The organism is Fluviirhizobium alvei (genome assembly GCF_030551875.1).
GTDB lineage: Bacteria > Pseudomonadota > Alphaproteobacteria > Rhizobiales > Rhizobiaceae > Rhizobium_E > Rhizobium_E alvei.
Genome location: NZ_JAUOZU010000017.1, coordinates 1 through 55,984, shown reverse-complemented (window position 1 = coordinate 55,984; position 55,984 = coordinate 1). Strand labels below are relative to the sequence as shown.

At 60.6% G+C, this 55,984-nt stretch carries 57 protein-coding genes and 1 tRNA gene (1 of these 58 cut by a window edge); 35 read left to right on the top strand and 23 right to left on the bottom strand.

The features are described from left to right. Positions 1-863 carry the 5' portion of an NAD-dependent epimerase/dehydratase family protein gene (locus tag Q4481_RS20640; RefSeq protein WP_304378290.1) on the bottom strand. It extends 61 nt beyond the left edge of the window, so the window shows 863 of its 924 coding nt (coding positions 1-863); it begins with the start codon at positions 861-863; its stop codon lies beyond the left edge, outside the window. Positions 864-1,079: 216 nt separating this feature from the next. On the opposite strand from Q4481_RS20640, the gene Q4481_RS20635 reads away from it, so the two are divergent. From Q4481_RS20635 to Q4481_RS20620, 4 genes are read left to right on the top strand one after another with little or no spacing between them, the layout of a single operon-like run. Next, complete coding sequence (locus Q4481_RS20635) at positions 1,080-1,754, top strand: nuclear transport factor 2 family protein (protein ID WP_304378289.1); 675 nt, start codon at positions 1,080-1,082, stop codon at positions 1,752-1,754. Between the two features lie 9 nt (positions 1,755-1,763). Further along, entirely contained in the window at positions 1,764-2,642 is an 879-nt protein-coding gene (locus Q4481_RS20630) for a DODA-type extradiol aromatic ring-opening family dioxygenase (protein WP_304378288.1), read from the top strand. Further along, positions 2,639-2,926: a hypothetical protein gene (locus Q4481_RS20625; RefSeq protein WP_304378287.1), complete on the top strand. Its 288-nt coding sequence runs from the start codon at positions 2,639-2,641 to the stop codon at positions 2,924-2,926. The genes Q4481_RS20630 and Q4481_RS20625 overlap by 4 nt, the downstream gene beginning before the upstream one ends. Positions 2,927-2,945: 19 nt before the next feature. Beyond that, positions 2,946-3,554: an NAD(P)-dependent oxidoreductase gene (locus tag Q4481_RS20620; RefSeq protein WP_304378285.1), complete on the top strand. Its 609-nt coding sequence runs from the start codon at positions 2,946-2,948 to the stop codon at positions 3,552-3,554. Between the two features lie 40 nt (positions 3,555-3,594). Here the strand turns inward: Q4481_RS20620 and Q4481_RS20615 are convergent, their stop codons facing one another. From Q4481_RS20615 to Q4481_RS20590, 6 genes are all read right to left on the bottom strand, one after another. Continuing rightward, positions 3,595-3,969, bottom strand: a complete 375-nt coding sequence (locus Q4481_RS20615) for a YciI family protein (protein WP_304378284.1) — start codon at positions 3,967-3,969, stop codon at positions 3,595-3,597. A gap of 75 nt (positions 3,970-4,044) precedes the next feature. Next, positions 4,045-5,004 carry an ABC transporter substrate-binding protein gene (locus tag Q4481_RS20610; RefSeq protein WP_304378283.1) on the bottom strand — a complete coding sequence of 320 codons (960 nt, stop codon included), beginning with the start codon at positions 5,002-5,004 and terminating at the stop codon, positions 4,045-4,047. Between the two features lie 31 nt (positions 5,005-5,035). After that, positions 5,036-5,836, bottom strand: a complete 801-nt coding sequence (locus tag Q4481_RS20605; RefSeq protein WP_304378282.1) for an ABC transporter ATP-binding protein — start codon at positions 5,834-5,836, stop codon at positions 5,036-5,038. Continuing rightward, positions 5,833-6,663 carry an ABC transporter permease gene (locus tag Q4481_RS20600; protein WP_304378281.1) on the bottom strand — a complete coding sequence of 277 codons (831 nt, stop codon included), beginning with the start codon at positions 6,661-6,663 and terminating at the stop codon, positions 5,833-5,835. The genes Q4481_RS20605 and Q4481_RS20600 overlap by 4 nt, the downstream gene beginning before the upstream one ends. Positions 6,664-6,674: 11 nt before the next feature. Then, positions 6,675-7,448: an ABC transporter permease gene (locus tag Q4481_RS20595; RefSeq protein WP_304378280.1), complete on the bottom strand. Its 774-nt coding sequence runs from the start codon at positions 7,446-7,448 to the stop codon at positions 6,675-6,677. A gap of 343 nt (positions 7,449-7,791) precedes the next feature. Then, positions 7,792-7,977 carry a helix-turn-helix domain-containing protein gene (locus Q4481_RS20590; protein WP_304378367.1) on the bottom strand — a complete coding sequence of 62 codons (186 nt, stop codon included), beginning with the start codon at positions 7,975-7,977 and terminating at the stop codon, positions 7,792-7,794. 511 nt (positions 7,978-8,488) lie between these two features. Between Q4481_RS20590 and Q4481_RS20585 the strand changes: the two genes are divergently transcribed. The 7 genes from Q4481_RS20585 to Q4481_RS20555 all read left to right on the top strand — a co-directional run bounded on the left by Q4481_RS20585 (position 8,489) and on the right by Q4481_RS20555 (position 16,874). Beyond that, positions 8,489-9,577: an HD domain-containing phosphohydrolase gene (locus tag Q4481_RS20585; protein ID WP_304378279.1), complete on the top strand. Its 1,089-nt coding sequence runs from the start codon at positions 8,489-8,491 to the stop codon at positions 9,575-9,577. 13 nt (positions 9,578-9,590) lie between these two features. After that, on the top strand, positions 9,591-10,091 hold the full coding sequence (locus tag Q4481_RS20580; protein WP_304378278.1) for a putative pterin-binding protein: 501 nt from the start codon (positions 9,591-9,593) through the stop codon (positions 10,089-10,091). A 2-nt stretch (positions 10,092-10,093) separates the two neighbouring features. Then, positions 10,094-12,304 carry an ATP-binding protein gene (locus Q4481_RS20575; protein ID WP_304378277.1) on the top strand — a complete coding sequence of 737 codons (2,211 nt, stop codon included), beginning with the start codon at positions 10,094-10,096 and terminating at the stop codon, positions 12,302-12,304. Between the two features lie 128 nt (positions 12,305-12,432). Continuing rightward, complete coding sequence (locus tag Q4481_RS20570; protein WP_304378276.1) at positions 12,433-12,744, top strand: ATPase inhibitor subunit zeta; 312 nt, start codon at positions 12,433-12,435, stop codon at positions 12,742-12,744. Between the two features lie 154 nt (positions 12,745-12,898). After that, positions 12,899-14,782 carry a molecular chaperone HtpG gene (htpG, locus tag Q4481_RS20565; protein ID WP_377354134.1) on the top strand — a complete coding sequence of 628 codons (1,884 nt, stop codon included), beginning with the start codon at positions 12,899-12,901 and terminating at the stop codon, positions 14,780-14,782. A 290-nt stretch (positions 14,783-15,072) separates the two neighbouring features. Continuing rightward, positions 15,073-15,534, top strand: a complete 462-nt coding sequence (locus Q4481_RS20560) for a DUF3237 domain-containing protein (protein WP_304378275.1) — start codon at positions 15,073-15,075, stop codon at positions 15,532-15,534. Positions 15,535-15,563: 29 nt separating this feature from the next. After that, a complete protein-coding gene (locus Q4481_RS20555; protein ID WP_304378274.1) occupies positions 15,564-16,874 on the top strand; it encodes a flavin-dependent oxidoreductase in 1,311 nt (436 codons plus the stop codon). Positions 16,875-16,883: 9 nt separating this feature from the next. Here the strand turns inward: Q4481_RS20555 and Q4481_RS20550 are convergent, their stop codons facing one another. The 10 genes from Q4481_RS20550 to Q4481_RS20505 form a co-directional block, all read right to left on the bottom strand. After that, complete coding sequence (locus Q4481_RS20550; protein ID WP_304378273.1) at positions 16,884-17,144, bottom strand: hypothetical protein; 261 nt, start codon at positions 17,142-17,144, stop codon at positions 16,884-16,886. A gap of 125 nt (positions 17,145-17,269) precedes the next feature. Beyond that, positions 17,270-18,808, bottom strand: coding sequence for a trimethylamine methyltransferase family protein (locus tag Q4481_RS20545; RefSeq protein ID WP_304378272.1), 1,539 nt, complete (start codon positions 18,806-18,808; stop codon positions 17,270-17,272). Positions 18,809-18,867: 59 nt separating this feature from the next. Further along, on the bottom strand, positions 18,868-20,376 hold the full coding sequence (locus Q4481_RS20540; RefSeq protein WP_304378271.1) for an ABC transporter substrate-binding protein: 1,509 nt from the start codon (positions 20,374-20,376) through the stop codon (positions 18,868-18,870). A gap of 91 nt (positions 20,377-20,467) precedes the next feature. Continuing rightward, positions 20,468-21,442 carry an oligopeptide/dipeptide ABC transporter ATP-binding protein gene (locus tag Q4481_RS20535; RefSeq protein WP_304378270.1) on the bottom strand — a complete coding sequence of 325 codons (975 nt, stop codon included), beginning with the start codon at positions 21,440-21,442 and terminating at the stop codon, positions 20,468-20,470. Next, positions 21,439-22,287 carry an ABC transporter ATP-binding protein gene (locus tag Q4481_RS20530; RefSeq protein WP_304378269.1) on the bottom strand — a complete coding sequence of 283 codons (849 nt, stop codon included), beginning with the start codon at positions 22,285-22,287 and terminating at the stop codon, positions 21,439-21,441. The genes Q4481_RS20535 and Q4481_RS20530 overlap by 4 nt, the downstream gene beginning before the upstream one ends. Next, complete coding sequence (locus Q4481_RS20525; protein WP_304378268.1) at positions 22,284-23,180, bottom strand: ABC transporter permease; 897 nt, start codon at positions 23,178-23,180, stop codon at positions 22,284-22,286. Before Q4481_RS20525 ends, Q4481_RS20530 begins: the two co-directional genes overlap by 4 nt. 1 nt (position 23,181) lies before the next feature. Then, positions 23,182-24,126: an ABC transporter permease gene (locus Q4481_RS20520; protein ID WP_304378267.1), complete on the bottom strand. Its 945-nt coding sequence runs from the start codon at positions 24,124-24,126 to the stop codon at positions 23,182-23,184. A 28-nt stretch (positions 24,127-24,154) separates the two neighbouring features. After that, on the bottom strand, positions 24,155-26,173 hold the full coding sequence (locus tag Q4481_RS20515; protein WP_304378266.1) for a CocE/NonD family hydrolase: 2,019 nt from the start codon (positions 26,171-26,173) through the stop codon (positions 24,155-24,157). Continuing rightward, positions 26,170-27,435 (bottom strand): MFS transporter, encoded by a 1,266-nt coding sequence (locus Q4481_RS20510; protein ID WP_304378265.1) that lies wholly within the window; start codon positions 27,433-27,435, stop codon positions 26,170-26,172. The genes Q4481_RS20515 and Q4481_RS20510 overlap by 4 nt, the downstream gene beginning before the upstream one ends. Next, the gene (locus Q4481_RS20505) at positions 27,435-29,549 is read right to left on the bottom strand and encodes an oxidoreductase (RefSeq protein WP_304378264.1); all 2,115 of its coding nucleotides are present in this window, start codon (positions 29,547-29,549) and stop codon (positions 27,435-27,437) included. Before Q4481_RS20505 ends, Q4481_RS20510 begins: the two co-directional genes overlap by 1 nt. A 174-nt stretch (positions 29,550-29,723) precedes the next feature. Here Q4481_RS20505 and Q4481_RS20500 point away from each other — a divergent pair, with 174 nt between their 5' ends. Together Q4481_RS20500 and Q4481_RS20495 are read left to right on the top strand one after the other, a co-directional pair. Further along, positions 29,724-30,365, top strand: coding sequence for a TetR/AcrR family transcriptional regulator (locus tag Q4481_RS20500; RefSeq protein ID WP_304378263.1), 642 nt, complete (start codon positions 29,724-29,726; stop codon positions 30,363-30,365). Positions 30,366-30,538: 173 nt separating this feature from the next. Beyond that, positions 30,539-31,426: a DMT family transporter gene (locus Q4481_RS20495; RefSeq protein WP_304378262.1), complete on the top strand. Its 888-nt coding sequence runs from the start codon at positions 30,539-30,541 to the stop codon at positions 31,424-31,426. Positions 31,427-31,490: 64 nt separating this feature from the next. Here Q4481_RS20495 and Q4481_RS20490 read toward each other — a convergent pair whose 3' ends face one another. Both Q4481_RS20490 and Q4481_RS20485 read right to left on the bottom strand, forming a co-directional pair. Beyond that, positions 31,491-32,279 (bottom strand): SDR family oxidoreductase, encoded by a 789-nt coding sequence (locus Q4481_RS20490; protein WP_304378261.1) that lies wholly within the window; start codon positions 32,277-32,279, stop codon positions 31,491-31,493. Then, complete coding sequence (locus Q4481_RS20485; protein ID WP_304378260.1) at positions 32,276-32,602, bottom strand: nuclear transport factor 2 family protein; 327 nt, start codon at positions 32,600-32,602, stop codon at positions 32,276-32,278. Before Q4481_RS20485 ends, Q4481_RS20490 begins: the two co-directional genes overlap by 4 nt. Positions 32,603-32,695: 93 nt before the next feature. On the opposite strand from Q4481_RS20485, the gene Q4481_RS20480 reads away from it, so the two are divergent. Then, positions 32,696-33,613 (top strand): LysR family transcriptional regulator, encoded by a 918-nt coding sequence (locus Q4481_RS20480; RefSeq protein WP_304378259.1) that lies wholly within the window; start codon positions 32,696-32,698, stop codon positions 33,611-33,613. Between the two features lie 316 nt (positions 33,614-33,929). Here the strand turns inward: Q4481_RS20480 and Q4481_RS20475 are convergent, their stop codons facing one another. Continuing rightward, positions 33,930-34,511, bottom strand: coding sequence for a cysteine hydrolase family protein (locus Q4481_RS20475; protein ID WP_304378258.1), 582 nt, complete (start codon positions 34,509-34,511; stop codon positions 33,930-33,932). A 451-nt stretch (positions 34,512-34,962) separates the two neighbouring features. Here Q4481_RS20475 and Q4481_RS20470 point away from each other — a divergent pair, with 451 nt between their 5' ends. After that, a complete protein-coding gene (locus tag Q4481_RS20470) occupies positions 34,963-36,153 on the top strand; it encodes a DUF2778 domain-containing protein (RefSeq protein WP_304378257.1) in 1,191 nt (396 codons plus the stop codon). 722 nt (positions 36,154-36,875) lie between these two features. After that, positions 36,876-37,016, top strand: coding sequence for a hypothetical protein (locus tag Q4481_RS20465; protein WP_304378256.1), 141 nt, complete (start codon positions 36,876-36,878; stop codon positions 37,014-37,016). A 116-nt stretch (positions 37,017-37,132) separates the two neighbouring features. Here Q4481_RS20465 and Q4481_RS20460 read toward each other — a convergent pair whose 3' ends face one another. Further along, the gene (locus tag Q4481_RS20460; RefSeq protein ID WP_304378365.1) at positions 37,133-37,360 is read right to left on the bottom strand and encodes a M10 family metallopeptidase C-terminal domain-containing protein; all 228 of its coding nucleotides are present in this window, start codon (positions 37,358-37,360) and stop codon (positions 37,133-37,135) included. On the opposite strand from Q4481_RS20460, the gene Q4481_RS20455 reads away from it, so the two are divergent. The 3 genes from Q4481_RS20455 (at position 37,352) to Q4481_RS20445 (ending at position 39,549) form a co-directional block, all read left to right on the top strand. After that, a complete protein-coding gene (locus tag Q4481_RS20455; protein WP_304378255.1) occupies positions 37,352-37,477 on the top strand; it encodes a hypothetical protein in 126 nt (41 codons plus the stop codon). The two genes, Q4481_RS20460 and Q4481_RS20455, sit on opposite strands and share 9 nt — an antisense overlap. Positions 37,478-37,620: 143 nt before the next feature. Then, positions 37,621-38,985, top strand: a complete 1,365-nt coding sequence (locus Q4481_RS20450; RefSeq protein WP_304378254.1) for an FAD/NAD(P)-binding protein — start codon at positions 37,621-37,623, stop codon at positions 38,983-38,985. A 96-nt stretch (positions 38,986-39,081) separates the two neighbouring features. Continuing rightward, positions 39,082-39,549 (top strand): RrF2 family transcriptional regulator, encoded by a 468-nt coding sequence (locus tag Q4481_RS20445; RefSeq protein ID WP_304378253.1) that lies wholly within the window; start codon positions 39,082-39,084, stop codon positions 39,547-39,549. A 94-nt stretch (positions 39,550-39,643) separates the two neighbouring features. Here Q4481_RS20445 and Q4481_RS20440 read toward each other — a convergent pair whose 3' ends face one another. Further along, on the bottom strand, positions 39,644-40,177 hold the full coding sequence (locus Q4481_RS20440; RefSeq protein ID WP_377354143.1) for a flavin reductase family protein: 534 nt from the start codon (positions 40,175-40,177) through the stop codon (positions 39,644-39,646). A gap of 110 nt (positions 40,178-40,287) precedes the next feature. Here Q4481_RS20440 and Q4481_RS20435 point away from each other — a divergent pair, with 110 nt between their 5' ends. The 16 genes from Q4481_RS20435 (at position 40,288) to Q4481_RS20360 (ending at position 55,657) form a co-directional block, all read left to right on the top strand. Next, on the top strand, positions 40,288-41,817 hold the full coding sequence (locus Q4481_RS20435) for an FAD/NAD(P)-binding protein (RefSeq protein WP_304378252.1): 1,530 nt from the start codon (positions 40,288-40,290) through the stop codon (positions 41,815-41,817). A gap of 96 nt (positions 41,818-41,913) precedes the next feature. Then, positions 41,914-42,519, top strand: a complete 606-nt coding sequence (msuE, locus tag Q4481_RS20430) for an FMN reductase (protein WP_304378251.1) — start codon at positions 41,914-41,916, stop codon at positions 42,517-42,519. Further along, the gene (locus tag Q4481_RS20425) at positions 42,516-42,731 is read left to right on the top strand and encodes a hypothetical protein (RefSeq protein ID WP_304378250.1); all 216 of its coding nucleotides are present in this window, start codon (positions 42,516-42,518) and stop codon (positions 42,729-42,731) included. Before msuE ends, Q4481_RS20425 begins: the two co-directional genes overlap by 4 nt. An 11-nt stretch (positions 42,732-42,742) precedes the next feature. After that, positions 42,743-43,855 (top strand): dimethylsulfone monooxygenase SfnG, encoded by a 1,113-nt coding sequence (gene sfnG / locus Q4481_RS20420; RefSeq protein WP_304378249.1) that lies wholly within the window; start codon positions 42,743-42,745, stop codon positions 43,853-43,855. 106 nt (positions 43,856-43,961) lie between these two features. Then, positions 43,962-44,882, top strand: a complete 921-nt coding sequence (locus Q4481_RS20415) for an ABC transporter ATP-binding protein (RefSeq protein ID WP_304378248.1) — start codon at positions 43,962-43,964, stop codon at positions 44,880-44,882. Further along, the gene (locus Q4481_RS20410; RefSeq protein WP_304378247.1) at positions 44,882-45,781 is read left to right on the top strand and encodes a branched-chain amino acid ABC transporter permease; all 900 of its coding nucleotides are present in this window, start codon (positions 44,882-44,884) and stop codon (positions 45,779-45,781) included. Before Q4481_RS20415 ends, Q4481_RS20410 begins: the two co-directional genes overlap by 1 nt. Positions 45,782-45,783: 2 nt before the next feature. Next, positions 45,784-46,833, top strand: a complete 1,050-nt coding sequence (locus Q4481_RS20405; RefSeq protein ID WP_304378246.1) for a branched-chain amino acid ABC transporter permease — start codon at positions 45,784-45,786, stop codon at positions 46,831-46,833. A gap of 87 nt (positions 46,834-46,920) precedes the next feature. Next, complete coding sequence (locus Q4481_RS20400; protein WP_304378245.1) at positions 46,921-48,258, top strand: ABC transporter substrate-binding protein; 1,338 nt, start codon at positions 46,921-46,923, stop codon at positions 48,256-48,258. A gap of 80 nt (positions 48,259-48,338) precedes the next feature. Continuing rightward, complete coding sequence (locus tag Q4481_RS20395; RefSeq protein ID WP_304378244.1) at positions 48,339-49,109, top strand: ABC transporter ATP-binding protein; 771 nt, start codon at positions 48,339-48,341, stop codon at positions 49,107-49,109. Between the two features lie 18 nt (positions 49,110-49,127). Then, positions 49,128-50,369: an SfnB family sulfur acquisition oxidoreductase gene (locus tag Q4481_RS20390; RefSeq protein WP_304378243.1), complete on the top strand. Its 1,242-nt coding sequence runs from the start codon at positions 49,128-49,130 to the stop codon at positions 50,367-50,369. Positions 50,370-50,572: 203 nt separating this feature from the next. Next, positions 50,573-51,541, top strand: a complete 969-nt coding sequence (locus Q4481_RS20385; RefSeq protein ID WP_304378242.1) for an aliphatic sulfonate ABC transporter substrate-binding protein — start codon at positions 50,573-50,575, stop codon at positions 51,539-51,541. A 31-nt stretch (positions 51,542-51,572) separates the two neighbouring features. After that, the gene (locus Q4481_RS20380) at positions 51,573-52,529 is read left to right on the top strand and encodes an aliphatic sulfonate ABC transporter substrate-binding protein (RefSeq protein WP_304378241.1); all 957 of its coding nucleotides are present in this window, start codon (positions 51,573-51,575) and stop codon (positions 52,527-52,529) included. 29 nt (positions 52,530-52,558) lie between these two features. Next, complete coding sequence (ssuD, locus tag Q4481_RS20375; protein ID WP_377354149.1) at positions 52,559-53,725, top strand: FMNH2-dependent alkanesulfonate monooxygenase; 1,167 nt, start codon at positions 52,559-52,561, stop codon at positions 53,723-53,725. A 58-nt stretch (positions 53,726-53,783) separates the two neighbouring features. After that, positions 53,784-54,626, top strand: a complete 843-nt coding sequence (ssuC, locus tag Q4481_RS20370) for an aliphatic sulfonate ABC transporter permease SsuC (protein WP_304378240.1) — start codon at positions 53,784-53,786, stop codon at positions 54,624-54,626. A gap of 11 nt (positions 54,627-54,637) precedes the next feature. Further along, positions 54,638-55,426 (top strand): ABC transporter ATP-binding protein, encoded by a 789-nt coding sequence (locus tag Q4481_RS20365; protein WP_304378239.1) that lies wholly within the window; start codon positions 54,638-54,640, stop codon positions 55,424-55,426. Between the two features lie 18 nt (positions 55,427-55,444). Continuing rightward, positions 55,445-55,657, top strand: a complete 213-nt coding sequence (locus Q4481_RS20360; protein WP_304378238.1) for a hypothetical protein — start codon at positions 55,445-55,447, stop codon at positions 55,655-55,657. 250 nt (positions 55,658-55,907) lie between these two features. Here the strand turns inward: Q4481_RS20360 and Q4481_RS20355 are convergent. Further along, positions 55,908-55,984: transfer RNA gene (locus tag Q4481_RS20355), tRNA-Met, on the bottom strand.

The following is a 55,984-nucleotide window of genomic DNA, read 5'->3' as shown; positions in this document are numbered from 1 at the left end:
TCGGCAATCGGTGTCTCGAGATCGGGATAGGAGCCGAACAGGGCAACGATCTCCTCGTCCGGCGCATAGGTGACGCGCGAACGGCTGTCAGGGAACTTCCTGAACAGGGCAGCGACAAGCTCCTCGAACGAGAGGACCAGGGCGGGCAGCGTGAAGGCGCGATCCTTGCCGAGCATCGCACTTTCGATCATCGCGCCATGGGCAAAATTGCGCGCAACGCAGTCGACCGAGGTCAGCCAGGTTCGGGAATGCGGATGCACCGGTAGCACGATATCCTCTCCCCGCATCACCGAATAGAAGACACGACTCATGAAGGCCGTCCGCAGGCGGGCATCGGCGCCATCCCGCGCCATGACGCCGGAGGGGCGCAGGGAAACACCGTCGAGCCAGCCGCGGGTGGCAAAATTCGACAGGGCGACTTCCATCATCAGCTTTTGCGCCCCGTAGATCATCGAAGGGCCGGTCGGCGTCGTATCGGTGACGAGCGACGGCATCGGCTTGGCGAACACGGCGATCGTCGATGCGAAGACAAGTCGTGTGGCGGGATTGGCATCGCGCAGAAATTCGAAAAGATCGAGCGTCGCATCGACATTGACCTTGCGGGCAAGCGAATAGTTGCTCTCCGCACCGCCGCCCAGGATGGCTGCCAGCAGGATGACCTTGTCGACACCAAGAAGCGCCTTGCGCATCAGATCCGGCTCGGAAAAATCGCCGACAAACCGTTCGACCCTTCTGGCGGCAAAATCCTCCACTTCGATCTGATCGACAAGGACTAGCCGTTCCAGGCCGACCGTTTCCTGAAGCATGATCCTGGCGAGACGCTGGCCGACAAATCCGCCCGCGCCGATGATTGCGATTTGCACGATTCCCCTCCGACATTCCTTATTTGGTCGTACGACCAGTTAAAAGACTTTAACGGTTTTTCGCGCCGATGCAATCACTCCACCTATCCGATTTCCTTATGCCAGCAATCGCCGACGCCCATTCGTTGCCAACTGGCAAAACCGCAAAATGTATTTTTTGTTCTTGACTGGTCGTCCAACCAATTACATCATGCAGGCGAGATCAAGGGAGGTCACATGCAACAGCTCGACGAAACGCGCGCTGGACTCTTGGCACGCGTCGGTGCCCAGTCCAACGTCAACGACATGTTCACCGGCATAACAGACGCCGCCAAGTTCATCGCAGACAGTCCGCTTTCGCCCGCCGCCCCGGCCTGGGCCTCGATCGAATGGACGAACACGACCGAAGCCGGCAATCGCCGGTTCGAGGAATATCGCTATATTCCGAAGGACGGCAGCCGCGCCTTTCTGCCGGTCGGCTTCATGTTCGAAAGCCGGCCGGATGGATCCTCCGAGGTCCGGGTCTATTCCGACCACCATCTGGTAGAGGACAGGGCGCCGATCCTGCCGGTCGTCGACGATATCCATCCCTGGCAATCGGAAAGCGATGTGCTCTATGCCTATTTCCAGGCACTCAATGGCAACAGGCTGGAAGAGGTGCTCGACCTCTTCGACCATGACGGTTACTTCCGCCATTCCAATGCAGAAACCTTTACCGGTCGCGATGAATTGCGCATCGATTTCACCAAGATGATGGGTTCGAGCGGCATTCGCGTGCAGTATTGCCAGTTTACCGACGATGGCACCACCTGCGCTGCGGAGGTCTATATGCCATCCGGTCGGCCGGCGGTGGCGCTCTATCAGCGCAGTGCCACGCCGGGCAGGCTGCATGCCGTTCGTATCTATCTGTGAGGGGCGGAAATGGCAAAACTCGTCAGTCTGATTGCCGTTCCGCATGATCCGACGCTACCGATTTCGGAACGTCTGGCCCACGAGGGCAAGGCCGATCCCGGAGCGCTGCCGGCACTTGCGCATCTTGCGACGCTACGCCAGCGCCTGGCCGATGCGCGGCCGGACACGATCGTCGTCATCGGCTCGGACCATCTCGGCCAATGGTTCATGAACAATATGGCGCCCTTCATGGTGGGCAAGGCAACCCGCATGAAAGGCCCGTTTCCGGCCGAGATCGCTTCCTGGGGCCTCAAGAGCTGCGACCTGCCGATCGATGGAAAACTGGCACGCCAGATTCTCAGGGGCGGCCTTGAACGCGGCGTTGATTTCGCCTTCTCCGACGAATTCGTCGCCGACCATTCCTTCACCATCCCGCTCAACTTCCTGCGCCCGGAAGATGATCTTCCGGTCGTGCCGGTCTTCATCAACCTGCTCGTGCCGCCGGTGCCGCCAGGATGGCGTTACCGCCAGGTGGGCGACGTGATCCGGTCGACAATCGAGGATGACGGCTCCGACCGTCGTGTGGCGGTGATCGCGACCGGTCACCTGTCCAATTCCGTCGGCGGTCCGAACATGATGCGCAGCCTCGTCGAGCCGGAAAGCGAATGGGACCGCAATATCTGGCGGCTGATCAATGAGAACAACATCGATGAAGTGGTGCGACTGAGCACATGGGACCAGCTTTTTGCCGTCGGCAATGGCACACCGGGCTTCCTGGGTTACGTGCTCGCCTTCGGACTGGCGCGTGGCGCACCACCGAGTTTCGCCGAAATGGTTGCCACGAAGGCACAGCCGGCCTGCGCCTTCCTGGGATGGGACGAAACTTCACTGACGGGAGGTCGGGCATGACACGCTATGCCGTCGACAAGATCCTCTGGACCTATGGCCGGGATGCCGACTATCGCGCCGCCTTCGACAGGGATGCGGCAGCAACGATTGCCGAGGCTGAACTTGAAACGGACGAGAGGGCGGCACTGGCCGCTGCGGATATCCGGGCCATATTCCAGCTCGGAGCCCATCCGTTCCTCGTCTATTCCTTCGCCATCCAGCGCAACCGCGGCTGGAGCTACCAGTTCATGCTGGACTATGTGGAGGCTCTGAAGGGACTGGAACTCGGCGATATCGAGACCTGATAACAAGGAAGGAGAGACTATGAAAGTTGCACTTATCGGTGCCTCCGGCAAGGCGGGCTCCCGCGTTCTCAAGGAGTTGCTCAGCCGTGGCCACCAGGTTACGGCAATCGCGCGCAATCCCGAGCGGATCGAGGCAAGTGATGGCGTGACCGTACGCGGCGTGGATGGCACCAAGGAAGATCTTGCAACGGCGCTCGCCGGCCATGATGCCATCATCAGCTCGGCCCGCTTTGTCGATCTGGTTCCCGAAATCCTCGTTCCGGCGGTGCTCGCGTCTGGCGTCAAGCGCCATCTCATCGTCGGTGGCGCCGGAAGCCTGCTGCATCCCGACGGCGTCGAGGAGATGAACCATCCCGGGTTCCCGGCCGTGGCACAGGCAAATTCGGCGCGTGGCAAGGATCTTCTCCTCGCCCTTCAGAAAACCGAAGGGCTGGACTGGACCTTCATTTCGCCGCCGCGCTTCTTCATCGCCGGCGAACGGACCGGCAGATATCGCTACGGCAAGGATCATATGCTGATGGCGGAGGATGAGCCGACAAAGCTTTCCTACGAGGACATGGCGCTCGAAATCGTCGACAGTCTCGAACAGGGCAAGCATCTGCGCGAACGGATCACCATCGGCTACTGATCGATCATGCGAACAGACCGGCGCGCAACCATGCGCGCCGTCACTCCAGCCGAAACCGGCTATCCGACAGATCGATACTGATCGTCATCCTTCCCTCGTGGATATCCCAGCAGAACAAATCGTAAGTGCGCAAGCCGAGCCGGTGGAACGGATCTCCGTCGGCATAGTGCCGGGCTTCCTCCTCATTACCGGCCCGAAGGAGGATCAATCCGGCCCCAACAATTGCATCTCCCGCTGAAGGCGTCAGCGGTCCCGCCGCGAAGAGATGGCCCTGCTTTTCCAGCGCGATCTGGTAACGGAGGTGATCGGAAAGATAGGGCACAATTGCGTCCATGGGCGCCACCGGACGCGTCATGACCACCCAAAGCCGCTTGCGATAGAAGTTCTTCCCAATCGCTTCGATTTCTTCATTCATAGTCTGATCCCCCACGAAAAAGGGGAGCCCTGTGAGGCTCCCCCAAGATCCCGCCGCATCTCTAATGTTCAAGCCTTACTTCGGCGCGCCTTCCCAGATGTAGTCGGCTTCGGCCGGTGCTTTCGGAATGAAACCGAACCGCTCCATATCGGCAACGGCCTTGCCCCAGACGTCGCGCGGGAAAGCGGCAACGAAAGGCGCGATATAGCGTGTCTTGATATAGTCCGGCGGCATCTTGGTCTGCGCCGCGTCGACTGCACGCACGGCGTCCTGGTGTTCGTTGCCGTAGGCATAGGCCTTTTCCATCGCCGCCACGAAGGCTTTCATCGCATCGGCATTCTCAGCCACGAAGGATTTCGACGAGGCGAAGATGACGGCCGGATTGCCCTTGATGAATTGATAGGCTTCATCGACCGACGTGAAACCCTTGCTCTGCGCAAGCGAATAAAAGAGCCCGATGGGGATGATGGCATCGACGGCTCCGCGTTCGGCGCTTTCGATCATCGCATCGAAGGGCAGGTTGACGATCTTGACGTCTTCACGCGCGATCCCGGCCGATTCCAGCGCGCGCAGCAGCAGCAGTCCCTGCGTGCTCTGGACGCCGCCCGGCAGGCCGACAGCCTTGCCCTTGAGATCAGCGATCGCCTTTACCGTGCCATTCGGCGGCACGAGCAGACCGGTGGTGGGAACATCACCCTGATTCTGGGTGTTGAGCACGGCCGTTACCGGAAGTCCCTGCGCCACAGCGGTGATGATATCGAAGGCACCCGACATGATCACATCGGTCTGGCCGGCCTGCAGCTGGGCGATATTCTGCGTCGGAGCACCGCCGATGGTGACCTCGACCTTGATGCCGGCTTCCTTGAAGTAGCCCTGCTCTTCGGCAATATAGAGACCCTGGAAGGTTCCGACCGGCGACCGCAGCACGCGGATCACCTTTTCCTGTGCCAAAGCAGCACCGGCGGGCAGCATGGCCAGAGCGGCAATTGCCGCCAGCAAACCGGTGGCAGTGCGCCTTTTCATTTTCGTCATCATGTCCCTACTCCTCCTGATTGGGATAATGGCTTCATTTCACCGGCCGGCGGATCTGGCTCAGAATCCGGCTGCGGTATTCGGCAAAGCGTGGATCGGCTTTGGTGGCGATCTGGTCGCGCTCGGCACCGAGATCGATTTCGACCGTATCGATGACGGTCGCGGGATGGCCCGACAGAACGACCACCCGATCGGCGAGATAGACAGCCTCGTCGATATCGTGCGTCACGACAACGATCGAGATTTCCAGCCGCTTGCGCAGCGAAAGCACGAGATCTTCGAGATCAAACCGTGTCTGCGCGTCGAGCGAACCGAACGGTTCGTCCATGAGCAGGATGTGGGCGTCATAGGCAAGCGCCCGCGCAATCGCCACACGCTGCTGCATGCCGCCGGAGAGTTGCCAGGGGTAGCGCTCCGCCACCTGTGGCAAGCCGACCGATTCGAGGCTGGAGCGCGCTCTTTCCATCCGTTCCGCCTTGGGAACGCCTTTGCCCTGCAAGGGGAAGGCAACGTTCTCCGCCGAACGCATCCAGGGAAGAAGCGAGCCGCGATAATCCTGAAAGACAATGCCGATTTCCGAAACCGGTGCGGAAATCGTCTCGGTGCCCACCCGCACGCCGCCGGCTGTCGGTGCCAGAAGGCCCGAAAGGCATCGCAGCAACGTTGTCTTTCCGGCGCCTGACGGCCCGACGATGCAGATGATCTCGCCCGGATCGACGCGCAGGTTAAGGTTCGACAGGACCTGAACGGCGCCGTAGCTCTTGCTCAAGCCCTCGACCACCAGCGGTTTGACGACCGGAACGGCGTTCTGTCGGTTCATGCTCATCGTATTCATGCTCCTCCTCCGGTTCTGAGCCGGGCGGCCCGCAAGCGGGCCCAGATCGATGTGCCGTCATCCTGGAAGTACCAGCGCAGGAGGCGCCGCTCGATCAGGAGAAAGGCAAAACTCAGGATGTAGCCCAGGATGCCGACCAAGAGCGTGCCAGCCCAGGTCTCCCGGATTGCAAAACGTGTCGACGCATCGGTGATGTAGAAGCCGATACCCTGATCGGCGCCAAAGAATTCGGAGATCACCATCAGCACCAGGCCCACGGCGAGCGCGACGCGGATACCCGCCATGATCTGCGGCAGGGCGGCGGGCAGAGCCACGCGAACGAGGGCGAGATGTGGCGGGATCCGATAGGCGCGCACGGTTTCCAGAAGCGAAGGCGACGTTCCCCGCACACCATCGATCGTATTGAGCAGGATCGGCCAGAAGCAGCCCAGTGCAATGATGAAGATCTTCGGTGCCGATCCGACGCCGAGGGCAATAATGACGATCGGAACGATGGCCGCCGGCGGAACGGCTCTCAAAAAGTTGAGGATCGGCGACAGGACCTTGCGCCCCTGCTGCGATCGCCCGATCACCAATCCGAATACGACCCCGCAAACGCAGGCGATCAGCAGTCCATAGGCGAGATTGCTCAGGCTGGCAGCCAGATGCGTTCCAAGCGGACCATGAACTAGCTCGTTCCAGAGCACCGACAGAATATCGGCAAGAGGCGGAAAATAGAATGAGGTCGAACCGGCGGAAAGCCAGAGCCAGATTGCGACAAGCAAGCCGGCGACCCAGAGCGACTTGACGATATCAAGGAAGAGATCAACGACGAGATAGCGGTTCATGGCAGGCCCCTTCATTCAGCCGAGCTGCGATGGTGCCAGCCCAGCAAATGCGCTTCGAGCTGATCCCAGAGGAATGTCAGGACAACGCCAAGGAAACCGGCATAGAAAATGTAGGCGAATGTTGTGCCGGTCTCGTTGTAACTGCGCGACAGCGCAATCTCGCGTCCCATCCCCGGTGTCACGCTGACAATCTCCACACCAACCGCAACGAGGATCGAAATGGTGGTCGCAATCCTGAGTCCGGTCGCGATATAGGGCCCGGCGGCCGGCAACAGCACCTTGAAGAAACGCAGATGGGCCGGAATGCGATAGCTCCGGATCGTATCGACAATGGTCGGCTCGAGCCGCCGCGCTCCATAAATCGTCTGAATGAGAATGGGGAAAAAGCAGGCAATCGCGATGGCAACCACCTTCATCAGGGCGGTTGCGCCCAACAGCAGGACCAGAATGGGCAGAAGCGCGATCACGGGGAAGGAGCGGCCGAAATCGATGATCATCCGGGTCGCCTTGTCGACGGATGGAAACATGCCGACCAGGATGCCCAGAGGTATGGCCAGGAATGCCGCAATGAGCAGGCCTCGGACGGCATCGAAAACGGTGCTGCCGATCGCGGAATAGAATTCCGGACGTTCGAGAACGAGAACAATTTGCGTGGCCACCTGCTCGACCGGCGGCAGGATGGCCGTGTCAATCAGCCCGAGCCTCGTCGATACCCACCAGAGCACCAGCAAGGCCAGCACGGCCAAAGCCTGATAGGCCAACAGTTTCGTCCGCGACGATTCCACGCCATGTCCTCCCGTTCAACATCCAGCCAATTCACCCGATGCCTTCATGGGCAATACCGCTGACGCAAACGCATCCTGCGGCCTGGCTCCCATGCTTCCCCCGGCACCAATCTCTTTGGTTGGTCGTTCAACTAATACATGGGAGATGACAAGTGTCAAGCGAGACTGGGGCCTCGCGAACAATATCTGGCGTCAGGAAATATCGTCGTTGACTGCGGCTCGCTGCAGTCGCGCTGGCGAGCTCCGAAGAGAGCAGAATGACCGAAGCGGATCTGTCGAGCCCAACCGCAAAACGCCGCCCGGCACCAAAAGCCGGGCGGCGATGCAATAGATCCAACTTATGCTAAAACTGACCGAGCCGATCTGGCGTGATCTTCAACGCGTTGGCAACTCGGGCCAATCGGGCCGGATTGTCATCCAGGCCATTTTCTATGTCTTCTATTTCGCTTGTCGTGAGGCCGCATGTCACGGCCAGGTTCTCGATACTGTATCCGGCATCAAGCCGGAGTTTCTTCACATGCAACCCGATCCTGTTCGGGTGTTCTGTTTCAAGGGAAGGCGAGAGATTGATTGCGTGGTTCTCAAACAACGGATACCTCCAATGTTTTGTGAATGTCTTGCCACTCCGTGACTATGTTTCCTCGAGCAAGCCAGTTTCTAAAGATGCAGCGCCCTGCAGACAACAACCCGAAGGTAGCAAACCGATTGCCGTGCCGAATTGGGATTCCGTGCAGACAGCAGGCTCCAATTTGATCCGGACCCGGCGCGTCCGGCGATTCCTGTCTCAAATTGACATGCATATTGGCCCCAAAGACCCAATTCGGCACAGCAATCCCAAAACACGCGGCATGTAAACGCTGCGGACCAGAAAATGTTCCCGCCTCTATTTCCGTTAAATTTCAGCCGCTTAATGCTCAGAAATGATATCGCTAAAAATATATATAAGCAGTTCATAACGTTTTAGACTCTGTCCGGTACAACATCTCACGATCGGTTGGTCAGAAAACCGCAATGATTATGAGAACCGTACAGAGGACAACATGCGTATCCTCATCGTTGATGACAACCGGACCAGTCTAATGGTCCTTCACAAGCTCGCTTCCAAGCTCGAGGATTGCGAACCTTTGCCGTTCGGCAGCCCGCAGGAAGCACTTGCGGCCATGCCGGCAATCGATTTCGACATTGCCATCGTCGATTTCCAGATGCCCGTCTATAACGGCGTCGAATTCGTTACCGAGGTGATGCGTTTCGACAAGTACAAGGACAAGATGGTCGTCATCGTGACTGCCGACACGGATGTCGAAACACGAATGGCTGCACTCAATGCCGGAGCGATCGATTTTCTCACCAAACCCGTCAATCCGCTCGAGTTCCGGGCGCGCTTGCGCAATCTCATGGCCCTTGCCGATGCCCGCGCCAAACTTGCGGACAAGGCCGCCTGGCTTCGTGCGGAAGTCGACCGATCACTGGCCGAAATCCGCGAACGGGAAGAAGAAATCATTCATCGTCTCGCAGTCGCTGCATCCTACAAGGATAGCGATACGGCCAATCATACGTTCCGGGTCGGCGCCTATTCTGAGGTGATCGCGAAAGCCTACGGCCTGCCGTTGGAACTATGCTTCGATATCCGGCTGGCCGCTCCGATGCATGATATCGGCAAGGTCGCGATACCTGATGCCGTGCTCTTGAAGAATGGCAAGCTCACGGAAGGCGAATTCGCCGAAATGCAACGCCATACCGTGGCCGGCTGCGATATCCTGAAGGAATCGAAATCCAGCCTGCTGCAACTGGCCGCCGAAATCGCCGGCAGCCACCATGAACGCTGGGATGGCAACGGCTATCCGTTGCGCCGCGCCGGTACTAGTATCCCGCTATCGGGACGGATCGTGGCGATTGCCGACAACTTCGACGCGCTGACGACGGCGCGACCCTACAAGGAAGCCTGGCCGGTCGAGCGGGCCGTCGAGCATATTCGCAGCCGCGCGGGTATCCAGTTTGATCCCGAATGTGTTGCAGCCTTCGACAAGGCCTTGCCCGAAATCATGAGAATCATGCTCGCGGGGATCAACAACGAAATGAAATCCAGCACCGATCCCGAACAACCGAATATTGCCGAAGTCGCCGCCTGAACGAGGAAAGATCATGAACATTCGAAATGGCATCCTGGCAGCCGCGTTGCTCATTCTGAACGCCACCACAGCTGTTGCACTTGAGAAGCCGACCGGTGATGTGGTCCTGACCGTGACCGGCAAGATCAGCCAGCCGAACGCGGGCGACAAGGCAGAGTTTGACATCGACATGCTCGAAAAGCTCGTGTCGCGCACAGGAACGATGGAAACGCCATGGACCACCGGCAAAGTCACATTCTCCGGCCCGATGCTGAATGCTATTCTGGAGGCAGCCGGGGCAGATGGCGAGACCCTGACGATCAAGGCTCTCAACGACTATGCCGCCGACGTTCCGATGTCGGACGCGAAGGACTTCGACACCATTCTGGCAACCCGCATGGATGGAAAGCTGATGTCCGTGCGTGACAAGGGGCCGCTCTTCCTCATCTATCCGTTCGACGAGAAACCGGAACTCTATAACGAGAAATACTTCTCGCGTTCCGTCTGGCAGATCAAGGCCATCGAGGTCCATTGACAATGTCGACGCCTGAGGCCGACCGCATCGCCATCCGCAAGGCCGGACTGAGCACCTCGGTGTTGAAGTTCTTTGCAATCGGTCTTTCGGTCGTTCTCGGCTTCATCTATTACGACATTTCCGAACGCTATACCGCCATGCAGAGCGGCATCCGCGAAAACGCCATGTGGTCGGTCTATCAGCTCGATCGCGAAGCCCGCAATCTCAATGCACGGCTCGCGGTCATGCTTGCCACCAAGGATCTTTCTCTCACATCCCAGAAGCAGTTGGCGACCCGCTATGACATCCTCTATTCGCGGATGGATATGCTGGCGAAGGCGACTTTTGAGCAGACATTCACCGTCAATGACAAGCTAGCGGGGCTGCTCACGGATATTCGCCGCGACGTGTTCGAACAGGTCGGCATCTTCGACGCCATCAACGCCGGAGAAGCCGCCAGCACCGCCGAACTCCAGGCCGCAAGTGCAGATTTCCAGAAAGTTGTGGTCAACACCGAACAACTGGTGACCTTCACAAACAGTTCGCTCAGCGCCGATCGCGCCGATCAACGTGAAGCGGTCGCTGCGCTCGAAATGAAGTCGCTGATCCTGATCGGCTTCCTCGCGCTGATCATCGGCGTGATCATTCTCATGCTGCGGCGGCAGCTTGCCAGCGTGCGCGCCGCCGGCCTTTCCTTCGAACGGATGGCCGAGCGGCTTGAAGGCGCCTATCAGGCTGCCGAAGCGGGGGGTCGGGCGAAATCGCAGTTCATGGCGACAATGAGCCATGAGATCAGAACCCCGCTCAATGCCATCCTCGGAACGGTCGAGCTGATGGAGCTCACCCAGAATTCACCCGAATGCGCGAAAAACCTCAGAACCATCCGCACATCCGGCGAAGCCCTGCTCGACATCATCAACGAGATCCTCGATTTCTCCAAGATGGAACATGGCCGGATCGAGCTTGAGATGCGCTCGGTGGACATCCGTGCCATGGCCGAGAGCATCGTGGAGATGATCCGCGGTCGCGCGCTTGAAAGCGGCAACCGGATTTCGCTCGATGCGCCGGAATCCCTCTCGCTGCCCTATATCCGGACCGACGTCACGCGGCTGCGCCAGGTGCTGCTCAATCTGATGAGCAATGCGGCGAAGTTTACCCGCAACGGGTCCGTGACGCTGCGCATCTCGGAACGGAATGAGGATGGCACGCTTCGCATGCGTTTCGATGTGATCGATACCGGCATCGGCATCAATGAGGAAGGGCGCGCCAAACTGTTCAAGCCCTTCTCGCAGGTCGATGCCAGCATCGCGCGCAAATATGGCGGCACCGGACTTGGCCTCACGATCTGCAAGGAAATCGTCGAGCAGCTTGGCGGCGTGATCGATGTCGAAAGCGTGTTCGGGCATGGCAGCACGTTCTGGTTCGAAATCCCGGTCGAAGCCGGCCAGCCCCCGAAGCAACAGAACGACACAAATGCCATCGCGACGTTGGTGCCACGGCTGAACGTTCTCATTGTCGAAGACAACCCGATCAACCTGCATGTCGCTTTGAAGTTCCTCAACCATCTCGGCCAGGATGTCGTCTCCGCTGAAAACGGAGCCATCGCGATCGAAAAGGCGGAAGAGACCGCGTTCGATCTCATTCTCATGGACATGCAGATGCCCGTGATGGACGGGATCGAGGCCGCGCGCCGCATCCGCGCCGGAGAAGGGAAGTCACGCCGAAGCCCGATCTATGCCCTGACGGCCAACGCCTCCGACGATGATGCAAGACTTTGCCTCGAAGCGGGTATGGATGGGTTTCAATCCAAGCCGATCAACATGAACAAGTTGCGACAGATGATCATCGAGACAGCCGGCCGGCTTGGAAAGACACTTCCGGCCCCCGAATCCACAATCAAACACCCCGCTCAGGAAGAGCCGGATCTGACCTCCTTCCAGGAGCGGCGGGCAGAACTGGTGGAAGTGCTTGGCGAGGAGGATTTCGCCGAACTGCTCGACAGTTTCTTCACCGATATCACGTCCATCCTCTCCGATCTCAAAAAGGAACTTCACTCGGAAAATCCGCAGACACAGGATCGTCTGCTGCACACGATCAAGGGGGCCGCGGGCAATATCGGGCTAATACCGATCGCCGAACTTGCGGAAGGCATGCGCCGCAAGCCGTTCGGAGAAGGCGAATGGACGGAACTCCACAGGACGATCAGCGTCTGCCAGCAGGCGCTGGCTGCCTGATCCACAGAAAAAACGACGATCGATAAAATTGTATCTTTCGATGCAACCGAGTTTCAAATCCCCTCGCATAAAGTGTGTCCATCGACGGAGACAGTCGATGAACAACAAAAACCAGACGGGGACAAGTTATGAACGCATTGAAGAAGCGGGCTCAGGCCCTCGAAACCATCTATGCCCACGAAGCCGAAATGTCCTTCCGCGCGCAAGCGCGCCGTAATGCCATGGTCGGCAAATGGGCCGCCCCGATGATCGGCAAGACCGATCCGGAAGCCTACGCCCAGGAACTGGCGGGCCTTGCTGTCGAAGGCGACCGCAAGGTTTACGACAAGCTGCGTGCCGATTTCACCCATGCCGGGGTCCAGCTCACCGATGAGGCTCTCAACGATCGCATGGTCGAGCTCCTTCGCAATGCCGCCCGCGAACTCCACGACCATGCCTGAATAACCTTGGCCTCCTCCAGCCAAATGATGCGGTTGTCGCCGGCGAAAGCCGGCGCAACTGTTTTGGACGCAAATACAGGCTTGAAAATCCTTCCGGTCACTGCCATCTGAAGCGCGCTTTCACGTATCGCCATGGATGGGAGATGTCTGGATCATGACCATAGAAGCCAATCCGGAAAACCACGTCTTCGCCGCCGATGTCGCGCGGCTCCTGCACATGATGGTGCACTCGGTCTATTCCGACCGCGACGTGTTTCTCCGGGAACTGATTTCAAACGCCGCCGACGCCTGCGAAAAGCTTCGCTATGAAGCCATTGCCGAACCCGCTCTTATGGCCGGGGAGGCGGCAACGCGGATTACCCTGACCCTCGACAAGGACAACCGGCGCCTGATGATCGAGGATAACGGCATCGGCATGAGCCGCGACGAGATGATCGAAGCGCTCGGCACGATCGCCCATTCCGGCACCCGCGCTTTCATGGAACGGTTCGAAGCCGAAAAGGCGGGCGATGGCGCCCAGCTGATCGGCCAGTTCGGTGTCGGATTTTATTCCGCTTTCATGGTGGCCGGAACTGTCGAGGTCGCCTCGCGCCGCGCCGGCAGCGAACAGGCCTGGCTGTGGTCGTCTGACGGCAAGGGCGCCTTTACCATTGCCGCCACCGAGGATGCGCCCGCGCGCGGCACCCGAGTGACCCTCAATCTGCTGGACGACGCCGATAAATATACCGAGCGCCACACGGTGGAACGCATTGTTCGCCAGCAATCTGGCCATGTGCCGGTGCCGATCCTGCTGATCGAAAAGCCCGGCGAGGAATCGGAATCGATCGGCGACGGCACCGCGCTCTGGACCCGATCCAAGAACGAGATCAGCGAACAGGAATATAATGATTTCTATCGCGGCGTTTCCGGGCTCTACGACGATCCGGCGCTGACCGTGCATTTCCGCGCCGAAGGCCGCCACGAATATACGACGCTGGCCTATGTGCCCGGGTCGCGTCCCTTCGATCTTTTCGATCCGGATCGCGCCGGCCGCATGAAACTCTATGTGAAGCGCGTCTTCATTACCGATGAGGCTGAACTCCTGCCGCGCTACCTGCGTTTCGTGCGCGGCCTTGTTGATACGGCCGACCTGCCGCTCAACGTCTCGCGCGAAATGATCCAGGAGAGCCCGATCCTGGCGGCGATCCGCAAGGGTGTGACCAACCGCATCCTGACCAGCCTCGAAAAACTCGCCGAGAACGACAAGGACGCCTATGCAAAGGTCTGGGATGCCTTTGGCAGCGTGCTGAAGGAAGGCATCTACGAGGATTTCGAACGCAAGATGCAGATCCTCGCCCTGTCGCGCTTCAAGACGAGCACATCCGGCGATGCGACCCGTTCGCTCGCCGATTATGTCGGCGCCATGAAGGACGGCCAGAGCGCCATTTTTTACGCGACCGGCGACAGCGTGGCTCATATTGCCGCGTCACCGCACCTCGAAGGGTTCATGGCGCGCGGCATCGAGGTTCTCTATCTCACCGATCCGATCGACAGTTTCTGGGTGCAGGCGATTGCCGATTTCGAAGGCAAGCCGCTCAAGTCCATCACCCAGGGCGCGTCCGACCTTGCCGAGGTTGGCGACAAGGATGCCGACAGCAAGAACAAGGATGTCGATCCCGGCATCGCCGGCTTCATTGCCTTCGTCAAGGAAACGCTGGCCGATGCGGTGGTCGATGCGCGCACATCCGAGCGGCTGACCGAAAGCCCGGTCTGCCTCGTCGCCCCGGAATATGGCCCGGACCGCCAGCTTGAAAAACTGCTGCAGGGTGCCGGCCGCCTCAGTGACAGCGCCAAGCCGGTGCTTGAGATCAACGCGACCCACAAGCTGATCAGGAGCATGGCATCGGTTCCGGAATCGGAAGCGGAGTTCCGCAAGGATCTTGCCTGGCTGCTGCTGGATGAAGCCCGGATTCTCGATGGCGAGAAACCCGCAGATCCACGGGCTTTTGCCCGGCGGCTCGGCCTCCTGTTCGACCGAGCCCTTCCCGCCGCGGACTGACAAGCATCAACTTTTTCGCGGCGCAACAAAATTCCGCTTGCAATTGGTGCGCCGCAACATTATAAAGAAATCAAGAGAACAGTTTACCTCCTCCCAAACGGTTCTCTGGCGATCGGCAACACTCCTCCTCCCAGTTGTCCGATCATGATTGGAGCCCGGTGTACCTCCTCCCACACCGGGCTCTTTCCTTATCTGCGGTACATTTCGGCAAAAGGCACGGATTCTCCGGTGGACTGGCATGGCGCCCGGCGCTATGAACCGCCGCATGGCATGCCCGGAGGAGAAGACCCTTGCCGAAACAGATTGCTCTTTCGCCTTTCTGCACCTTTTTCGTGACCGTGGATAAGCCCATCCGACTCGGAACGGGCGGCTTCGGCGAGACGCGCATCATTCCGCTGACCGGCGGCACCGTTGAAGGCGAGGAACTGCGCGGCCGCATTCTTCCCGGCGGATCGGACGAACAGATGATCCGTGAGGATGGTCTGACGCGGCTTCACGCCCGTTATGTCATCGAAACCCATGACGGCGCCCTTGTCCGCGTCGATAGCCAGGGCTTGCGGTCCGGGCCGCCCGAGGTGATGGCGGCACTCATGCGGGGGGAGAAGATCGACCAGGACCAGATCTATTTCGTCACCACGATCCGGCTCGATACGGCCGATACACGCTACGACTTCCTCAACCAGCGCCTTTTCCTCTCGCAAGGAATCCGCGAGCCGGATTGCGTTAGGCTGACCCTGTTCCGGGTCCAGTGACCCCACGATTTGATTGAGCGGACCTTCCCATGACAAACGCGCAACTTCCTGTCCTCATCGCCGGCGGCGGTATCGGCGGTCTGGCGACAGCCCTGACCCTCAACCAGATCGGCGTCGATTGCATCGTGTTCGAACAGGTGCGCGAGTTGCGCCCGCTCGGCGTCGGCATCAACATCCAGCCGAATGCGGTGCGCGAACTGTTCGATCTCGGGATCAGCGCCGCCGATCTCGACGCGGTCGGCGTTCCGGCGAAGGAATGGGCTCTTGTCGGGCTGAACGGTAACGACATCTATTCCGAACCGCGCGGCGAGCTGGCTGGCTACAATTGGCCGCAATATGCGGTGCATCGCGGCGCCTTCCACATGATGCTGCATGACAAGCTGGTCGAGCGCATGGGGGCAGGCGCGGTGCGCACCGGCTCGAAGGTGGTCGGATATCGCAAGGAAGCCGATGGTTCCGTCACCGCCTTCATCGAGAATGCAGACGGCAGCCGTTACGAACAGGCAGGACGCCTGCTGATCGGCGCCGACGGTATCCATTCGGCAATCCGCGCCCAGATGCATCCGAACCAGGGCCCGATCCACTGGGGTGGGGCCGTGATGTGGCGTGGCACGACCAAGGCCAGGCCGATCCGCACCGGATCCTCCTTCGTCGGGCTCGGCACCCACCGCCATCGTATGGTGATCTATCCGATCTCGCCGGCCGATCCCGAGACCGGTCTTGCAATGATCAACTGGATTGCCGAGGTCACGCTCGACAATTCCGAAGGCTGGAAGAACAGCGGCTGGTTCCGGCAGGTCGAGATCGCCGATTTCATCGATCATTTCGCCTCCTGGACCTGGGACTGGCTGGATGTGCCGAGCCTGATCCGTGGCGCCGACATCGCCTTCGAGAACCCGATGATCGACCGCGATCCGGTACCGACATGGCAGGATGGGCCGGTTATCCTGCTCGGGGATGCCGCCCATGCCATGTACCCGACCGGCTCGAACGGAGCCAGCCAGGCGATCATGGATGCCCGCATTCTGGGTGCGAAGATGGTCGAGCACGGCGCGACGATGCAAGCGCTCGCAGCCTTCGATCAGGCGCTTTGCGGTCCTGTTTCGCAGCTGATCCTGCGCAATCGCGGCGCTGGCCCCTTCGGTCTTCTCAATCTGGTCGATGAACGCTGCGGCGGCCATTTCGACAAGATCGACGATGTCATTCCGGAAGCCGAACGCATCGAATTCATGGCCGGCTACAAAGCGGCGGCCGGCTTTGCGATCGAGAAGCTTAACCAGTCGCCGCCGACGATCGCCAAGGGCGCTCGCGTTGCCGAGGTTTCGAGCGTTTCGGCCTGAACCAGATCCCTATTCGGCAGCCTGCTCAGCCTTGTTGCGGGCTGCCTCGACTTCCGCCAGTTTGGCGCGGCAGGGTTCAGACAGTCTGTCGCGCTTGTCGTCGATACATTGCTTGAGGCGGCCACCGCCCGGCCGGACTCCGAAACACAGACGCATGACGTCTGACTGGCAGACATCGCGGATCGCCTGCATATCCTGTTTGTTCAACTGGGCGGCCTGGCTTGTGCTCGCGGCAAGAACCAGAAAAAGACATGGCAGTAACGATTTCATGGCGGGTTCCTCGTTTGATCGTGCGCGCCCGTCGGGCCAACGTCGCGCGCCATCACATTGAGGCTCCCCCTTTGCGTCTTTATGTCTGAACTGTTGCTTTTTGTAAGGCTGGCCGCTTTACCAACTCAGGCCGCATTCAGATGTCCGCGTCCGATCTCCTCCTTGCGGCGGGCGACATAGGCTTCGAGCGCCTCATCGACCGCCGGATCCAGCGGCGGCTGTTCATAGGTTCGGAGCAGGTCCTTCCAGATTGCGTTGGCGCGTTCGGTGCCGGTGCGGGCACCGGATTCAGACCAGGTCTCGAAGTTGCGCCAGTCCGACAGCATCGGTTCGTAGAAGGCATTCTCGAAACGGGCCAGCGTATGCGGCGTGCCGAAGAAATGTCCGCCGGGTCCCACTTCGCCGATCGCTTCGACGGCGCGACTTTCGGTATCGACCGCGAGCGGATCGAGGAAGCTCCGCATCATCTGCAGCATCTCTGCATCCAGGATCAGTTTCTCGAACGAGGCGGTCAGGCCGCCCTCGAGCCAGCCGGCCGCATGTTCGATCAGATGCACGCCGCCCATGATGGTCGACCAGAGCGACATGCCGCTCTCATAGGCCGCCTGGACATCGACCGCGTTCGAGGCTGTGACATTGGACGAGCGGAACGGTACGCCATATTTGCGCGCCAGTTGACCCGATGCGAGCTGGGCCTTGGCATATTCCGGCGTCCCGAAGGCGGGCGAACCGGTGCGCATGTCGACATTGGACGTGAAACCGCCATAGAGCACGGGCGCCCCCGGCGCGGCAATCTGCGACAGCGCTATCAAGGCCAGCGCCTCGGCATTCTGCTGGGTCAGCGCACCGGCAATGGTGACCGGGCTCATGGCGCCCGAAAGCGTAAACGGTGTGATGGCCACAGGCTGGCCGGCACGCGCCATCGCCAGCAATCCCTCGCCCATCGGAATATCGAGCCTCAGCGGCGAGTTCGAGTTGACAACCGTCAACGTGGCCGGGTTGGCGCGCAGTTCCTCGCGCGATTGACCGAGCGTGATCGACAGCATCTCGAGCGCATCCTCTACCCGATAGCCGCCCAGCGCCCAGCATTGCCAGTTCTTGTCGGTAAAACGGATGGCGGCCTGATAGAAATCGAGATGCCGCGAATCCGGATCGAGATCGGTCGGCTCGCAGGGGCAGCCACCCTCCTGATGGATGACATTGAGACTGTGCACGACCTTGATATAGTCGCACATATCCTGAAAATTGCCCGCGCGCCGGCCGCGATCGAGGTCGGAGACGAAGGCGGGGCCGCCGGTTGCCGCAAAGATCAGATTGCCATCCCCAACCCTGAGATTCTTTGCCGGATTGCGCGCCTGTAGCGTGAAGGCGGCGGGCACTGTGCCGATCACCTCCTCGATCATCGCCGGATCGAAACGCACGCGCTGGTTCGCTTCATCGACATCGGCGCCGGCCGCCTTGAGAAGCCTGCGGCTTTCCTCATGCATGACCTCCATGCCTGTCATCGACAGGAGATCGAGCGACGACCGGTGGATCGCCTCGATCTCGTCGGTGCTCAGGAGCGAAATCGGCGGATAGCGGTTGACGACATTGGCAAACGGCATCTGGCGGGTGCCGGCGCCCTGGGCGCGGCGTCCTTCGCGTCGTCCTGGCTGTCTGGTCATGCATCTCTCCTGCTTCGAATGGGGGGAACCGCCGGTCATCCGGCCGCCCTTCTGACGGATCAGCCCTTGGCGAACCGCGTGACGTCGAGATAGCCATCGGCGAGGATGAGCGGCTTCAGCCTACCGCGCGCCACCGCGGCAAAGGTCTCGTGGGTCAGGAACACGAAACCGCCGGACTCTTCCATCAGATCCTGCATCTTCTTGTAGATGCCATCGCGCTTGGCCTGATCGGTCTCGGCCATGCCCTCGAGATAGAGCTTTTCGAACTCGGGACTGTCGAACTGCGACCAGTTATAGACCCCGATCTGCGAGGGCCGAAACCAGGTGAGGTTTTCGGACGGATCGACGCCGCCGGCAAAGTTCATCAGCACCATTTCCAACGTCTTCCAGCCATCGCCGGAGCTCTTGTCGCCGATGGTCCAGTAAACACCGTCATCAAGCGCCTTGATCTCGACCGTGATCCCGACCTGAGCGAGCAGCGCCTGGACGATCTGGCAGGTCAACTGGCTGGTCTTGTCGTTCTGGCAGGAAAGTTCGATGGTCAGATCGGTCACACCGGCCTCTTCCAGCAACGCCTGCGCCTTCGCGGCATCGGCAGGATAGAGGATCGCCTCGCGATGACCCGTCATGCCGGGCGGAATGACGCCGGTGGACGGCTTGGCAAGGCCGGAATAGGAGCCTTCCATGATCTGGCCGACATCGATCGCATACTGGATGGCGCGGCGGATGCGCTCATCCTTGAATTTCTCGTTGTTGACGTTGATCGAGAGCCAGAGAAAGCGGTTGCCATCCATTTCGATCAGGTTTGTCTCGGCCGGCAGCTTGTCACGATAGGTGGCAAGCGTGTTGAGGCTGATCTTGGAATAGTCGATCGCCTTCGATTCATAGGCCAGAGCCGCCGCCTCGTCATCGGTAACGATCTCGAAACGGATTTTCGCGAATTGAGGGGCGGGCCCCTTCCACTGCGGATTGAGCGCCAGCGTCAGGTTCTGCTTCGGCGTCCAGTTTTCGATGACATAGGGACCGGCGCTCGCCGGCACTTCGGTGGTGAACTTGCCGCCCGCCTTTTCGACCGCCGCCTTGCAGACGATCTTGCCCATGTAATAGGGCAGGGTGGTGAGCCAGAACGGCGCCGAAGGTGCATTGAGCTTGATGATGCCGGTGCGTTCGCCCGTCACCTCCACCTTCTCCATCGCATCGAAGGCATAGGCCCAGGCCGAGCCATTGGCCGGGTTCTTTACGCGTTCGAAGGAGAATTTCACATCCTCGGCCGTCACCGGACCATAACCGCCGGTCCATTCCAGCCAATCCTGCAGCTCGAAACCGATTTCGGTCGGCGACAGCTGGTTGAGTTCCTTGGCGGCATAGAGATCCCACTTGGTGCCGCCCCGCACATCGCCGAGACGATTGAGCGTGAGGAAGAGGGCGCGGCCGATCTCCTCCTCCAGCAAGCCGTTCTGGAAGGCCGGATCGAGAATTTCGATATCGGATGCACCGCGAATGACGAGCGTGTCGCCCTCCACCGCATAGGAGAGGCCGGGGCGAAGCCCGAATGCCGCCGCGGCCATGGCCGACGCCTGAAGGAAATGCCTGCGATTCATCATCATTCCGGTCATGTTCGTTCCCTCTGTTATCATGCGTTGAATGCGGGGCGATCCGTCAGGGCGGCGCCAAAGGAAAATGGCAGCGGACCACATGGTCCGGCGCTGGTCTGGTCTCGGCCGGCGCTTCGCGACGACAGCGCTCCTGCGCGAAACGACAGCGCGGATGGAACTCGCAGCCCTGCGGCCGGTTGGCGAGGCTCGGGACTTCGCCGATCACCGGCGGCTCCGTACGGCGGCGGGCTGGATCCGGCACCGGTTCGGACGCGAGCAGGGCGGCCGTATAGGGATGGCGCGGCGCGGTAAAAATCGACCGCGTGGGGCCCGTTTCGACGATCTGACCGAGATACATGATGGCGATCCGGTCCGACACATGGCGGGCGACGGCCAGATTGTGGGTGATGATCAGAAAGGCAGTCCGGTATTCGTCGCGGATATCGAGAAAGAGGTTGAGCACGCCGGCCTGCACCGACAGATCGAGCCCGGCGGTCGGCTCGTCGGCAACGATCAGCTTCGGCACCACCGAAAGGGCGCGCGCCACCGCTGCGCGGCGGGCCTGGCCGCCAGAGAGACCATGCGGAAACCGCGCCAAAAGATGGCGCGACAGTCCGGCCCGCTCCGCCATTTCGGCAATCGCATCGAGCCGGGTGCTGCCGACACCCTGAATATGGCGCGGCTCGGCAATGATCGAGGCGATGCGTTGACGCGGATCAAACGAGGTGACCGGATCCTGGAACAGAAGGGCCGTTGCCTGCCGCATGCGCCGGAAACTTTTCTGCGACCAATCGGGAAGGATCTCGCCATCGAGCACGAGCTGGCCGGCCGATGGTTTCATGAGCCCGACCAGCGCCTTGCCGAAGGTGGATTTGCCGGAGCCGCTTTCGCCCACCATGGCAAGGATTTCGCCGGCACCGATGGTCAGCGAGATATCCCTGAGAATATCGAGGCGAGGCTGCTTCACGAAGGGCAGGCGGCTGCGACCGGGCACCGAGACCGAAAGCGATTGTGCTTCAAGGACGGACGGCGCACTCATGGGCGCACCTCACCTGGTTCATCACGCCAGGAAATGGCCGGCAGGCGGGCAGCGCCATCCTCGACCAGCGACAGTTCGCAGGAGAGCAGGGCCTTCGTATAACCATGCCGGGGATCGGCAAAGATCCGCTCGACCGGTCCTTCCTCGACGATCCGCCCGGCATACATGACCGCGACGCGGTCGCAGATCTCGGCAATCACGCCCAGCTGATGGGAGATCATCAGGATCGACACGCCGGTGCGCTGCCGCAACTCCCGCATCAGATGCAGGATCTGCGCTTCCATGGTCACATCAAGCGCCGTGGTTGGCTCATCGGCGATCAGGAGCGCCGGCTGCATGAGAAGCGCAGCCGCAATCGAGATCCGCTGCAGCATGCCGCCGGACAATTCGAACGGATAGGCATCAAACCGGGCTTCGGGATCGGAGATCCCGGCATCCGCCAGTGCGTGGATGATCCGTCTGCGCTTTTCATCCGGGCTCGATGCACGGTCGCGCCAGAGAAAATCCATCAGCTGCCGGCCGATGCGATGCAGCGGGCTGAAGGTTGCCATTGGATTCTGGAACACCATCGCCGCACCCGGACCGCGAAGATGCCGCCGCGCGTTCGCAGACGCTGCCAGAAGATCCTGCCCGTTCAGACGCATGTGCCGTCCTTCGACGCTGGCGCTTGCGGGCAGCAAGCCGAGGATGGAATGGGCAAGCGTCGATTTGCCAGAACCGCTTTCGCCGATCAAACCGACCACCTCGCCCGGCATGACCCGCAGGCTGACGCTGGAGACAGCCCGGGCGACGCCGCTATAGGAGATGCTGATATCGTCAAGGTCGAGGATAGGCGTTGGGGTCATGCCGAACGCCTCCGCGCCAGTTTCGGATCGAGCGCATCGCGCAGCGCCTCGCCGAAGAAGGTGAAGCCGATGGTGGCGAGAATGAGCGGCAGTCCGCCCGCCAGCACCGGCACCGGCGTCTTGCGGATCACGGCGAAACCGTCGCTCAGGATATTGCCCCAGCTCGGCACCTGCGGCTTGACGCCCAGACCGAGGAAGGACAGGCCGGCCTCGAGCGTGATGATGGTCGAAAGATCGAGGCAGGCGAGGATCAGGAGCGGGCCGATGACATTCGGCAGCAGATGGACGAAGAGAATGCGGGCCGTGCCGGCATTCATCGCCTGTTCGGCCTTGACGAAATCGAGCGATTTCAGGCCGAGGACCTGGCTGCGCACCAGCCGCGCATAGCTCGGGATGCAATAGAGAACGATGACGAGAATGACGGTGCCGAGGCCGGCGCCGAGCAGCACCACCATGGCCAGCCCGAACATGATCATCGGCAGCGAGGAGAAACTGTCGAAGATGAGGATGAGGAATGCATCGAGCCAGCGCGGCCCGTAGCCGGCGATGAGGCCGAGCGGCAGAGCGGCGGCCAATGCGATCGCCAGCGAGACAAGCGCCACGCTCATGGCCGTTCGCGTGCCGATGATGACGCGGGAGAGGAGATCGCGGCCGAGCTGGTCGGTTCCCAGCCAATGGGCAAGCGACGGATCGGCAAGCCTCTCCTTCACATTGATCGCCGTTGCCGCATAGGGCGCCAGGAGCGGTGCGAAGATGGCGGTCAGGATCACGAGCAGCACCAGCACAGTTCCGATGAAGCCGAGTGGTGTCGTGACGACCGACAGCATCACGGCGCCGATCCGCTCCAGCCTGCCGCTCTCCCGTTCGCCTGTTGATGTTTCGATTGCAGCCATCTCAGAGCGCGCTCCGGATTCGGGGATCGAGGATAGCGGCCAGAAGATCAGCAAGGATCATGCAGGCGATATAGAGCGCCGAGGTCACGAGCACCGTGCCCATGACCAGCGGATAGTTGCGCGACATCACCGCATCATAGGTGAGCTTGCCGAGGCCGGGGCGGGTGAAGACGATCTCGGCGAAGACCGAGCCGGTCAACAGACCGCCGAAGCCGATGGCGATGACGGGGAGCGCTGCAAGGAAGGCCTGGCGCAGGGCATAGCCGTAGACGATGCGGCTTTCGCTGACCCCGAAGGCGCGCTGGGTGCGGATATGCGCCTCGCCCATCGCTTCGATCATGGAAGCGCGGATGATGCGGGACACATAGCCGACCCAGCCGATGCCGATCGCAAAGGAGGGCAGGATCAGCGCCCGGACCTGCGACAGCGGTTCGGACGCGTCACCGGCGCCAATGGCCGGCAGCCAGTTGAGGCTGACAGCGAAGATGAGCAGCGAATAGAGCGCGACCACGAAGGAGGGCACCGCCACGAACCCGACCGAGAAGAGGCCGATCAGCCAGTCCTGCCAGCGTCCGTGATGAATGACGGCGGTGCAGCCGAGCAAGGTTCCGAGACCAACCGCCCAGATGAAGCTGGAAAAGGCCAGTGCGACGGTAAAGGGCAGGACTTCGAGCACGATTTCCGTCACCGGCCGGCGGCTCCAGACATCCTGGCCGAGATCCAATTTTAGGAGACGCAGCAAATGCGCGCCGATCTGGTTGAGGAGCGGCTGGTCGAGCCCCATCATCTGGCGGAAGGCTTCGCGCATTTCCGGCGTCGAACGCGGACCCAGCGCCACAACGGTCGGATCGCCCGGAATCATATGCAGCATCAGGAACAGGAGGATCGAGACGATGAACAGGATGAGGATGCCAAGCAGCGTGCGGCGAAGGATGAAGGCCGTCATCGGGTGGCTCCGATCCGGCGCGCGGCGATTACAGATGATCGCGGTCGATCCATGCCTCGCCCTCCCTCTCGAAAATCAAGGCGCCACTGTCGCTCACCTTGAGCCGCCATTGCAGATGAAATTGCGTTTCCGTCGATGTCAGGATGACCTGCGAGCGGCTTTCGGCATCGCAATCGCCGCTCTTGAAGCCAAGCACCCAGCCGGTGTCGAGCCGTGCCGAAAGCGGATCATCCTCGGTGATGGCCATACAGTCGCGCACCGTCGACCAGGTCTCGATACCGCGATCGAGCAATCGCTGGCGGCCATAATCGCTTGAAAGAACGAGACTTTCGCTGCGGGCACCGGCATCGATCGTCAGGATGCGGCTGTCCCTGGCTTCCGCCAGTTCCTCGATTTCGACAGGCGGTGAAATGGCGGCATCATCAAAGGCGATCGTTCCATCCTCCGGCCGGTCAGGCCGCACCGGCAACAGGAGCCGGCTTTTTCCACTTTCGATCGTAAAGGTCGCCATCACGGGTGCGGGCCAGAGGATCGGCCAATGCTGGTTGGAGAGAACGAGCCGCAAACGATTGCCCCGCGCAATCCGCCGACCGCAGTGATTGAGGTTGAGACGCACGGTAGCGGGTGCATCGGGCGTAAGCGTCTCGGGATGTTCGCGCGACAGGCGCTGGCTGAGATTGAGCGCACCCCAGGTGATGAGGGTGGAGGTTCCATCCGGCCAGACTTCGCAGAGCCGAGCGATCAGGCTCGCCTGCGGCTGATCGGATGACAGCGTGACCTCAACCGCCGGAGCGCCGAGGAGAACCATATCCTCCGCAAGCGGGGCGAGATCGAAGGCGAGGCCGAGCCCATCCTCGCGGCGCTGGTCGCCGGCCATATCGGGCACCGTTCCGCCATAGCCGCCATAGCGGCCGCAATCGCGCCCGGCGGTGACCGGCGATTTGAGGATGAGGGACGGTCCGCTTGCTGGCTCGGAAGCCAGGGCGCCATCATTGAGAAAGAGCGTCTGTGCAACGACATTCGGCGACGGCCAGTCCGGTTCGCCAACCCAAACTCCCGGATGATCCGGATAGAAATGCGCCGGCCGATGCGGATCGCGGATATGGACCGTCAGCATCGGCCCATCCAGGATGCCGGTTTCTTCGCCCTTCAGCCAGTGCCGCCACCAGCGGATCGCTTCGCCGAGATAATCGATCGCCGGACCCGGATCGCCGAGAAAAGGATAGCTGTGGCTCCAGGGGCCGATCAGGCCTTTTTTCGGTCCGCTCAACCCTTCGAGAAGCCTGGGCACGGCATTGAAATAGGTGTCGTCCCAGCCGCTGATCGCATAGACGGGAATGTCGATGGCGGCAAAATCCTCGCAGACCGAGCCGCGTTTCCAGTAGGCGTCGCGATGCTGGTGGCGGAGCCAGGTGTCGGACCAACAGGTGGTCGCTTCAAGCCGCTCGCGCCACATCTCGCGCCAGCGATCGCCGACAATCTGGGGATCAGGCGGAAGAGCTCCGAGCCCGAGCATGAAGCTCGACCACATGCCGTCTTCGGTCAGCAGGTTGCCGCCGAAATAATGGACATCGTCGGCGTAGCGATCATCCGAACAGCAAAGCGCGATGATGGCTTTCAGCGCCGGCGGGCGCCGGGCGGCAACCTGAAGCGCATTGAAACCGCCCCAGGAAATACCGGTCATGCCGACGGAACCGCTGCACCAGTCCTGGGCCGCAAGCCAGGCAATGATCGCCTCGGCATCGCACTGTTCGCGTTCGGTATATTCGTCCGCGAGAAGTCCTTCGGAATCCCCCGATCCGCAAATATCGACCCGGACGCAGGCAAAGCCATGGCCGGCAATATAGGGATGCATCTTCATGTCGCGGAACACGGTTCCGTCGCGGCGGCGATAGGGAATGAGCTCGAGAATGGCGGGAACCGGATCCTCCGCCGCATCCTCCGGCAGCCAGATCGTGGCGGCGAGCCTGACGCCATCCGGCATCGGGATGAAGACCGGATCGAGGGTCCGGACGCGGCGGGGAAAGGTATCGACGATCCGGCTCATCGCTTGCCTCCCTCATCGCCATGGTCCGCCTCGTCATGCGGTGTCCATTCATAGACCATCGGCGAGGTTTGCGGGTAGGCGACGAACTGTTCGCGGGAGCGTGCCGGCGGCTGGCGCACGAGCCGAACAAACGCGTAGGTGCCGAACAGGATGGACAGGCCAATGCCATACCAGAAGAAGATTTCGGCGCCGAACGGACCAACGCCGGCCGTGACGATGGCCGGGCCGATGGTGCCGCCGAAGGCCCAGATCAGGAGAAGGTTGGACGAGAGCATGACGAATTCGCTCGGCTCCGCCTTGTCGTTGGCATGGGCAACCCCGAGCGGATAGAAGATTTCCGAAATACCGCCGAACAGGGAAAACAGGATGAGAAACAGCCAGAAGGGCGAATCCGGGCGCATGAACAGGAAGAGGACACAGACCAGCGCCAGACCGACCGAGAGCCAGAGCATCATCTTGCGTCGGTCGGTGCGATCGGAAAGATAACCGAGCGGAAACTGCAGGAAAAGCGCGCCCAGTTGCGTTGCCGCCATCAGAAGCACGATGGTCTGCTGGTTGAATTTCAGCTCCAGACCATAGAGCGGACCGACCGAGGCAAAGGTGGACGAAACAAGCCCGGTCATCAGGCAGGCGAGCGCGCCGATCGGCGAAATCGCAAATGTCCGGCCAAGGCGGATGCCGACCGGCACATGCAATTGCGGTTCGCCGACCCAGATCGCGGTCACCGGCACCAGTGCGATGACGTAGAAGCCGGCGGCAATCATCAGCATCGCCTCGCGGGCCGGGTCGACACCGGTGGCAAGCAACTGGCCGAGCCCATAGAACAGGCCGAGGATGAGCACATAAAGCGTGAGGATGCGGCCGCGATTGGCGTTGGAGACCATCGCATTCATCCAGCTTTCGATCACCACCGCCTGGCCGGCATTGGAAAAGCCGATGACGGCCATGATGACCATGAAGAGAGCGAGATGCGGGTCGAGACCGAGCGACAGGATCAGAACCGCCGAAATCGCCGAGAGGGCTGCATAGGCGCGCACCTCACCCACCGAACGGATAAGATAGATCGAGCCGATACAGCCAATGAGAAAGCCAGCCCCTTCCGCGCCAACGACAAGACCGACGGCATCCGGACCATAACCCGCCGCGACCAGCTTCAGCGGCAACAGGGTGTGAAACAGGCCCGAGCCGACCGCATGAAGCGCGCCGCCGGCAAGCGGCGAGGCGACTGACCATGGCGACAGGCTGGGCGTGGGCTCGGTCATCAACCCTCCGCCAGTCCAGCGCGGGAGGTAAAGGCGGGCTCGAAATCCACCACCGGCGCATCGCGACGGAAGGGCTGGGGCTGAAGGCCGAGTTCGCGCCCGTACCGATGGCCGCTATGGACCGCATGGACGATTGCGCCCGGAGCCAGGGCATCGCCAATCCGTTCGACGGTCTTGATGCCAGCAGCGGCCAGAAATGCCGGATCGGCGATCAGCGACTGGTAGAGTTCGTCATTCGGCAGACGAAGACCGACGATGACCAGATTTTCGCAGGCGAAAGCGGTCTGTTCGCCGGTAAAGATCTGCGTAAGCGTCGCCGCCTTGCCGTCGAAGGCGCTGACCGTGACAAGGGTGGTGACCGGCACATTGCGCTTGGCAAGCGCCCGATGCACCAGCGGCAGCTCATTGGTCATGATCGTCCAGGCCGAAGCCTGTCCCGCCGGCGTCGCGTAGCTCACCGGTATGCCGAGTGCTGCCAGATGTTCGGTCAGCACACCGCCCATGTAGTAATTGTCGAAATCGAAGACGAGCGTCGGCCCGACCGGCAACCGTCCGGCTGCGATGTCATCCGGCGTGAAGACATTCGGATGCGTGATGCGGCCGACCGGAATTTCCATCGAGGAATAGGTGAAATTGCTCCAGCGCGATCCGGTGGCGACGACCACATGGTCTGGCGCGAGATCGGCAATATCGGAAGCGCCCAGTCGGCTTTCGAGATAGAGCGAGACATTCGGCATCTCGTTTAGCCGCCCGAGCCGGTAATCGACGACGCGGTTCCAGGCGGAAAGCCCGGGCAGGGTGCGTTCGAAGGTGAGACGGCCACCGAAGATCGACCCGGCATCGGCAAGCGTCACCTCATGGCCGCGACGGCCGAGCGTCAAGGCAGCCTCAAGCCCGGCCGGACCACCGCCGATCACCAGTACGCGCTCGCCTTTTTCCGCCCGGCCCGGATTTTCCGGATGCCAGCCGCGCCGCCATTCCTCGCCGGCCGTGGGGTTCTGCGTGCAGCGCACCGGCACGCCATCATGCCAGCTCGAAATGCAGATGTTGCAGCCGATACATTCGCGGATTTCCTCGATCCGTCCCTCGCGGATCTTGTTCGGCAGGAACGGATCGGCAATCGAGGGGCGGGCGCCGCCGATGAAATCGAGAACGCCACGGCGGATCTGGCTTACCATCGTATCGGGCGAGGTGAAACGGCCGACGCCGACCACGGGCTTGTCGGTCAGGGTCTTGACGAAATCGATCACTGGCTCGTGGCTGCCTTCGCCGGTGAAGCGGGAGGCGGAACAGTCCGTCGGGCTCGAATCCATCTTCACATCGAAAAGATCCGGAACATCAGCAAGCAGGGCAATAACTTCGTGCGCCTCCGAGGCCAGGTTCTGGCCGGGGCGTCCGCGCAATTCCTCAAGCGAGATGCGCAGCGCAACGCCACAATCCTGCCCGACCGCCTCCTTGGTGACCTCGATCATCTCGCGAACGAAGCGAACGCGATTTTCGAGCGAACCGCCATATTCATCGCTGCGATGATTGTATTCCGGCAGCAGGAATTCATAGCCGAGATAGCCCATGCCGGCATAGACATAGACCACGTCGAAACCGGCGCTGCGGGCCTTGCGGGCACCTTCCGCCTGCCAGCGCAGAACGTCGCGGATATCCTGCTTGTCCATCGAGCGCGGCCGGAGATTGCCCATGAAGCCGACATGGGTGGCCATCCAGGGAATGCCGGAGGGAGAAAGCGGCGCAATCCGGCTCGACCGGTTCATGACCGAAGCGCCACCATGCCAGAGTTCGACACCGGCAAGCGCCCCATGCTTGTGCACGGCATCCGTCATCATCGCATGCGCCCGGATATCGTTGTCGTCCCACATCGTCGCCATCGGTAGGGGCGTATCGTCAGAGCTCACATCGATGGAACAGGCACCGGTACAGATGACACCCCAGCCACCTTCCGCCTTCATTTCACGAAAACCGGCGCGAACGCGGGGCAGGGCATTGGTCATGCCCGAGGCGTGCGGCACCTGGAAAAACCGGTTCGGCGCGGTCACCGGGCCAATCCTGACAGGTTCGAACAGGACATCGTACCGCGACTGCGGTTTTGCCATCACATTCATTCAGTTCCCCTTTGCCGGCTGAGCCGATCATTGACGTCAGCATAGAAAATGCATGACCATTGTCAAGACTTGTTATACGAGTTTATAACAACAGCGAAAACGGCTGAAAACTAGCCGGTTGCGAATGAATGCATTAAAAGCTATTTAGAGGGGCAATCGTTGTGGGCTGATGATTTGACGACCCCAAAAACAAAAACGAAGGCGCGCGCACGCTTTCGCCGCGAAACACCGGAAGAGAGGCGACGCCAACTGGGGGAGGCAGCGCTGCGCTGTATCGTCAAGAACGGCAATGCCGGGGTTTCCGTGCGCCAGATTGCGGCCGAGGCCGGCGTCACGCAGGGGCTCATCACCCACCATTTCGGCGAGATCAACGAACTGGTGGCCTACGCGTTCGACATCATGTCGACCGGGCTCATGCAATCGATCCTGAAATCGGTCCATGAAGCCGAACCGACACCGAAAGCACGCCTCGATGCCTTCATTGCAGCATCCTTCTCGCCGATCATGCTCGATCGTGACGTGCTCGGCGTCTGGGTGGTGTTCTGGGGCCTGATCCTGCATTCGCCGCGCATGAGCATGTCGCAGCAACAGGAATATACCGACTATGTTGCAACAGTCGAAGGCTTGCTTGGAGATCTCGCCGCCGCCGAACGTTTCACGATCGGCGACCTCAAACTGACTGCGATGGCCTTTACCGCCTTGATGGACGGGCTCTGGCTCGCCTGGTGCTTGAACCCGGACGCCTTTCGTCCGGAAGATGGCGTGCGCCTCTGCAACAACTGGATCGAAGGTTTGCGGCGTGGCGCCTATGCCTGAGCGTCGCGCCATTTTTGCTGCGCTCGCGAAATAAATCGCCTGCAACCGACGTTTGGGCGGCAAATCGACCTGTTCAATTCGGCAAACGCCCCCTAAACCGGTTCGGCAGCCATGGGGTGACGCGTCTGCGGTGCCTCTTTGCTGCCCACCCGAACGAAAGCCGAGAAGCTAAAATGAAGCAGACGCAGGCCAGCGGCTATATCTACGCGCTGTTGGCATTTTCGATTTTCGCAGCACAGGATGCCATTTCCAAGCATCTCGGTGAACTCTATTCGCCGGTCTTCATCGCCATGATCCGCTATTGGTGGTTCGGAGCCTTCGCCATCATCTGGGCCATGCGCTCGAGCGGCGGCCTGAAAGCGGTCGCATCGACCAGCCGGCCATTCCTGCAGATCGCGCGCGGCCTGTTGCTGGCCGGCCAGATCATCACGGCCATTCTCTCCTTTGCCACCGTCGGGCTTGCCCATTCGCAGGCGATCTTTTCCGCCGCGCCGCTGGTGGTCGCAGTCCTTTCTGTTCCGCTGCTCGGCGAGCATGTTGGCTGGCGGCGCTGGACGGCGATCTGCATCGGCTTCATCGGCGTGATGATCATTCTGAAACCCGAGGGCGGGGCGCTTGAAAGCGATCTCCTGATCCCGGTCCTCAATGTGCTAGGGCTGGCGGTCTATGGCGTTCTGACCCGGCTTGCCAACCGCACCGACAGTTCGATGACCAGCTTCTTCTACACCGGCGTTGTCGGGGCCGTGGCGATGACACTGATCGGCCCCTTTTTCTGGAGTTCTCCGACGCTCGCCGACTGGGGGTTCATCGCAATCATCTGCATCACCGGCATGACGAGCCATTTCTGCCTGATCAAGTCGTACGAGACGCTCGATGCGGTGCTCGTACAGCCGCTGTCCTATCTGCAACTGGTATTCGCCAGCCTGATCGGCATGTTCCTGTTCGGCGAAGTCATCCGCGCCAATGTGGTGCTGGGCTCCGTGATTGTCGTCTGCGCGGGACTTTTCACCATCTGGCGCGAGGCGATGGCAAGGCGCAGCGCAAGGATGGGATCGACCTGAGCTGGTGAAGTGGCTCCTCCCATCGCCCGGCATTCGAAGGTGCAGGAACGCCGGGGCGATCAACTCAGACAGTGGGAACGGTGCCGCCGTCAATGACAAACTCGGCGCCGTGGATCGCGGCGGCGCGATCGGAAGCAAGATAGGCGATGAGGTCAGCGACCTCATCGGGGTCCGCCGGGCGACCGATCGGGATCCCGCCGAGGCTGTCGAGAACGACCTGCCGTGCGTCCTCGATCGTTCCGCCATTGGCAGCCTGCAGTCGCTTGAGCAGGTCGCCGGAGGACTCGGTCATGATCCAGCCGGGGGAGACGACATTGACCCGAACCCCCTTGGGACCAAGTTCCTTGGAGATGGACTTGCTGTAGGTCTTGAGCGCCGCCTTGGCAGCGGCATAGGCGGTCGTGGCCTCGGGCAGGGGAAGCACTGACTGGATCGAGGTGACATGCACCACCACCCCGCTGCCGCGTTCGATCATCTGCGGAACGAGAAGACGATCGAGGCGAACGGCCGCCAGAAGGTTCAGGTTCAGTTCTGACAGCCAGTGATCGTCCGTCAGGGAAATGAAACCCCCGCCGGGGGCCGATGAACCGCCAAGAACATGGGCCAGAATGTCGATGCCGCCAAAGCGCTCGAATGCAGCCTCGGCCAGCATTGCTCCTCCCTCGGCCGTCGTCAGGTCGGCCTGGACGAACTCAATGCCACCAATGAAATCCGGCATTCCGCGGGCCGCGGTGATCACCCGCGCGCCGCCTGCCAGAAAGCGGTTGACAGTGGCGCGGCCAGCACCTTTGGTCCCTCCGCTGACCAGCACGCGTTTCCCGGCGAACTCAGTCGCATCCACCTTGATATTCATGCCACAATCTCCAGGCTGTTGATTGCGTCATTTTCAAGCGTGAAACGGTAGGTGAAACGGATTGGGCTACCCTTGAAGCCGCCGTGCGCCGGGCCTTCGACCACGACCTGACGATTCTCGTGGCGGACATTCTCCGGTGTGAAAATCGCCTTCACTGCTGCCGCCTCGACGAGCAGGGCTCGCAGTTCGATCTTGCCATCGTAACGGCGCCCATTGTCGAGCACGACGGCGTCGGCCGCGAAAGGTTTCAACATGGCGTCCACATCGAGATGTGCGTTGGCTTCGACATAGTCTGCGATGGGTTTGGGTAGTGCCGGGATCATGTGCGTTCTCCTTTGCTTGCAGGAAAGATAGCAATCAACTATTGCTCAAATAAGCGGGATTAAATTGCATGTACTGATGAAAGAAACAGGACAATGGAGCAGGCGAGCCTGAAGGAACTGGAGGCTGCTCTCGCGGTTGCCCGGCGTGGGACGTTCCGTGCGGCCTCTATCGATCTCGGCATCTCGACGACCGCTTTGAGTCATACGATAGGCAGGCTGGAGGCAGCCCTTGGGGTGAGGTTGTTCAACCGCACGACCCGGAGCGTTTCACTGACGGATGCGGGTCGGCTGTTCATTCAAAACGTCGCGCCAACGCTGCAGGATCTGCACAAGGCATTGGAGACCGTCCGCGAGCAGCGCGAAACACCTACCGGAACAATAAGGATCAACGCCGCTCCGTTTGCCGCCCGAGCCATCCTGTCGCCTCTCGTGTTGGAGTTCCTGCGCCGATATCCCGAGATGAATGTCGACATCGTGACCGAGGGGAGGATGGTCGATATCGTCAGGGACGGGTTCGATCTGGGAGCAAGGGTCGCAGGCCTTGTTCCCAGCGACATGATCGCGGTTTCCCTCGGCCGGCCGCAACGACATGCTGTGGTCGGTTCTCCTGGCTATTTCGAGAAACACGGCAAACCAATGGTTCCACCGGATCTTCTTGGCCACCGGTGCATTCGCGTCCGGTTGCCTGACGGGTCGTTGTACCGATGGTGGTTTGAGAAGGACGGAGAGCAGGTTCAGATCGATGTCAGGGGCCAGATCTCACTCGATGAAGCCAGCCTCACGCGGGCCGCGGTGCTCGAGGGGGCTGGTCTTGGCTACCTGTTTGAACAGGACATTCTTCCGGACATCAGAGCGGGGCGGGTCATACGTGTCCTGGAAGACTGGACCCCGCCCTATCCCGGGCTCTGCCTGTACTATCCCGGGCGGCGAAATCTTTCGGCGGGCGTGAGAGCGTTGCTGGAGCTGGCGCGTGAGCTCGCGCGGCAAGCCGATGAACCTGGCGTCGACTGAAGTTACGCAGTTCGGAAGCCGGCGCACCTGGCGCTCGCTCAGATCAAGTACGCGTGCCGCTGACACAATGGTCATCCGACCGCCGATCACCTTCGACAAAACTTCGATCCGCTGCAGATCGCGATCGCTGATCGCAATCAATCCCATCTGCTTGCCTCCGCGTTATCAAACGCGGGGAGTGTGACACTCTAACTTTGCAGAAACAGGACATTCCAACTTTGCGGCTACAAGAGTGAAATCGCATAAGACATCTTATGGAACTGTAAGCGCGACCTTTTGCATTATGGAATTTCCCGCTTGGCAGAACGGCTTCGGCTCAGCCTGCCATCCATTCATCGGTCGACATCACGCGCGCGAAGCCCGCCGATAAGGTTGCGGCGGTGGCTGCCTTGATCGCTTCCTGCGTCGCGGTTTCCGAAAGATCGGGGCAACCCGTGGCATCGATAAGAAAATCGACGAAGAAATCGAGGTCATGGCCGTTCCGGGCCGTCGCCTCGCAGCAGAAATTGGTCATGAAGCCGGTGATGACGATCCGATCGATGCCGCGAGCGCGCAAGATTGTCTCGAGCCCGGTGCCGATGAAGGAGGAATAGCGCTGCTTGCTGATTTCCAGCGCCCCTGCCGGCACCGTCAACTGCGGATCATCCTCGACGTCGATCGTGCCGGCGACGAAGCCGATTTCTGAAGCCTCACCGGCAAAATCGAACATGCGGCCGGCATCCGAACCATCGGCCTTGTGACTATGGCGGATATGGACGATGAGATCGCCAGCCTTCTCACCTGCTGCAAGCACACGGTTGATGTTGGCGATGGCGGCCTCATGGCCAACGCAGTAAAGCGGCGATGCCGGGGCAGTATAGACCTTCTGCACATCGATAACGAGAATTGCACGTGCCATCGAGACCAGTCTCCCTCCCCTCCGATTCCATAGGCTGATCTTTAACCTGATCCCCGAAACGGCGCAAACGCAGCCGGACCTGTTAGCGCAAGTCCTTAGCGATCCGTCCAAACAGACCAGATACCCTGCCGGCCGACAGCCTCAAAAGCGTCAAGTTTATCCTGCAGGAACGGCCCGGCATTGAGGCTGGCTCTTCCGTTCGAGGGGCATGAGCCAGTAAAGGCGCCGTAAAGGGCTGAAAGCCGCGCGCCGCACAGACACCGCAGCCACCTTTTTCGGACTTATCGCAGAAATCGAGGCACCGTTTAGGATTTGATTACCACATTTGTTCACACTTCGCCTATCCGGCACCGATGCGCGCGCCACTGCTTCGCATCTCGCCGGATGTGTAACGGGCTTCCGACACTGTTGTCAGGGCTGCGTCGAGTAACGAGTAATGGGTAACTGAGTCATGGCGTCTCCAAGCAAGCCTGCGCGTGCCGCGTCGAAATCCCGCACGAGCCGTTCCCTCACCATTGTTGCCAGCGGCCTCCTGGCCTGCAGCATCCTCGCCGGAGGCGTCTGGGCCCTCGCTTCAACCCTCCACGAAATGCACGAAGCCGCGTTTGGCTGGCACGAAGCGCGCATGAGCCTCGATACGCGGCTCAATCCGGCAAGGGACATGGCTGCCGAACGTCATTCCGAACGCTGGGCAAAAGCGGCGCGTTTTACATCCGTCTCCAAGCCAACCACAGATGAGATCCGCAGACGACAGCTCGCTGCCGCGGCCATCCGCCTGACCGAGCAGCATCATCCGGATAGCCATCCTGCGATGGCAGAAGCGAAACGCAAGGATGTGGCGTCGAAGATCGTAACCGCCTTTGCACGCATCAAAGATCCGGCACCACAGGAAGACAAGGTCATTCAGACCTCCCCCATGGTGCTCGCCTATGCCGAGGCTGTGCCAACACGGGACATGCCGCCCTTTAGCCTTGTGCTTGCGAAAACAGAGACGGAAGAGGATTTCGCTCTACCCGGCATCATTCCGCTGCCGGAGACCCGGCCGCTGATCGAAACGGTTGTCACGGAACCGAAACCGGATGACGAAAAGCCTTCCCTGCGCGCGAAAAAGAAAAACGAGAAGCCCGTACGCGAACTGGCCTATGCCAAGCCGGAGCGCTCGCTGTTCGGCGATCTCTTCAAGAGCAAGTCGAACGACAGCGGCTGGCCCGGCAAGGGCACGCGGGTCGCGATCTACGACGTCTCCAATGCCACAGTCTATATGCCGGATGGCACGAGGCTGCGCGCCCATTCCGGCATTGGCCGTATGCGCGACAATCCGCGCTACGAACATGTCAAGATGACGGGCCCGACACCGGCCGGCATCTATCGCCTGTCGATGCGCGAAAAGCGCTTCTATGGCGTCGAAGCCATCCGGATGACCTCGATCGACGGTCGCGATCCAAAGAACCGCACCGGACTTCTGACCCACACCAACCTTCTGCGCGGCCAGATCGGCTCGCATGGTTGCGTCGCCTTCCAGAACTACCAGCCGTTCCTGAAGGCTTTCAAGCGCGGCCATGTCACCATGCTGGTCGTGGTGCCGGAACTGCCCTCTTCGCGGACCCAACTCGCAGCACTCTATCGCAAGGCCGGCGCCTGATCGTAGAAGCGTTTAGCTGCATATAGCTGGAGGCCGAGGAACCTAGAGTTCCGTTCGCACCCGCCAGAGTTCGGTGAAAAATTCAGCTTTGAGAATGCGCCTCAGGTAAGAGATACTCGCTGCCCTCCTCAAGCGCGCTCGAAACCGATTACGCTTGCGATCGCCGAGACATGTTTGAAACGGCCGCGTCGGAAATTGACTTCAAAATCTACCGCCTTCGAGGCCACTTCGCGGGCTTCCCGGTAACTAGACCGATCGCCATGGACTGTCACCCAGTCGGCGATGGCGCGGACTTAAGACTTCGAGACTTCACGCAGGTTTCGGTCAAGAATCTCTTCGGGTGAAAAAGCCAAAACGGGAAAGGCGGCACAGGACCGCGTCATGGAGAGGGGGATACGCAAGATCGGGGTCAAACTTTCCCACGAGGTCGCTCGGTACTCCTGCGCCTTGAGCATCGCCAGGTTGCGATTGCCAACCGCATCTTCGATCAGTCGCTGTTGCCATGATTGAAAGTCCGCCAACTAGCCGAGTTCCATGCGAAAACCGAAATATTCCGAAGGTGTCATCGTCCGATGGACATCCCAGGACGAATTCAACTGTTCGACGAACCTTGCAATGTGTGCCAGCATTTTCAAGGCCTCAAGCCTCTAGTCGACTGCAATCACGGTCCGAGCCACGCTCAGTTCGCAAAGGGCCAGCTTCATCCAAAGTTCGGATAACTGATGCTCGACGAAGAACAGCAGTTCGTCTTGCCCCGTTCAAAACGGCTCCTGTGCCGTCAAAACCTGGCCGAAGTTCAAGTCGTCGGCATAAGAAATCCGCATGCGGAAATCCATATCGGCGCATCCTTTGAAGGATCATAGGCCGCGGGAAAATCTTAGGATGATCACTCTCGTTTCATTATCGTGACCTCAGCCCCCACTAATGCGGTGGACAAGAGCCGAGATCTCGGCTGTTCGGTTTTCCCGTTTCACTTCTTTCAGACAAAGATGAAATCACCTGCCGACAGTTCGGCCTTGTGGATCCCGAGCAGGGTAAAGGTCGTATGATCCTGCAGCGAACTGAAATCGAACACGAGATTGTCGCCGTCGTTGTGAGGCAGGGCTTTGACCTCTGCTAGGGTGTCGATGAAGTAGAGATTGTTGAATTCGTGCAGATCGATTTTGTCGGCGCCTTTCACGAAATCGGTGATCGTCACATGGTTGATCGGCTCGCCCGCGCGGAAATTGAAGACATCCTTGCCGCCGTTGCCGGTCAGGACATCGTGCTTTCCATAGTAGCCGTCGAGGTTGTCTCCCGCGTTTTTGCGATCGGCCCTTCATAGCCGAAACCGGTTACAGGCTAACCATGTGCTGGCAACGCTTCTGAAGTCGGATGAAGCGCTCGGATGAAGCGCCTGGACCAACTCGTCTCTTGACTTCCACCAGACTTTAAAGTCTATAAATTATATAAACTATAGGAGTTTACATGAAGTCCGTTGATATTGCGGTCATTGGCAATGGCCTTTCCTCAGCCGTTACCCTCATGAACATCGCCGCGAATGCCGAAAGGCGGCTGCATGTCGCGGTGGTCGGTCGCTCCAGAACGATGGGACAGGGTGTCGCCTATTCGACGCCTGAGGAGGTTCACCGTTTGAATGTTCCGGCTGCGAGGATGAGCCTGTTTCCCGATCGTCCGGACGATCTTTGTGACTGGCTCAGCGAGACCGGCGTCGCTTCAGGCCCGGAGGATTTCGTGCCGCGTCCGGTCTTCGGCCAATATGTGAAACAACGGCTGGATGAGCGATTGGCGCAGCTCGACAATCGTGCCGGCGTCTCCTTCGAGGATGCCGATGCGATTGATTGCGAAGAATTGGGCGATGACCGGCAGGTCTTTCACCTGTCGAATGGTGCGAGGATTGCAGCGCGCGCCAGCGTTTTCTGTATCGGCGGCACGCCCGCGCGGCTTCCGATCGCGGAAAGCCGGATTGCGGATGCCGCGCGCCGGCATATCTGTCTCAATGTCTGGGCCGATCTCTGGATCGAACGGACAGCACCGGATGATACCATCTTCATGCTCGGTTCCGGTCTGACCATGGTCGATCAGGTCATGTCGCTGCGCTCTCGCGGCCATCGCGGCCCGATCCATGTTCTGTCGCGCCACGGGCTTTTGCCTTTGCCGCATGTCGTACCCCGAAGCGACGCGACAGCGCCGGTCCTCACACCTGGAACGGCTCCCTTGAGCCGGATGATGCAACAGTTGCGGGATGCTGCCCGACAGGCTTCTGACTGGCGCAGCGTGGTCGATGGTATCCGCCCTGTCACACAGGCGCTCTGGCAGCATCTTTGTCTGGAAGAGCGGCAGCGGTTTTTGCGCCATGCCAACAGCTGGTGGAACATTCACCGCCACCGGATGGCACCTGATGTCCGAGCCAATCTCGACACAATGCGGGAAAGCGGCCAGCTCACGATCCGCGCCGGCTGGCTGCAGGAGGTCTATGAAAAGGATGGGCGCGCCCGGGTCGCCTATCGCGACCGCCACACAGGCACCTTGCGTCAGTTGAGCGCCGACTGGGTCGTCAATTGCACCGGTATGGAGAAATGCTCGATCTCGAAGGTTCCGCTGCTCAAGAAAATGTCGGCGCGCGGGCTGATCGGGGCGGATGCCCTCGGCCTCGGCGTTGCGGTCAACGCCCAATCGCAGCTTCTGCGATCCGATGGTTCGGTCGCGCAATCGGCTTACGCCATCGGCCCGATGACGACGGGGCAGTTCTTCGAAATCTTCGCGGTTCCGGATATCAGGGTGCAGGCTCGCGACGTCGCTAACCGCATCGTGGAGAAAATGTCCGGTTGATGATGTCGGCTGCGCTTGAGAATGTAAGCGAAAATTATATCTATAAAGTCTATATAGCTCGCTTCCGAGACCGACTCGAAACTCAGGTGCTCCTTCATGCTCACCAAAAAGGGAAAATACGGCCTAAAGGCCCTGATCGCCCTCGCCCGATTGCCGGAGGGCGAAACCGCCTTCAGCGGTGAGATCGCGCTGGCTAACCAGATCCCGAAGAAATTTCTCGACACGATCCTGCTCGAATTGCGCAATGCCGGCATCGTGCGTTCGCGCAAGGGCCCCACGGGCGGTTATTCGCTATCGCGGCCTGCATCCGAGATCCGGATCGGCCATGCGATCCGCGTCATCGACGGACCGCTGGCGCCGATCCGTTGCGCAAGCCGCACCGCCTACGAGGCCTGCGACGATTGCGCCGATCCGGCAAGCTGTCTGGTGCGCAAGGCGATGACCCAGGTGCGCGATGCCATTTCCGAGATTCTCGACAAGCTCACACTCGAACAACTGATTTCGGGCGACTATGCCGAATTGGATATCGACCTCGACATGGATCGAACAAAGGTCGCGACCTGACCTGTCATAGATCCGGAACATGAAAGGCCGCAGGTCCGTTCAGTGACCTGCGGCCTTTCTATTTCTCCGGTCCAGCCTGCCGGCGAAAACCAACTCAGCGAACGAATTGGCCGTAACCGCCATTCTGGTAGACGAGCGAGCCGCCATCGCCGATGGCAACGGCGAGCGCCCGACCGAGGATGATTGCGTGGCTGTGCCGTTCGATGACTTCCTCGACTTCGCAATCGATGGCGGCAAGCGCATCGATCAGCACCGGTGCGCCGCTCGCAAGCGTCGTCCATTGCGCGCCCTCATAGCGCGCCACGCCCTTGATGCCGCCGATTCCGGCAAAACGGTTGGCGATTTCCTGCTGGCGGTCGTTCAGGATGTTGACGCAGAAATGCCCATGTCGCTTGATCACCGGCCAGCTTGACGAAGTTTTGTTGATGTTCACGATCATGGTCGGCGGATCCATCGAAAGACCCGTGGCCGAGGTGACGGTCGCGCCTGTGCGTTCGTCACCGCGACCGGCGGTAATCACACTGACGCCGCCGGCAAGACTACGCAATGCGCGCTTCACATCCGCCGGTTCGGCGTGATCGGCATGATAACGGCTATCGAAGGCCGGCTGGGTCTGAATCATGTTCATTGACGTTCCTTTCAGAGGCGATGATGGGACGAACGATAAATTCAAAACGCATATTGTCAATAAAAATTATATACATTATGGATTAAGAGACGAAACGAAACGAGTGAGGGATGACGATGTCCCAGAATCCGCATCCGGCAATCGATCTGCAGAGCCACGACGTAAACCTGAAACCTCGGAATCTGACAGAAGCGACGCGACCGCATCCGGTCAGCGCGTCCCAAACGACAACGGACTGGATCGCGGTGATCGGCGGTGGCTTCACCGGTGCGGCCACAGCGTGGAACCTCGTTTCCACCGACCCGTCCATTCACGTTCTGGTCTTCGAACCCCGCACCAAGCTGGGCGCAGGTCTTGCCTATGACACGCAAGATCCGATCCATCGGATCAACGTACCGGCGAGCCGCATGAGCCTCGACCCGGACCGGCCGCAGGATTTTGCCGACTGGCTGCATGACCGCTTCTATGCAGAGCAGGATCCGGATGCGATGTTGCCCGATGGCAGCCTCTTTCCGCGCCGGGCCGCATTTGGAGACTATGTAGCGGCGCGGCTTGAACCTTACCTCTCTGCGGGGCGGATCGTGCATGTCAAAGCGCGGGTCTCGAGCCTTCATCGAACGGAAGATCACTGGACGATCGAAAGTGACGGCGGGAACCATTTTCAGGCTTCGGAGGTGGTCATTGCTACCAGCCATCCGACGCCATCGCCGCCGCGGCTTTTGCACTCCATGCTCGAAGGCCATCCGCGTTTTGTACCCGATGCCACCGTTGCCGGTGCGCTCGATGTCATCCGTCCGACAGATGCGGCGCTGCTGGTCGGCAATGGTTTGACATCGGCCGATGTAATCGCCTCGCTCCTGGCACGCGGCCATACGGGGCCGATCACCTCGATTTCCCGCCGCGGCCTGCGGTCGCGTGGGCATTCTCCGGTGCAGCAGGATCTGCATGGCGATTTTGTCAGCCGCCCCATTCGGTCAGCACGGCTTCTGGCGCGCCGCGTCCGCGAAGCCATAGATCAGGCCGCCCTGTTTGGCGTCAGCTGGCATGCGGTGCTCGATGCCGCCCGCGCACAGGGGTCTGAGATCTGGAGCAATCTGTCCGTCGAAGAGCGTCGACGGCTGGTCCGACATCTGCGCCCCTTCTGGGATGTGCACCGGTTCCGGATCGCGCCACAGATCGAAAGAGCGCTTGCCGTGGCTACAGAGCGCGGCCAGCTCGTAACGCTGGCAGCATCCGTCGCAGCCGTGACCTATCAGGGCGCAAAAATTCGCATCGCGCTCAAACGCGCCCGTGCCGGTGGCACATTGATCCGCGATTTCGATGCGGTGGTCGTGACGACGGGACCCGCCCATGATGCCATCATCGCAAGCCAGCCTTACCTTGCGGCGCTTGAAGCGGAAGGGCTGGTGGCACAGGATCCTTTGCGTCTCGGTCTCTGGTGCGATGCCAACGCGCACATTCTCGATCGCAGCGGCCATCCCGTCGAAGGTCTCTATGTTGCCGGTCCGCTCGCACGCGGCACCTTTGGCGAACTGATGGGCCTGCCGCAAGTCTCGGACCATGCGCATGCAGTCGCGATCGAGATCCTGGCTGCCCGCAGCCTGAAGACCGCAAGCAGACGACAAAGCGCGGACAGCTGAAACGGAATTCTCCAAAGCCATCTAAAAAGAGACAGATTTTCTTTTCCCTTAATGTCTATCAATTATATAGACAATATGAAGATGAAAGGGCGCAACATGAGTGATCTGAGAATCGTCGGCATATCTGGCAACGTCAAGGCACCGTCGCGCACCAGTGCGCTCCTTGCCTCGGTTCTCAAGCGGATCGAGGAGCGAACCGAGCTTTCCCCGCACCATATCGATCTGGCAGCGAAGGCGCCGGTTCTGTTTCGTGCGCTTCGTTCCGATCAGCTGGATGAAGAGGGCCGGGAGATCGTCTCGGCCATCGAGAATGCGGATGTGCTGGTGGTCGGATCGCCGGTCTATCGGGCGTCCTATTCAGGTGCGCTCAAGCATCTTTTCGATCTCGTCGATTTTCGTGCACTCATCGGCAAGCCGGTGGTGCTGGTCGCGACTGGCGGTAGCCCCCTTCATGGTCTGATGATCGACCATCAGCTCCGGCCGCTCTTCTCCTTCTTCAAGGCGCTCACGCTTCCGACGGCAATCTATGCGCTGGAAACCGATTTCACCGACTACGCCATCAGCAACCCGGATATCGGTGCCCGCATCGAAACCGCCGTCGAAGAGCTCATCGCCTTTGCGGAACTCGGACGGCATCCGGTCCCCGCTTTCCGTTCCATCCCGTCTCACCGCAATGACTTTCAGAGAGGAGAAGTCGCATGAAACAGGTCGTCACAGCCGTGGGAGCGGATCTGCCGCCCAGTTTTTTTGAGCGTCTTTCGGCCCGTTGGCGAGCCTTCAGAGACGAGGATGATACTCCCTTTGACGCCTTCCGCGGCTTTTCCGACCCTGACGAACGCCTTCGCCAGGAGCGTTTCGCAGCCGCACAGGTCGTCTGCGCCGACATCCCTTCTACCGATCCATATCTGAGCTAACGGAGAACGACATGACGAATCCGAAGAAGAATGAACCGCTGAAGTTTGCCTATTGGGTGCCGAACGTTTCCGGCGGCCTGGTGATCAGTTCGATCGAACAGCGAACCGACTGGGGCATCGATTACAATCGCAAGCTGGCGCAGATCGCCGAACAGAACGGTTTCGAATATGCGCTGAGCCAGATCCGCTTCACGGCCGGCTATGGTGCGGATAACCAGCATGAATCGGTATCCTTCAGCCATGCGTTGCTGGCTGCCACCGAAAAGCTGCGTGTCATCGCAGCCGTGCTGCCCGGCCCCTGGAACCCGGCGCTGCTCGCCAAGCAGATTGCCACGATCAGCCACATCACCAATGGCCGCATCGATGTCAACATCGTCTCGGGCTGGTTCCGCGGCGAATTCGCCGCCATTGGCGAGCCCTGGCTCGATCATGACGAACGTTACCGCCGTTCGGAAGAATTCATCCGCGCCATCCGCGGCATCTGGACCGAGGACAGCTACAATCTGCGCGGCGATTTCTACCGCTTCACCGATTATTCGATGAAGCCGAAGCCGCTCGGTGGCATTCCGCAGATCTTCCAGGGCGGTTCGTCGCGCGCCGCCCGTGACATGGCGGCCCGGGTGTCCGACTGGTACTTCACCAATGGCAACACGCCGGAAGGTCTCAAGGCCCAGGTCGACGATATTCGCGGCAAGGAACGGGCGTTCGGCAAGTCCTGGCCGGCCAGGATCGGCATGAATGCCTTCGGCATCGTGCGCGAAACGGAGCAGGAAGCCAAAGCGGTCCTGCAGGAAGTCATCGACAAGGCTATTCCCGATGCGGTGCGCGGCTTCCATCACGAAGTCCAGAATGCCGGCAATTCATCGCCGGAGCGCGAAGGCAACTGGGCCAAGTCGACCTTCCAGGATCTGGTCCAATATAACGATGGCTTCCGTTCCAATCTGATCGGAACGCCCGAACAGGTCGCCGAACGCATCATCGCCCACAAGCGGGCTGGTGCCGATCTCATCCTCATGGGTTTCCTGCATTTCCAGGAAGAGGTCGAATATTTCGGCAAGAAGGTCATCCCGCTGGTGCGGGAACTCGAAGCGCAGGAAGCCGGAAGCCTGCAGGCGGCCGAATAGGCCATCCGCCCATCCTGAAACGACAACAGACGGCATCCCGGTTGCGGGATGCCGATCGGGGCGGTGCGTCCAGAACCATGGCTTTCCGCAGATGAGAGGGATCGAGATGCTGGATACCCATTACACTTTCTCCGCTTTGGACGGCAGCGCGTCGTTCCGTGAATTCCCGTCGGTCAATGTGCAATTGCCCAACCGCGCGTCGCGTGTTCAGGCCCCGGTTGCTCTCAGCCTGACACCGCAGCCGGTCCTGGCGCTTGATGATGTCACGCTGTCCTTCGGCGGCCTGACGGCGCTTGCAGAGATCAGCCTCTCGGTAAATCCCGGAGAAATCCGTGCAATCATTGGCCCCAACGGTGCCGGCAAGAGTTCGCTGATCAATATCATCAGCGGGCTCTACAGGCCCGACACCGGCTTCATCACCCTTGGCGGTCAGGTGTTCCGGCAGGTCCCGGCCAGCCGCGCCGCTCGCCTTGGCCTTGCGCGCACCTTCCAGAATCTTGCGCTGTTCAAGGGGCTGACGGTGCTGGAAAATGTCATGGCCGGGCTCGCCTTCACCCGCCGATCCACCTTCATCGGCCAGGCCTTCGGCTTGCCGCGAGCCCGCCGCGAAGACCGCGATGCGCGCGAGAGGGCGCACTCCATTCTATCGTTCCTCAAGCTGGAGGCCCATGCCGACCGGCTTGCCGGATCGCTGCCATACGGACTGCAGAAACGGGTCGAGATGGCCCGTGCTCTTGTTGCCAATCCCGAAATCCTGCTGCTCGACGAGCCGATGGCCGGCATGACCGTCACCGAAAAGCAGGAGATGGCAGGTTTCATCCGTTCCGTGCGCGACGATTACGGCACGACAATCATCCTGATCGAGCATGACATCGGTGTCGTGATGGGCCTGTCGGATCGGATTGCCGTTCTCGACTACGGCCGAAAGATTGCCGATGGCACGCCCGCCGAAGTTCGCGCAGACCAGGCGGTCATCGATGCCTATCTCGGCGTTGCCCGCCATGACGATTTCGAGGAGGGCATCTGATGTCCGAAGGCTTCGACTATCTCTTCTTCCTTGAGGTTCTCACCGGAGGGCTTCTTTCGGGCGTCATGTATTCGCTGGTCGCGATCGGTTTCGTGCTGATCTACAAGACGTCCGGTGTCCTGAACTTTGCCCAGGGCGCCATGCTCCTTTTTGCGGCACTCACCTTCGTGTCGCTCGTCGAGCGCGGGGTTCCGTTCTGGCTTGCGCTGGTTGTCACCTTCGCGATCATGGTCCTGATCGGTCTGATGGTGGAGCGCACTGTACTCAGGCCGCTGGTCAACAAGCCGCCGATCACCCTCTTCATGGCGACGCTCGGCCTGTCCTATGTGATCGAGGGTTCTGCACAGCTTCTCTGGGGCACCCAGGTTCATGCGCTCGATCTCGGCATCGAGGATATTCCCTTCGAATTCCACGGCATCTTCATCTCGCAGTTCGATCTCTTTGCTGCCGGATCGGCCGCGCTGATGGTGCTGCTGTTGACGCTTTTCTTCCGCTACACCCGTGTCGGCCTATCGTTCCGGGCTGTTGCTGACGATCAGTTCGCCGCCCTCGCCGTCGGCCTTCGCCTGCCCCGCATCTGGGCCACCGTCTGGGCAGCAGCCGGGCTTGTCGCTCTCGTTGCCGGTCTTCTGTGGGGTGCCCGTTCCGGGGTGCAGTTCTCGCTGTCGCTCGTCGTGCTCAAGGCTTTGCCGGTCCTCGTGCTCGGAGGATTCGATTCGATTGCCGGCGCCATCATCGGCGGCCTGATCATCGGCGCCTCCGAAAAACTCGCCGAGGTCTATATCGGCGACTATGTCGGTGGCGGCATCGAGGGCTGGTTCGCCTATGTGCTGGCGCTCGTCTTCCTGCTCATCCGTCCCTCCGGTCTGTTCGGCCAGAAACTTGTCGAAAGGGTCTGATCATGGCCATCCTTGCTTCCGAAACGGTTACCACGCTCAAACACCCGGACTGGGCCGGCCCGCTTGCCGTGCTCCTCGCTGCCTTCGTTCTCGTACCGCTGTTCGGTTCGAACTATCTCATCGAAGCGATCATGATGCCGTTTCTGGCGCTATCGCTTGCGGCAGTCGGCCTCAACCTTCTCACCGGTTATGCCGGCCAGGTGTCGCTCGGAAGCGCCGCCTTCATGGCAGTGGGTGCCTTCGCCGCCTTCAATTTCAACCTTCGTATCGAAGGACTGCCGCTCGTCGTCAGCATTCTCCTGGCCGGCGGCGTGGCAGCGGCAGTCGGCATCGTCTTCGGCCTGCCGAGCCTGCGCCTCAAGGGCTTCTATCTCGCAGTATCGACGCTCGCAGCGCAGTTCTTCGTTCAATGGGCGCTGACCAAATTCGGCTGGTTCTCCAACGACAATCCATCGGGCGTCATCGATGCGCCTGCGCTGTCGCTGCTCGGGATTGCGTTCGAAGGTTCGCTCGGCCGCTATTATTTCGCGCTCATCATCGTGACGCTGCTCACCACACTGGCCTGGCGGGTGGCGACGTCTCAGACCGGCCGCAACTTCGTTGCCGTTCGCGACAATGAGACGGCGGCCCGCTTCATCGGCGTGCCGGTGCTGAAGACAAAACTGCTCGCTTTCGCGCTCTCGTCCTTCATCATCGGGGTGGCGGGCGCGCTCTGGGCCTTTGCCTATCTTCGCACCGTCGAGCCGGCTGGTTTCAATCTCGACCGTTCGTTCCAGATCCTGTTCATCGTTATCATCGGCGGGTTGGCGACCATTCGTGGCGCCTTTCTCGGAGCGGCGCTGATCGTGGTCTTCCCGGTGGTCCTGTCGCAGGTCGGCACGTTTCTGCTCGGCGATCTCTTTGACTCCGGCGTCCTCGACATGAGCCAGCGTATCGTCCTTGGTGCCCTCATCATCGTATTCCTGATCCTCGAACCCGATGGGTTGGCCGCTCTGGCCCAGCGCCTCTGGTTAAGGATCGGATCCAGAACCAGGTCTCTCTCCGAAGGCTGAGCGCCCCGGACCGCGACCCCAATCAATCCCAGTGAAATCGTCATCAGGGCCGGACAGTCAATCCGGTCAACAGAAGGAGCTTGCCTGATGAAATACCTGACCAACACCCTTCGCGCTGCCGCAGCCGGCATCGCCATCCTGATTGCCGGCACCAGCCTGCCGGCCAAGGCCGACGAGCAGTATTTTCCGCTGCAATCCTATCGCGTCGGCCCCTATGCTGCCGGCGGTACCGGCTTCTTCGGCGGCTTCATCGACTATATGAACCTCATCAACACCCGCGACGGCGGTGTGAACGGCGTCAAGCTGACCTGGGACGAGTGCGAAACCCAGTATGAGGTCGAACGCGGCGTCGAATGCTACGAACGCCAGAAGAGCCGCGCCGGAGCCGCCGCCTGGAACCCGCTGTCTGTCGGTATTGCCTATGCGATGATCGATCGCATCTCCACCGACAAGGTGCCGCTCGTTACTGTCAATCACGGTCGCACCGACTCCACAGATGGCCGCGTCTTCCCTTACGTCTTCCCGCTGCTGCTCAATCCCTATTCGGAAACCTCGGGCATCATCAACTATCTCGCCTCCAAGGAAGGCGGGCTTGAAAAGCTCAAGGGCAAGAAGATCGTCGTCCTCTATCACGGCTCGCCCTATGGCAAGGAAACGATCCCGATCTATGAACTGCTGGCAGAGAAATACGGATTTACGCTGCAGCAGATCGAGGTGCCGCATCCGGGCAACGAGCAGCAGTCGCAATGGCTGACCATCCGCCGCGCCAAGCCGGATTATGTGGTGCTGCGCGGCTGGGGGGTCATGAACCCGGTGGCGCTGAAGACTGCCCAGAAGGTGGGCTTTCCGGTTACCAAGATCGTCGGCAATGTCTGGTCCAACTCGGAAGAGGACGTGATCCCGGCCGGCGATGCGGCCATCGGCTATACCGCCATCACCACCCAGGCATCCGGTGCCGATTATCCGATCGTCAAGGAGATCATCGCCAACCTCTATGACAAGGGTCAGGGCAATCTCGAAGACAAGAAGCGCATCGGCTCGGTCTATCACAATCTCGGCATCGTCAACGGCATCCTCAATGTCGAGGCGATCCGCATCGCCCAGGAGAAGTTCGGCAAGCGCACGCTGACCGGCGATGAGGTTCGCTGGGGCTTCGAACATCTCAAGCTCGACCAGGCGAAGGTGGAAGCCCTTGGCGCCAAGGACCTGTTCCATTCGATCAATGTGTCCTGGGACAACCACGAAGGCGAAGGCTACGTCACCTTCCAGCAATGGGATGGCAAGAAGTGGAACGTCGTCTCGGACTGGATCGCGCCGGACTGGAAGCTGCTGCGCCCGATCATCGAAAAGAGCGCCGAAGCCTATGCCAAGGAAAAGGGGCTCAAGCTCAGGACCGAGGCTGATGCCGAAGGCGCGGTGAACTGAGGATTGGAAAAGACCCCTCCTCCTTGTGGGGAGGGGCGTTGACCCAAATCGAGGGCGCGATCATCTGAAAGGGTTTTCCCATGTCCAACCTGCTTGAAATCGATGCGATCCATGCGAGCTACAGTGAAACGATCAAGGCATTGTCCGGCGTCAGCATCCGCGTCCGCGATGGCGAGATCGTGGCGCTGCTCGGCTCCAACGGTGCGGGCAAGAGTACCACGCTCAAGGCCGTCTCAAACCTGCTGCCAGCCGAGCGCGGCCAGGTCAAATCAGGATCGATTGTTTTCGACGGTCGCGATGTCCAGCGGCATAGTCCGGCCGAGCTCGTCAGGGCGGGCTTGGTACAGGTGCTCGAAGGGCGGCATTGCTTCAAGAGCCTCAGCGTCGAGGAAAATCTCGTATCCGGCGCTCTGGGTCGCGGATCAGGCAGGGCCGACATTGCGCGCGATCTCGACCATGTCTACGCCACCTTTCCGCGTCTTAGGGACAAGCGCCACACATCCGCCGGTCTCATTTCCGGCGGCGAGCAGCAGATGACGGCCATCGGCCGTGCGCTGATGTCACGACCGCGCCTGCTCGTTCTGGACGAGCCATCCATGGGACTTGCGCCCATGGTGATCCAGGACATTTTCCGGGCTCTCAAAAAACTCAACCGCGACAACGGACTTTCGCTGCTCGTGGCCGAACAGAATTCCACCGTCGCTCTCCAATTTGCCGATGTCGCCACCGTGATCGAGAACGGCCGCACGGTCCTGTCGGGACCCGCAGCCGAGCTCCGTGACCGCGCCGATATCAAGGCCTTCTATCTCGGCGAAAGCGGCAGTTTTTCCACCGACAGGCCGGCTGCCTGACCACCACAGGAGTATCCCATGAACGTCAATGCCAATGTGAACAAACCCGTCGGCGTGCCCGGCGTCGCCCGTCCGGCTGAACCGGCCTATATCATCAGGTCAGACGATGAGGCGATCGAGATCGCCCACAAGCTCGCGGCCGAATTCGTCAAGGGAGCCTCCAAACGCGACCGCGAACGGATCTGGCCGGCGGCCGAACTCGATGCCTTCTCCCAGAGCGGTCTTTGGTCCATCAATGTTCCGCAGGAGTTTGGTGGACCGGATGTTTCCTATGCCACCCTCGGCAAGGTCGTCGAGATCATCTCGGAAGCCGATCCTTCGATCGGCCAGGTGTCGCAGAACCATCTTGGCGTCGTTGCCGCTATCCGCACCGTCTCCGATCCCGCCCAACAGAAACTGCTGTTCGGCGAGGTGCTCAAGGGCACACGGTTCGGCAATGCCTTTTCGGAATTCGGTTCCAAGCGGGCGGCGGATTTCGAGACGAAGTTTACCGATCACGGTGACCATGTCGTGGTCAATGGCCGCAAGTTCTATTCGTCCGGTGCGCTCCTTGCCCACAAGGTGCCGATCGTCGCCCTCGATGATCAGGGCCGTGCCTGGTATGCGATTGCGGATCGCAATGCGCCCGGCCTGACAGTGATCGACGACTGGTCGAGCTTCGGTCAGCGCACGACGCTGTCCGGCACCGTGATCCTCGACAATGTCAAGGTCGACAAGGCCTGGCTGGTGCCGGGCTACAAGGGCTATGAACGCCCGACCGCCGATGGCGCCATCTTCCAGGTCATCCAGGTGGCGGTCGATAACGGCATTGCTTCGGCGGCGATCAAGGAAACGATCGATTTCGTGCGTACCAAGTCGCGTCCCTGGGTGGATAGCGGTCTCGATCATGCCTGGGACGATCCCTACACGATCCAGGCCATCGGCAGCCTGAAGATCAGGTTGCATGCGGCACAGGCGCTGCTGGAAAAAGCCGGCCAGGCGATCGATCGGGCGGTCGCCGAACCCAACGCGGAAACGGTCGCCGAGGCGCAGATCATCACTGCCGAAGCCAAGGTGCTTTCGACCGAAATCGCCATCGAGGCCACCAACAAGCTGTTCGAGCTTGCCGGTACGCGTTCGACGCTTGCCGAACATAATCTCGATCGACACTGGCGCAATGCGCGCACCCACACGCTCCATGATCCGGTGCGCTGGAAATACTCGATCCTCGGCAAATACTACCTCAACGGCGAAAAGCCGCCGCTCCACGCCTGGAGCTGATTCCCATCCGTATGGATCATCAGCGGCGCCCCTCGGGGCGCCGTTTGCGTTTCTCCGAGGGGAAAGTTTCCGCACCGGATCCTTCCGGGCAGAAAACTTGGAAAAAAAATCTCCAGATCGGCGCATTTTCAGAACCACATAATGTCGACTAATTATGTAGATTATATCAATATGGTCGCCATCAACCTGGAGGCACTACAATCATGGTCACACGCAGACAGACACTTTCTCTCATAGGAGCATCGGTTGCCGCAGGGCTGCTGCCAACCTTTCAGACTGCTTTTGCTGCCGAACCCGTCAAGCTCCGCATCGGCTGGCAGAAGTTCGGCGTTCTGGCGCTCGCCAAGCAGACCGGGGCCCTCGAAAAGCGTCTCTCCGGCAAGAATGTCGAAATCGAATGGGCCGAGTTCAATTCCGGGCCGCCGTTGCTCGAGGCGCTCGGTGCTGGTGCCGTCGACTTCGGACCGACGGGCGATGTGCCGCCGCTCTTCGCCCAGACAGCGGGCGGCAACCTGCTCTATGTCGGCACCTATCGTCCGCCGGCCGGCTTCCACGGCATCCTCGTAAAGAAGGATTCCCCTATCCAGACGCTTGCCGATCTCAAGGGCAAGAAAGTCGCCTACAAGCGTGGTTCTTCCGCGCATGCTTTCGCCTTCAAGGCGCTCGCCAAGGCCGGTCTGACGCCGGATGACGTCGAAAGCGTGGATCTGCCGCCGCCCGATGCCGGCGCCGCTTTCAAGAATGGCTCCATCGACGCCTGGTCGATCTGGGATCCCTTCTATGCCGTTGCTGAGGCCGACCCTGATACCCGTGTGCTGACGACATCCGAAGGGATCGTCGACGCTTGGGGCTTCTTCCTCGGCAATGGTGATTTTGTCGCCGCACATCCGGATATCGTCGTCGATCTTCTCGACGAGCTCGCCAAGGTCGGCGCCGCCGCACAGAAGGATATCGACGGAACCACCAAGGCACTTTCCGATCTGACCGGCGTCAAGCCGGAGATCACCCGGGTCACCCTTACCCGCACCGGTTCCGATCTCGGCCTTGTCGCGACCGTCAGCGACGAGGCGGTCAACCATCAACAGCAGCTCGCCGATGACTTCCATGCCTGGGGCGTGCTGCCGAAGAAGCTCACCATCAGCGACATCGTCTGGCGACCGAAGGCCAGCTAGCGCGATCGCACAACCCGAAAGGACCGACGCCATGATTACCCGCAGACAAGCACTCAAGACGGCAGCCACCACGGTTGCAGCACTTTCGTTTCCGGCCATTGTCAGGGCGTCGGTCCAGTTCAGGATCGGCTGGCAGAAGAATGGTGTCCTGGCGCTCGCCAAGGCCACCGGCGCGCTGGAGAAGCGGCTCGCCAGCAAGGGTGTCACCGTTACCTGGTCGGAATTCTCGTCCGGTCCACCGCTACTTGAGGCCCTTGGTGCCGATGCGCTCGATTTCGGGCCGACCGGCGATGTGCCGCCGCTCTTTGCCCAGGCCGCCGGCGGCAATCTTCTCTATGTCGGCTCCTATCGGGGCTCTTCCGCATCGTCGGCCATTCTCGTTCATCGGGATTCGCCCGTGAAGGCGCTCGAAGATCTCAAAGGCAAGCGCGTTGCCTTCAAGCGCGGATCGTCGGCACATAATTTCACCGTCAAGGCGCTGCGCAAGGCCGGGCTCTCGCTCGCCGACATCACGGCGGTCGATCTGCCGCCGCCTGATGCAGCGGCTGCCTTCAAGACCGGCGCCATCGATGCCTGGGCGATCTGGGATCCCTATTTCGCCGTCGCAGAAGAGGTTGCGCAAACGCGTGTTCTGTCGACCGCAGAAGGTATCGTCGATACCTGGAGCTACTTCCTCGGCAATACCGGTTTCACCAACAGCCACTCCGAGATCGTGCTCGAAACGCTCGATGAACTGAAATCGGTGGGCAAGGCGGCGCAGGCTGCATTGCCGGCCACCGCTGGCGCTCTTTCGGCCATCACCGGTGTTCCCGAACCGATCACCCTCAAGGCGCTCTCCCGGCCGGGAGCCGATCTCGGACAGGTTCAGCTCCTGTCGCCTGAAGCGGTGGCCTACCAGCAAGCGCTGGCTGATGAATTCCATAGCCTCGGCATCCTGCCCAAGTCGCTCCGCGTCGACGATATCGTCTGGCAGCCCAAGGCCAGCTGATCAACATCACTTTCATTTGGAGAAACATCATGTCTCAACAAAAACCGCTCGATTTCCTCTGGTTCATCCCCACATCCGGCGACGGCGCCTATCTCGGCACCAACGATCTCGCCCGCTCGGCCGATCCGGCCTATCTCAAGGAAATCGGCATTGCCGCCGATCGCCTCGGTTATTCGGGCGTGCTGATCCCGACAGGGGTTGCCTGCGAGGAGAGCTTCATCATCGCAGCCTCGCTGGCTCCGGTCACCGAACGGCTGAAGTTCCTCGTCGCCATCCGTCCGGGCGTTGCATCGCCGGCCTATTATGCCCGCCTTGCCTCGACGCTCGATCGCGTTTCGAACGGCCGTCTGCTGCTCAACATCGTGGTTGGCGGTTCGGCACAGGAGCTGGCCGGCGACGGCATCTTCCTGCCGCACGATGAACGCTATGACCATGCGGTCGAGTTCTTCCAGGTGTTCAACGAGCTGCTCGCCACCGGTAACTCCACACTTGATGGCAAATACATCAAGGCAATCGGTGCCCAGCTTGGCTTCCCGCCGGTACAGGCGCCGCGTCCGCCGCTCTATTTCGGCGGCTCTTCCGATGCTGCGATCGATTTCTCGGCCGAACATACGGACAAATACCTGACCTGGGGCGAGACACCGGCCCAGGTAGGCGAGAAAATCGAACGCGTCCGCAAGGCCGCCGCCGCCCGCGGTCGCAAGGTCTCCTTCGGTATCCGTCTGCATTTCATCGTCCGCGAGACGGATGAAGAGGCCTGGGATGCCGCCAACCGGCTGATTTCAAGACTGCCGGACGAGGCGATCGAGGCGGCACGCGCCCGTTTCACCAAGGAATCGGATTCGGTCGGCCAAACCCGGATGTGGGAACTGCATGGTGGCCGCCGCGACAAGCTGGAAGTGTCGCCCAATCTCTGGGCCGGGATCGGGCTGGTGCGTTCGGGCGCCGGGACAGCACTTGTCGGCTCGGCAAAGACAGTCGCAGCCCGCCTGCGCGAATATCAGGCGCTCGGCATCGATACCGTGGTTGCCTCGGGCTATCCGCATCTCGAGGAGGCCTATCGCGTCTCCGAATTGCTGTTCCCGGAACTGGGGCTTGGCCTGCCCAATCACCGTCTGCCGGTGTCGTTCAGCAAGGACCAGGTGTTCGGCGGCGGCGGCCATGGCGGCAATCTCCGGGTCGTATCCGGCTCTTGATCCGATCGGCAGCGGGTGCCCCGGCACCCGCTTTCCCCCAACTCTCCTGGAGAAAGCCATGACCATTCTCGACAGCGTGACCCTTGATCAGAGGTCCAAGGCCGGCAATGTCCGCACGAGCATTTTGGACAGGATGACATTTCTGAACCGGTCCCTGTGGCTGCCCTATCTTCTGCCTCTGGCCACGATCATCGTCTGGCAGGTCCTGTCCTCCTTCGGCATCATCTCGACCCGGATCATGCCGTCGCCGGCCGATGTGCTCAAGGCATTCTGGACCACGACCCTGTCCGGCGATCTGCCGCATGATATCGCCGTGAGTGCTGGCCGCGCACTGGCCGGTCTCCTGGTCGGCGGCGCAATCGGCTTTGCGCTCGGGATCGCCAATGGCATCTCGCGCCTCTCCGAACAGCTCACCGATACGACGCTGCAGATGCTGCGGACGATCCCGCATCTGGCACTCATTCCGCTCGTCATCCTCTGGTTTGGCATCGGCGAGGAATCCAAGCTGTTCCTCACTTCGCTCGGCGTGCTCTTTCCGGTCTATCTCAACACCTATCACGGCGTCCGCAATGTCGATCGCGACCTGATCGAGATGGGTCGCGTTTATGGGATGAGCGGCTTCACCCTGTTCCGCAAGGTCATTTTCCCCGGTGCCCTGCCGTCGATCTTCGTCGGACTGCGCTATGCGCTCGGCATCATGTGGCTGACATTGATCGTATCGGAAACCATCGCCGCCTCATCCGGTATCGGCCATATGGCGATGGAGGCGCGCGAATTCATGATGACCGATATCGTGGTCCTGGCACTCGTCATCTATGCGCTGCTTGGCAAGGCCGCTGATATTGCCGTCCGCTACCTCGAACAGCGGGTCCTCGCCTGGAACCCGGCCTACAGGGCATAAGGAGATCCAAGATGAGCAATGCCAACCTCGCCCGCGCCGTTCCCTCCATCAATCGTGCTGATAGCGCTCGTTCGGCGGCTGGACTGAACCTCAGCCGTGTGGAAAAGAGTTTCGGCCCCAACCGGGTGCTTCGCGGCATCGACCTCGAGATCGAACCGGGCAGCTTTGTCGCCATCATCGGCAAGTCTGGTTGCGGCAAGAGCACGCTTCTCCGCATCCTGCTCGGTCTGGATACACCAACAAACGGTCGCCTCGAATTTCACGATGGCGAAGGCAATTCGGTCGCGCCCGATGCCCGCATTGTCTTCCAGGAGCCGCGTCTGCTGCCTTGGGCCAATGTCCTCGACAATGTCATCGTCGGGCTCGGCAGCGATCACCAAAAGGACGATGCCCGCGAACTGGCCCGTCAGGCCCTGCATTCGGTTGAACTGTCCGCCAAGGAGGGTGACTGGCCATCGCAGCTGTCAGGAGGCCAGCGCCAGCGCGTTGCCCTGGCCCGGGCGCTGGTGAGCCGGCCCGGCTTTCTCGCGCTTGACGAACCGCTCGGCGCGCTCGATGCGCTGACCCGAATCTCGATGCAGCGTCTATTGTCGGAGGTCTGGCGCGAACGTGGCTTTACCGCTGTTCTCGTGACGCATGATGTCGCCGAAGCCGTGCATCTCGCCGATCGCGTCATCGTGCTCGAAGAGGGTCGCATCAAGCTCGATCAGCCGGTTCCGTTTGCGCATCCCCGCCGTCACAGCAATCCCGAACTGGCGGAAATCGAGGGGCGACTTCTCGCCGCCATTCTGGGTGATTGATCGAAAGGAGATCGCATCATGTTGCTGTTGACTGGGCATACATTGAGTTTCTTCTTCCCCAAGCAGGCGGCCTTCATTGAAGCACAATCGGATCGCCCATCCGGGCGGGTAGAGCTCGCGTCTGCAGATACCGTCGAGAACCTGCCTGCAGCATCCGCCGAAACATCGTCGCAGCCGACTGCGGCAATCGAGCCTATCCCGGCCTGGCTTTACGCCTACCGTAGCCTCTGACCTTCGCCACCTTGGCACCCGGATCTCGCCCCCGTCGAGATCCGGGTCTTTTTTTGCCAGAACTCATGACTAACGCGAAGGCGTAAGATCTGCGCACGGGTTTTCTCGCGCTTCTCTTCTAGGATAGGCGCGTTGAATCGCTTGCGCATGTCTCCGGTCTAGGCACAGATGATGATTGTTGGCGGCACAAGGCAAGCGCTGCCATGCTTAGGGACCGAAGCTTTTGAAGTACTATTTTTTTTGGGGGGGTTGGTTGCGGGGGCAGGATTTGAACCTGCGGCCTTCAGGTTATGAGCCTGACGAGCTACCGGGCTGCTCCACCCCGCG

What these genes read in the sequence shown, in the direction of transcription:
- Q4481_RS20610 (WP_304378283.1), bottom strand. Translation starts at nt 5,004, where the DNA reads ATGATGACGAAAATGAAAAGGCGCACTGCCACCGGTTTGCTGGCGGCA.
- Q4481_RS20410 (WP_304378247.1), top strand. Translation starts at nt 44,882, where the DNA reads ATGTCCGAAGGCTTCGACTATCTCTTCTTCCTTGAGGTTCTCACCGGA.
- ssuD (WP_377354149.1), top strand. Translation starts at nt 52,559, where the DNA reads ATGTCTCAACAAAAACCGCTCGATTTCCTCTGGTTCATCCCCACATCC.
- Q4481_RS20510 (WP_304378265.1), bottom strand. Translation starts at nt 27,435, where the DNA reads ATGACCGAGCCCACGCCCAGCCTGTCGCCATGGTCAGTCGCCTCGCCG.
- Q4481_RS20400 (WP_304378245.1), top strand. Translation starts at nt 46,921, where the DNA reads ATGAAATACCTGACCAACACCCTTCGCGCTGCCGCAGCCGGCATCGCC.
- Q4481_RS20555 (WP_304378274.1), top strand. Translation starts at nt 15,564, where the DNA reads ATGACAAACGCGCAACTTCCTGTCCTCATCGCCGGCGGCGGTATCGGC.
- Q4481_RS20390 (WP_304378243.1), top strand. Translation starts at nt 49,128, where the DNA reads ATGAACGTCAATGCCAATGTGAACAAACCCGTCGGCGTGCCCGGCGTC.
- Q4481_RS20600 (WP_304378281.1), bottom strand. Translation starts at nt 6,663, where the DNA reads ATGAACCGCTATCTCGTCGTTGATCTCTTCCTTGATATCGTCAAGTCG.
- Q4481_RS20620 (WP_304378285.1), top strand. Translation starts at nt 2,946, where the DNA reads ATGAAAGTTGCACTTATCGGTGCCTCCGGCAAGGCGGGCTCCCGCGTT.
- Q4481_RS20550 (WP_304378273.1), bottom strand. Translation starts at nt 17,144, where the DNA reads ATGAAATCGTTACTGCCATGTCTTTTTCTGGTTCTTGCCGCGAGCACA.
- Q4481_RS20360 (WP_304378238.1), top strand. Translation starts at nt 55,445, where the DNA reads ATGTTGCTGTTGACTGGGCATACATTGAGTTTCTTCTTCCCCAAGCAG.
- Q4481_RS20520 (WP_304378267.1), bottom strand. Translation starts at nt 24,126, where the DNA reads ATGACGGCCTTCATCCTTCGCCGCACGCTGCTTGGCATCCTCATCCTG.
- Q4481_RS20635 (WP_304378289.1), top strand. Translation starts at nt 1,080, where the DNA reads ATGCAACAGCTCGACGAAACGCGCGCTGGACTCTTGGCACGCGTCGGT.
- Q4481_RS20540 (WP_304378271.1), bottom strand. Translation starts at nt 20,376, where the DNA reads ATGGCCGCGGCGGCATTCGGGCTTCGCCCCGGCCTCTCCTATGCGGTG.
- Q4481_RS20570 (WP_304378276.1), top strand. Translation starts at nt 12,433, where the DNA reads ATGAACGCATTGAAGAAGCGGGCTCAGGCCCTCGAAACCATCTATGCC.
- Q4481_RS20505 (WP_304378264.1), bottom strand. Translation starts at nt 29,549, where the DNA reads ATGAATGTGATGGCAAAACCGCAGTCGCGGTACGATGTCCTGTTCGAA.
- Q4481_RS20465 (WP_304378256.1), top strand. Translation starts at nt 36,876, where the DNA reads ATGCTCGACGAAGAACAGCAGTTCGTCTTGCCCCGTTCAAAACGGCTC.
- Q4481_RS20615 (WP_304378284.1), bottom strand. Translation starts at nt 3,969, where the DNA reads ATGAATGAAGAAATCGAAGCGATTGGGAAGAACTTCTATCGCAAGCGG.
- Q4481_RS20545 (WP_304378272.1), bottom strand. Translation starts at nt 18,808, where the DNA reads ATGACCAGACAGCCAGGACGACGCGAAGGACGCCGCGCCCAGGGCGCC.
- Q4481_RS20525 (WP_304378268.1), bottom strand. Translation starts at nt 23,180, where the DNA reads ATGGCTGCAATCGAAACATCAACAGGCGAACGGGAGAGCGGCAGGCTG.
- Q4481_RS20440 (WP_377354143.1), bottom strand. Translation starts at nt 40,177, where the DNA reads ATGAACATGATTCAGACCCAGCCGGCCTTCGATAGCCGTTATCATGCC.
- Q4481_RS20495 (WP_304378262.1), top strand. Translation starts at nt 30,539, where the DNA reads ATGAAGCAGACGCAGGCCAGCGGCTATATCTACGCGCTGTTGGCATTT.
- Q4481_RS20415 (WP_304378248.1), top strand. Translation starts at nt 43,962, where the DNA reads ATGCTGGATACCCATTACACTTTCTCCGCTTTGGACGGCAGCGCGTCG.
- Q4481_RS20365 (WP_304378239.1), top strand. Translation starts at nt 54,638, where the DNA reads ATGAGCAATGCCAACCTCGCCCGCGCCGTTCCCTCCATCAATCGTGCT.
- Q4481_RS20605 (WP_304378282.1), bottom strand. Translation starts at nt 5,836, where the DNA reads ATGAATACGATGAGCATGAACCGACAGAACGCCGTTCCGGTCGTCAAA.
- Q4481_RS20490 (WP_304378261.1), bottom strand. Translation starts at nt 32,279, where the DNA reads ATGAATATCAAGGTGGATGCGACTGAGTTCGCCGGGAAACGCGTGCTG.
- Q4481_RS20575 (WP_304378277.1), top strand. Translation starts at nt 10,094, where the DNA reads ATGTCGACGCCTGAGGCCGACCGCATCGCCATCCGCAAGGCCGGACTG.
- Q4481_RS20470 (WP_304378257.1), top strand. Translation starts at nt 34,963, where the DNA reads ATGGCGTCTCCAAGCAAGCCTGCGCGTGCCGCGTCGAAATCCCGCACG.
- Q4481_RS20450 (WP_304378254.1), top strand. Translation starts at nt 37,621, where the DNA reads ATGAAGTCCGTTGATATTGCGGTCATTGGCAATGGCCTTTCCTCAGCC.
- htpG (WP_377354134.1), top strand. Translation starts at nt 12,899, where the DNA reads ATGACCATAGAAGCCAATCCGGAAAACCACGTCTTCGCCGCCGATGTC.
- msuE (WP_304378251.1), top strand. Translation starts at nt 41,914, where the DNA reads ATGAGTGATCTGAGAATCGTCGGCATATCTGGCAACGTCAAGGCACCG.
- Q4481_RS20485 (WP_304378260.1), bottom strand. Translation starts at nt 32,602, where the DNA reads ATGATCCCGGCACTACCCAAACCCATCGCAGACTATGTCGAAGCCAAC.
- Q4481_RS20435 (WP_304378252.1), top strand. Translation starts at nt 40,288, where the DNA reads ATGACGATGTCCCAGAATCCGCATCCGGCAATCGATCTGCAGAGCCAC.
- Q4481_RS20380 (WP_304378241.1), top strand. Translation starts at nt 51,573, where the DNA reads ATGATTACCCGCAGACAAGCACTCAAGACGGCAGCCACCACGGTTGCA.
- Q4481_RS20395 (WP_304378244.1), top strand. Translation starts at nt 48,339, where the DNA reads ATGTCCAACCTGCTTGAAATCGATGCGATCCATGCGAGCTACAGTGAA.
- Q4481_RS20475 (WP_304378258.1), bottom strand. Translation starts at nt 34,511, where the DNA reads ATGGCACGTGCAATTCTCGTTATCGATGTGCAGAAGGTCTATACTGCC.
- Q4481_RS20630 (WP_304378288.1), top strand. Translation starts at nt 1,764, where the DNA reads ATGGCAAAACTCGTCAGTCTGATTGCCGTTCCGCATGATCCGACGCTA.
- Q4481_RS20585 (WP_304378279.1), top strand. Translation starts at nt 8,489, where the DNA reads ATGCGTATCCTCATCGTTGATGACAACCGGACCAGTCTAATGGTCCTT.
- Q4481_RS20385 (WP_304378242.1), top strand. Translation starts at nt 50,573, where the DNA reads ATGGTCACACGCAGACAGACACTTTCTCTCATAGGAGCATCGGTTGCC.
- Q4481_RS20625 (WP_304378287.1), top strand. Translation starts at nt 2,639, where the DNA reads ATGACACGCTATGCCGTCGACAAGATCCTCTGGACCTATGGCCGGGAT.
- ssuC (WP_304378240.1), top strand. Translation starts at nt 53,784, where the DNA reads ATGACCATTCTCGACAGCGTGACCCTTGATCAGAGGTCCAAGGCCGGC.
- Q4481_RS20480 (WP_304378259.1), top strand. Translation starts at nt 32,696, where the DNA reads ATGGAGCAGGCGAGCCTGAAGGAACTGGAGGCTGCTCTCGCGGTTGCC.
- Q4481_RS20445 (WP_304378253.1), top strand. Translation starts at nt 39,082, where the DNA reads ATGCTCACCAAAAAGGGAAAATACGGCCTAAAGGCCCTGATCGCCCTC.
- Q4481_RS20425 (WP_304378250.1), top strand. Translation starts at nt 42,516, where the DNA reads ATGAAACAGGTCGTCACAGCCGTGGGAGCGGATCTGCCGCCCAGTTTT.
- Q4481_RS20455 (WP_304378255.1), top strand. Translation starts at nt 37,352, where the DNA reads ATGGTTGATCGGCTCGCCCGCGCGGAAATTGAAGACATCCTTGCCGCC.
- Q4481_RS20535 (WP_304378270.1), bottom strand. Translation starts at nt 21,442, where the DNA reads ATGAGTGCGCCGTCCGTCCTTGAAGCACAATCGCTTTCGGTCTCGGTG.
- Q4481_RS20580 (WP_304378278.1), top strand. Translation starts at nt 9,591, where the DNA reads ATGAACATTCGAAATGGCATCCTGGCAGCCGCGTTGCTCATTCTGAAC.
- Q4481_RS20405 (WP_304378246.1), top strand. Translation starts at nt 45,784, where the DNA reads ATGGCCATCCTTGCTTCCGAAACGGTTACCACGCTCAAACACCCGGAC.
- Q4481_RS20530 (WP_304378269.1), bottom strand. Translation starts at nt 22,287, where the DNA reads ATGACCCCAACGCCTATCCTCGACCTTGACGATATCAGCATCTCCTAT.
- Q4481_RS20515 (WP_304378266.1), bottom strand. Translation starts at nt 26,173, where the DNA reads ATGAGCCGGATCGTCGATACCTTTCCCCGCCGCGTCCGGACCCTCGAT.
- sfnG (WP_304378249.1), top strand. Translation starts at nt 42,743, where the DNA reads ATGACGAATCCGAAGAAGAATGAACCGCTGAAGTTTGCCTATTGGGTG.